At 46.3% G+C, this 57671-nt stretch carries 39 protein-coding genes and 1 pseudogene (1 of these 40 running past the window's edge); 12 read left to right on the plus strand and 28 right to left on the minus strand.

Features of this window, described 5'->3' with window-relative positions; all coding sequences use genetic code 11:
* The first annotated feature begins 678 nt into the window (after window positions 1-678).
* The 6 genes from ACU52_RS04020 to ACU52_RS04045 all read left to right on the plus strand — a co-directional run bounded on the left by ACU52_RS04020 (window position 679) and on the right by ACU52_RS04045 (window position 8128).
* Window positions 679-1995 (plus strand): TolC family protein, encoded by a 1317-nt coding sequence (locus tag ACU52_RS04020; protein WP_082335159.1) that lies wholly within the window; start codon window positions 679-681, stop codon window positions 1993-1995.
* 2 nt (window positions 1996-1997) lie between these two features.
* Window positions 1998-3032 (plus strand): HlyD family secretion protein, encoded by a 1035-nt coding sequence (locus ACU52_RS04025; protein ID WP_053397861.1) that lies wholly within the window; start codon window positions 1998-2000, stop codon window positions 3030-3032.
* A 2-nt stretch (window positions 3033-3034) separates the two neighbouring features.
* The gene (locus ACU52_RS04030) at window positions 3035-4732 is read left to right on the plus strand and encodes an MFS transporter (protein WP_053397862.1); all 1698 of its coding nucleotides are present in this window, start codon (window positions 3035-3037) and stop codon (window positions 4730-4732) included.
* Between the two features lie 244 nt (window positions 4733-4976).
* Window positions 4977-5609, plus strand: a complete 633-nt coding sequence (locus tag ACU52_RS04035) for a type IV toxin-antitoxin system AbiEi family antitoxin domain-containing protein (RefSeq protein WP_053397863.1) — start codon at window positions 4977-4979, stop codon at window positions 5607-5609.
* Window positions 5599-6432: a nucleotidyl transferase AbiEii/AbiGii toxin family protein gene (locus tag ACU52_RS04040; protein WP_053397864.1), complete on the plus strand. Its 834-nt coding sequence runs from the start codon at window positions 5599-5601 to the stop codon at window positions 6430-6432. Before ACU52_RS04035 ends, ACU52_RS04040 begins: the two co-directional genes overlap by 11 nt.
* A 22-nt stretch (window positions 6433-6454) precedes the next feature.
* Window positions 6455-8128, plus strand: a complete 1674-nt coding sequence (locus ACU52_RS04045) for a DUF2130 domain-containing protein (protein WP_082335160.1) — start codon at window positions 6455-6457, stop codon at window positions 8126-8128.
* A gap of 157 nt (window positions 8129-8285) precedes the next feature.
* Here ACU52_RS04045 and ACU52_RS04050 read toward each other — a convergent pair whose 3' ends face one another.
* The 17 genes from ACU52_RS04050 to ACU52_RS04130 all read right to left on the minus strand — a co-directional run bounded on the left by ACU52_RS04050 (window position 8286) and on the right by ACU52_RS04130 (window position 30642).
* Complete coding sequence (locus tag ACU52_RS04050) at window positions 8286-8864, minus strand: NADAR family protein (RefSeq protein ID WP_053397865.1); 579 nt, start codon at window positions 8862-8864, stop codon at window positions 8286-8288.
* 5 nt (window positions 8865-8869) lie between these two features.
* Window positions 8870-9505, minus strand: a complete 636-nt coding sequence (locus ACU52_RS04055; protein ID WP_053397866.1) for a hypothetical protein — start codon at window positions 9503-9505, stop codon at window positions 8870-8872.
* 204 nt (window positions 9506-9709) lie between these two features.
* The gene (locus tag ACU52_RS04060; RefSeq protein ID WP_053397867.1) at window positions 9710-11428 is read right to left on the minus strand and encodes an ATP-binding protein; all 1719 of its coding nucleotides are present in this window, start codon (window positions 11426-11428) and stop codon (window positions 9710-9712) included.
* 142 nt (window positions 11429-11570) lie between these two features.
* On the minus strand, window positions 11571-12263 hold the full coding sequence (locus ACU52_RS04065) for a WG repeat-containing protein (RefSeq protein ID WP_053397868.1): 693 nt from the start codon (window positions 12261-12263) through the stop codon (window positions 11571-11573).
* Between the two features lie 90 nt (window positions 12264-12353).
* Window positions 12354-12815, minus strand: coding sequence for a SprT-like domain-containing protein (locus tag ACU52_RS04070; protein WP_021853801.1), 462 nt, complete (start codon window positions 12813-12815; stop codon window positions 12354-12356).
* Between the two features lie 630 nt (window positions 12816-13445).
* Window positions 13446-15056 carry a DUF1998 domain-containing protein gene (locus ACU52_RS04075; protein WP_053397869.1) on the minus strand — a complete coding sequence of 537 codons (1611 nt, stop codon included), beginning with the start codon at window positions 15054-15056 and terminating at the stop codon, window positions 13446-13448.
* Window positions 15057-15058: 2 nt separating this feature from the next.
* A complete protein-coding gene (locus ACU52_RS04080; RefSeq protein ID WP_053397870.1) occupies window positions 15059-18586 on the minus strand; it encodes a helicase-related protein in 3528 nt (1175 codons plus the stop codon).
* An 11-nt stretch (window positions 18587-18597) separates the two neighbouring features.
* On the minus strand, window positions 18598-20811 hold the full coding sequence (locus ACU52_RS04085) for a hypothetical protein (RefSeq protein ID WP_147630757.1): 2214 nt from the start codon (window positions 20809-20811) through the stop codon (window positions 18598-18600).
* A gap of 47 nt (window positions 20812-20858) precedes the next feature.
* On the minus strand, window positions 20859-22742 hold the full coding sequence (locus tag ACU52_RS04090) for a PhoH family protein (protein WP_053397872.1): 1884 nt from the start codon (window positions 22740-22742) through the stop codon (window positions 20859-20861).
* Between the two features lie 475 nt (window positions 22743-23217).
* Window positions 23218-24456: a DUF418 domain-containing protein gene (locus ACU52_RS04095; RefSeq protein WP_053397873.1), complete on the minus strand. Its 1239-nt coding sequence runs from the start codon at window positions 24454-24456 to the stop codon at window positions 23218-23220.
* 352 nt (window positions 24457-24808) lie between these two features.
* Entirely contained in the window at window positions 24809-25711 is a 903-nt protein-coding gene (locus tag ACU52_RS04100; RefSeq protein ID WP_053397874.1) for an EamA family transporter, read from the minus strand.
* Window positions 25712-25816: 105 nt separating this feature from the next.
* A complete protein-coding gene (locus ACU52_RS04105; protein ID WP_021853796.1) occupies window positions 25817-26662 on the minus strand; it encodes a DUF3737 family protein in 846 nt (281 codons plus the stop codon).
* Window positions 26663-27038: 376 nt separating this feature from the next.
* A complete protein-coding gene (locus ACU52_RS04115; protein ID WP_053397876.1) occupies window positions 27039-27446 on the minus strand; it encodes a (deoxy)nucleoside triphosphate pyrophosphohydrolase in 408 nt (135 codons plus the stop codon).
* A gap of 47 nt (window positions 27447-27493) precedes the next feature.
* Complete coding sequence (locus tag ACU52_RS04120) at window positions 27494-28942, minus strand: MFS transporter (protein ID WP_053397877.1); 1449 nt, start codon at window positions 28940-28942, stop codon at window positions 27494-27496.
* Between the two features lie 237 nt (window positions 28943-29179).
* Entirely contained in the window at window positions 29180-29533 is a 354-nt protein-coding gene (locus tag ACU52_RS04125) for a hypothetical protein (RefSeq protein ID WP_053397878.1), read from the minus strand.
* A gap of 93 nt (window positions 29534-29626) precedes the next feature.
* The gene (locus ACU52_RS14980) at window positions 29627-29773 is read right to left on the minus strand and encodes a hypothetical protein (protein ID WP_156316880.1); all 147 of its coding nucleotides are present in this window, start codon (window positions 29771-29773) and stop codon (window positions 29627-29629) included.
* 65 nt (window positions 29774-29838) lie between these two features.
* Window positions 29839-30642: a CPBP family intramembrane glutamic endopeptidase gene (locus tag ACU52_RS04130; protein ID WP_082335161.1), complete on the minus strand. Its 804-nt coding sequence runs from the start codon at window positions 30640-30642 to the stop codon at window positions 29839-29841.
* Between the two features lie 248 nt (window positions 30643-30890).
* Between ACU52_RS04130 and ACU52_RS04135 the strand changes: the two genes are divergently transcribed.
* From ACU52_RS04135 to ACU52_RS04165, 6 genes and pseudogenes are all read left to right on the plus strand, one after another.
* A complete protein-coding gene (locus ACU52_RS04135; RefSeq protein ID WP_053397880.1) occupies window positions 30891-31244 on the plus strand; it encodes a hypothetical protein in 354 nt (117 codons plus the stop codon).
* Between the two features lie 293 nt (window positions 31245-31537).
* The gene (locus tag ACU52_RS04140) at window positions 31538-33847 is read left to right on the plus strand and encodes a TonB-dependent receptor (RefSeq protein ID WP_053397881.1); all 2310 of its coding nucleotides are present in this window, start codon (window positions 31538-31540) and stop codon (window positions 33845-33847) included.
* 949 nt (window positions 33848-34796) lie between these two features.
* Window positions 34797-35708, plus strand: a complete 912-nt coding sequence (locus tag ACU52_RS04150) for an Abi family protein (RefSeq protein WP_053397883.1) — start codon at window positions 34797-34799, stop codon at window positions 35706-35708.
* A 434-nt stretch (window positions 35709-36142) separates the two neighbouring features.
* Complete coding sequence (locus ACU52_RS04155; protein WP_053397884.1) at window positions 36143-40516, plus strand: two-component regulator propeller domain-containing protein; 4374 nt, start codon at window positions 36143-36145, stop codon at window positions 40514-40516.
* 397 nt (window positions 40517-40913) lie between these two features.
* Window positions 40914-41405: pseudogene (locus ACU52_RS04160) on the plus strand (hypothetical protein); the annotation flags it as partial.
* A 36-nt stretch (window positions 41406-41441) separates the two neighbouring features.
* Window positions 41442-41942, plus strand: coding sequence for a hypothetical protein (locus tag ACU52_RS04165; RefSeq protein ID WP_053397886.1), 501 nt, complete (start codon window positions 41442-41444; stop codon window positions 41940-41942).
* Between the two features lie 109 nt (window positions 41943-42051).
* Here ACU52_RS04165 and ACU52_RS04170 read toward each other — a convergent pair whose 3' ends face one another.
* From ACU52_RS04170 to ACU52_RS04220, 11 genes are all read right to left on the minus strand, one after another.
* Window positions 42052-42912, minus strand: coding sequence for a DNA adenine methylase (locus ACU52_RS04170; protein ID WP_007562461.1), 861 nt, complete (start codon window positions 42910-42912; stop codon window positions 42052-42054).
* A complete protein-coding gene (locus ACU52_RS04175) occupies window positions 42909-43547 on the minus strand; it encodes a thymidylate synthase (RefSeq protein ID WP_007562465.1) in 639 nt (212 codons plus the stop codon). The genes ACU52_RS04170 and ACU52_RS04175 overlap by 4 nt, the downstream gene beginning before the upstream one ends.
* A gap of 66 nt (window positions 43548-43613) precedes the next feature.
* The gene (locus ACU52_RS04180) at window positions 43614-43856 is read right to left on the minus strand and encodes a hypothetical protein (RefSeq protein WP_007562467.1); all 243 of its coding nucleotides are present in this window, start codon (window positions 43854-43856) and stop codon (window positions 43614-43616) included.
* A 185-nt stretch (window positions 43857-44041) separates the two neighbouring features.
* Window positions 44042-44527, minus strand: a complete 486-nt coding sequence (locus ACU52_RS04185) for a DUF4376 domain-containing protein (RefSeq protein WP_007562469.1) — start codon at window positions 44525-44527, stop codon at window positions 44042-44044.
* On the minus strand, window positions 44524-45825 hold the full coding sequence (locus ACU52_RS04190; RefSeq protein ID WP_007562471.1) for a reverse transcriptase domain-containing protein: 1302 nt from the start codon (window positions 45823-45825) through the stop codon (window positions 44524-44526). The genes ACU52_RS04185 and ACU52_RS04190 overlap by 4 nt, the downstream gene beginning before the upstream one ends.
* A gap of 375 nt (window positions 45826-46200) precedes the next feature.
* On the minus strand, window positions 46201-46434 hold the full coding sequence (locus ACU52_RS04195) for a hypothetical protein (protein ID WP_007562474.1): 234 nt from the start codon (window positions 46432-46434) through the stop codon (window positions 46201-46203).
* A gap of 129 nt (window positions 46435-46563) precedes the next feature.
* Window positions 46564-53115, minus strand: coding sequence for a hypothetical protein (locus ACU52_RS04200; RefSeq protein ID WP_053397887.1), 6552 nt, complete (start codon window positions 53113-53115; stop codon window positions 46564-46566).
* Between the two features lie 25 nt (window positions 53116-53140).
* Complete coding sequence (locus ACU52_RS04205; protein ID WP_007562482.1) at window positions 53141-53329, minus strand: hypothetical protein; 189 nt, start codon at window positions 53327-53329, stop codon at window positions 53141-53143.
* Window positions 53330-53331: 2 nt separating this feature from the next.
* Window positions 53332-54051, minus strand: a complete 720-nt coding sequence (locus ACU52_RS04210) for a hypothetical protein (protein WP_053397888.1) — start codon at window positions 54049-54051, stop codon at window positions 53332-53334.
* Window positions 54048-54335: a hypothetical protein gene (locus tag ACU52_RS04215; RefSeq protein WP_005798244.1), complete on the minus strand. Its 288-nt coding sequence runs from the start codon at window positions 54333-54335 to the stop codon at window positions 54048-54050. Before ACU52_RS04215 ends, ACU52_RS04210 begins: the two co-directional genes overlap by 4 nt.
* A 13-nt stretch (window positions 54336-54348) precedes the next feature.
* Window positions 54349-57671 carry the 3' portion of a hypothetical protein gene (locus ACU52_RS04220; protein WP_053397889.1) on the minus strand. 658 nt of this gene lie beyond the right edge of the window, so the window shows 3323 of its 3981 coding nt (coding positions 659-3981); its start codon lies off the right edge, out of view — the gene reads right to left on this strand; it ends in the stop codon at window positions 54349-54351.

A 57671-nucleotide genomic window follows, 5' to 3' on the forward strand; every position in this document is an offset into this window, starting at 1 on the left:
CTATTTTGCGTTATCATGTTGTTTTAAACTCGCTTAGACATTTAGATTTTTAACTTTTAATTTTTAATTTTCGCCAGAACTGTCCGATTACTTCATATTTAAAATTACTTTATAACATTATACCAATTTGGTATTTGGATTTTTAACTTATCATCCTTAACTTAAATAAGCGGTATTTTAAGCGGATCAAGAGATCCTTATATTTAATTCCGGCGGAGCGCAGATCCGCCGGCACATTAGTCTTGTTGATTATTGCCGCAAGCACTACGTTAGCATTTGGATTTTTCACTCTTCACTCTTCGTTCTTCACTTAAATATGCTCCTAGCTCACCTTAGTGAGCGATAACTTCTTTAACTCCCAATTACAATATCCAACAAGGCATTTGGATTCTTCACTCTTCACTCTTCGTTCTTCACTTAGAAAATACTCCTTTAACTCCCAATAACAATATACCCAACAAGACAATTGCAAAAATAATTAACAAATAACAGAATTATTAAGACATTATCATTAACATGGCATTGGGGCTTATGGTAAGATAAATAACACAGAAAGAACATGAAAAATGGACAAAATGAGGCTATTTGTTTCGTATATGACAAATTTAGGGCGGATATAGAATAGTCTTAATCAAAGTTAAATCCGTAATTTTGCACACCAAAAAAGCGACATAAAGTATGAGATTACGGAGATTAGCCGTGTTGTTATTATTTGCCGGCAGCAGTGTTGTGGCGTGCCGGATGTCCGCTCAGAAACCGTTGAGGATGACAATTGACGAATTGTTTAGAAGAGTGGAACAATCGAATGTAGAAGTTAAAGCGGCACAAAAGGACGTGAACATTTCCAGACAACTAGAAAAGAACGCAAGGGCAAAGCGACTGCCCGACATCGGTCTGGAAGCAGGAGTAAACTATCTGGGGGATGCAACAATTCTGGAGCGTGACTTTTCGAACCCTACACGTTCGGCAATGCCCCATCTGGGCAACTTGATTTCTCTTTCGCTCTATCAGCCTCTATACTCCGGAGGTGAGATAACGGCAGGAATACAGAAGACGAGATATCAGACACAGATGGCATCTACCGACCTGAAGATTGTTACGGATAACATTAAAATGGAGGTGCTCGACTGCTATCTCAGTCTTCTGAAAAACCGCAACCTGCTGAGTGTGTACGACGAGAACATCAAGCTGACAAAACAACTGATTGAGGAGATGAAGGTGCGCTCTGAACAGGGGCTGGCACTGGCAAACGACGTTACGCGCTACGAACTGACCCTGTCGAACCTTACTTACGACAGAAGCACCGTGGCCAACGCCGTGGAGCATCTTAACTACAGTCTGCTGGTGTATCTCGGACTTGACGAAGGCACGATGATAGAGCCATGGCTCGGCACGGACGAGATGAACCTGCCCGACCTTGGAGCAAGCCACTGGAGACAGGAGGCCGAGATGTCGCCCAAGCTGAAACGGCTCGACCTGGCCTACTCGCAGGCAAAGACCGAAGAGAAGATTGTGCGCAGCCGCATGATGCCCATGATAGGACTGACGGCAGGCAACAGTCTCGAAGGCCCGATAACCAACTGCACTCCCGTGAAGAACAACAACATTAACACATGGTGGGTGGGCGTGAAGCTGTCGATGAACCTGTCGGCCTTCTACAAAGACAACACCTCGCTCAACGCCGCAAGGATGCAGACGGCAAAGCTGGTGGACAACCGCCAGGCCGAAAAGGAAACGATAGACCGAAAGGTGGACCAGATGTACAAATACTACACCGAGGCATGCCGTCAGGTGGAGACGCAGAAAAAGAACGTGGAACTGGCCAACGAGAACTACAGGATTGTGGAGCAGCGCTATTCGGCCGACCTGTCGCTGCTGACCGACATGCTCGACGCATCGACGTCAAAGCTCGACGCCGAGGTAAGACTGGTTAACGCACGCGTGAATGTGGTGTACTATTATTATCAACTAAAATATATTTCAGGAAACTTTTAAACATGAACCGCAAAACAAGACGAATGATCCAGAACATCGTGGTTCTGGCTGTGCTGGCAATAGGTATATGGTGGATATGTGTACAGTTTATAAAATTCAACGTTTCAACCTTCACTGACAACGCGCAGGTGCGCCGACACATCGTGCCGGTGAACGCACGCGTGCAGGGCTACATCAAGAAGGTGTGCGTTGAGGAATATTCCTTCGTGCATAAAGGCGACACGCTGGTGATACTCGAAGACAGAGAATACAGGCTGAAACTGGCTGAAGCCGAAGCCGAACTGCAAAACGCCGTGTCGGGCAAGACGGTGATGAGCTCGGCGATAAGCACCACGGAAAGCAACATAGGCGTGAACGAGGCGTCGATACTGGGCACAAAGGCCGAACTGGAGAACGCCGAACGCGACCTGCAACGCTACTCGGTGCTGCTGAAAAACAAGGCCGTGACGCAGAAACAGTATGACGACGTGAAGACAAGATATGAAAGTACAAAGGCCGAATATGACATGCTGTGCAGGCAGAAGCGCTCAACGTCGCTGACAAAAAATGAACAGACAAAGAAGCTGGGACAGCAGGACGCAAGCATAAAACTGGCCAAGGCGCGCAAGGACTATGCCGCACTGGACGTGTCGTACACCGTGATAACGGCACCTGTAGACGGATATACATCGAAGATAACGCTGCAGGAGGGACAGCTCGTGCAGCCCGGACAGACGCTGATGTCGGTGGTTGACGAAAACGACGTGTGGGTTGTGGCCAACTATAAGGAGACACAGACGGCAAAGATGAAGCCTGGCGACCGCGTGAGGATAACCGTGGACGCCATACCGGGCATTGAATATGTGGGCGTGATAGAGGCCATATCGAACGCCACGGGGGCACAATACTCCATAGTGCCGCAGGACAACGCCACGGGCAACTTTGTGAAAGTGGAACAGAGACTGCCGGTGAAGATACGCTTCACGAAGGAGAACAGCAAAGAGAACATAAGGCGGCTGCGTGCCGGCCTGAACGTTGAATGTGAAATGATCGACTGATAATGGCCAAGCTATATCATACGACAAACACCGTTATACGCACGCGGCAGCTCCTGATGTATAAAGACTGGGTGCCGCCACGGCTGCGCTTCTGGCTGTATATGGCGTTCGGCTTCCTGTATCAGTATGTGGGAAGCATCAACACGTCGTACTCAAACCAGATTGTAAGCGAGATAGCGCTGCTCAACGAGGACATACAGATGGCAGGCTACTGCACCCTGGGCGGCATAACGGTGTGCTTCCCGGTGATGTACAGGCTGAAATTCTATATGTACACGCGGCAGCTGTTTTTCGTTTCTGCCATCGGAATAATAATATGCAACGCCCTTACCATGTCGGTAACCGAGCCGTGGATGATATGGGGACTGGCCTTCATTGCGGGCTTCTGCAAGATGCTGGGCATGTTTGGCTGCACGAGCGTGTTCCGTCTATGCGTAACGCCGTCGCGCAACTATGCCGTGTTCTTCCCTGTTGTCTACATCATGGTGTGCGGCGGAACATATCTTTCAGGCTTAACGACGGCGTATCTTACATACTACGGCAACTGGCGACTGATGAACCTGTTTGTCATAGCGCTGATGATGATTCATTGCGGCATTGTATATTTCATGATGAAGCCCGACCATCGTCCGGGTCCGTTCCTGTCGCTAAAGGGTGTCGACTTCATAGGTCTGTTCCTCTGGAGCGCGTTCCTGATATCAGGCATGTGGATGTTCACCTACGGCGAGCATTACGACTGGTGGATGAGCAGCACTATATGGCAGGCCACGGGCATAACGCTGGCGTTTTTTATCGCAGCCCTGTGCCGGTCAAAGTTTCACGAAAAGCCGTATCTGCCGCTGTCTATATTCAAGTTCAGGTCAGTGCAGCACCTCATGCTGCTTCTGCTCGGCGTTGGCATTCTTCAGGCTGCGCCCAAGCTGTTGCAGTCGATATATCTGTCATCTGTGCTGAAATACGACTCGCTCAACACGATATCGCTCAACTGGCCCATACTCTACGGCGTGGTGGTAGGCTCGCTGCTGGCCTTTGCCACATTCGTAAAGTGGCACTGGGGATTCAAGAAATACTTTATTGTGGCATTGGTGCTGCTCACCTTTTACGAAGTGTCGATGTATTTTCTCATCGACGGCGACACCAACAGAGAGGCTTTCTTCATCCCGCTGTTTGCCTTTGGCGTGTCTGAGGTGATGATAGGCTCGGCGTCTAACGTATATCTGTCGCAGTCGCTCCCCTTCTCTCACTTCTTCTTCGGCCTCAACTCCATAGGCTACATACGCTGCGGCATAGGAACAGCCTTAGGTTCGGCCACGGTGCAGCGCCTATACAACTGGTCGATATCAAAGAACAGCCTCAACGCGGCCGACAACATGGACGGCACGGTGATGCCGTTCGACCTGCCGTCGTGGAGCGACACGATGGCTGTGATATCCAAGCAGGCCGTGATGATATCCATAAAGGAATGCTACGGCTACATGACGGCCATAGGCATACTGATGATGATGCTCATCATTATTCATCACTACCGCCTGCCCGTAATCCGCCTGCTGCCCCGAATGGCAGCCATACGCCAATGGATGAACACCGAGAAGACTAACGACCCGAAGGGCTCCGTTATTCCGAACAAAGCGGAAGAGGACGACGAGTATGAAGAAGATGACGCTGACTGTCTGGAAGATAAAAAAGAAAAGGAGAACTGAAGGAAGACATACACCCCAAAACTTTACCTTTCGCCAGTTCCTCGGAATGAAGAGCAAACAGAAGGCTAAAACACTAAGACGGCATAAAAGTTGTAAAATTTTGAACAGTTAAGTATGTTTTATATATATTACTGTTCAAAATTTTACTATATTTGCAAAAACAAACAATGTTCTCAATATCCATGCTAATCTAAATAAGCATGGTTACCAGACATCTTGTTTGAGTAAACTTTATCCGTACATCATGAATAATGTTTTAGCAAAACTCGGCAACATACCGGTAACGTCCTCAATAATTGAATCACTATATCCACAATTAAAAGGAGGAAGCCAAAAAATAAGACAACTTGAGAAAAGCGGAGATATTATCCGCCTTAAGAGAGGACTGTACATATGTAATCCTGAGATATCAGACAGGCCTCTGTCTACCGAGCTTATCGCCAATCATCTTTACACCCCGTCATATGTATCTATGTCTTCTGCATTGCGTTACTATGGCCTCATACCTGAAATGGTTTACACTATGCAGTCAATGACGCTAAAACATTCACGTAGCTTTGACACTGCATTTGGACGGTTTGAATATACATACATCCCAAGAAAATCATTTTCAATAGGACTGTCGAGCATTGAAAAGGACGGATATGCGTTCGTGATGGCTACACCGGAAAAAGCACTATGTGACCTGATTGCCAACTCACCAAGCGTAAATCTAAGATCCATAAAAGATGCTGAAACGTATCTTGAAGAAGACATACGCATGGAGATGGACGACTTTTTAATGATGAACGTAAACATCTTTGAAGAATATGCCAAGACTGGCAAAAAGTCGGAATCAATAAGAACCTTAATAAAACTGCTAAACAATGACAAATGACATTTACGACAGTATGCTTTCGGCATACGACCTTTCTACCGAACAGAAGAAACGCAATGCCATATTTGAGGTTAACCAGCAAATAATACTTGCCGGTCTTTATAACGGAGGTTTCTTCAACGTGGCTGCGTTCTATGGCGGTACATGTCTTCGTATTTTCCATGATCTTCAACGCTTTAGCGAAGACATGGACTTCTCTCTTTTGGCACCTGACGACGAATTTGATTTCAAGAAATATTTTCAGCCCATCATCGATGAATTTGCCGTTGTGGGAAGAAACGTGGAAATAAAGAAGAAAGACAAAAAGAGTTTCGGAAAGGTTGAATCGGCATTTCTAAAAGACAACACTGATGTTTACGACATATCTTTCCGTACAGACAAATCGATAAAAATAAAAATTGAGGTTGACACACAGCCACCGCTGAAATTTGAAACTGAGCAAAAGTTGCTGTTGCAGCCACATTCATTTATGACACGCTGCTTTGTTTTGCCCGACCTGTTTGCAGGCAAAATGCATGCACTGGTGTACCGTGCCTGGAAAAATCGAGTAAAGGGACGCGACTGGTATGATTTTGAATGGTATGTACGCCATAATGTACCACTTGACTTCAAGCATCTGGCAGAACGCGTAAAGCAGTTTAATAATGAGGAAATTGACATGGATACATTTATCGCGTTGCTGAAAGAAAAATTATCAACTGCCAATATAAATCAGGTTAAAAATGACGTCCTGCCTTTTGTCAGGAATCCGAAAGAACTGGATATCTGGTCAAATGATTACTTTGTACAACTGGCAGATATGATAAAAATTATAAATGTGTAAGAAATAACAAAAACTCGATGATATGAAAGAAATAAGATGTCCTAAATGTCAGAGCGTGTTTCAGGTAGACGAGGCCGACTATGCTTCTATCGTCAGTCAGGTAAAGAACGCCGAGTTTAACGACGAACTCAACCGCAGACTTGAAGAGGTGAGGAAACAATATGCAGCAGAACTGAAGGCCGACGTGATGAAGTCGGAACAGACGTTCGGACAGCAGCTGTCGGCAAAGGATCTTGAAATAGGAGAAAAGAATACTGAGATAGAACGGCTGAAGGCGCAGATAGACAGCATGGCGCAGGCGAAGGCGCTTGAACTGGCTGAAGAGATGAGTAAGAAGGACCAGGAGATATCGGAACTGAAGGCTAAGATTGAGAGCACGGCACAGGCTAAGGCACTCGAACTGGCTGAAGAGATGAGCAAGAAAGACCAGGAGATATCCGAACTGAAAGCCAAGATTGAGAGCACAGCGCAGGCCAAGGCACTAGAACTGGCCGGAGAGATGAACAAGAAAGACCAGGAGATATCCGAGCTGAAGGCTAAAATTGAGAGCACGGCACAGGCCAAAGCACTCGAACTGGCAGGAGAAATGAACAAAAAGAATCAGGAGATATCCGAGCTGAAGGCCAAGATTGAGAGCATGGTACAGACTAATGCGCTCGAGCTGGCCGGTGAGTTGGCAAAGAAGGACAAGGAGATTTCGAAACTGAAATCCACCATTTCGCAGAGTAAGGATACCTGTCAGATAGCCGTGCTTGAGGAACAACGCAAGGCGCAGGACGCCCTGAAGGAGAAAGAAAACAAGATTGTTGAGCTTACGGGCATGGTGAACCAGCAGAAGAATGAGGCCGCACTGCGTGAGAACAACATAAAGGAAACTTACGAGATACAGCTGAAAAAGAAGCAGGAAGAGGTTGACTACTATAAAGACCTGAAGACAAGGATGTCGACAAAGATGGTCGGCGAGACGCTCGAAATACACTGCAGCACGGAGTTCAACCGCATGCGCCCGCTATTCCCCAACGCCTACTTTGAGAAAGACAACGACGCATCGGGCGGCAGCAAGGGCGACTTCATCTTCCGCGACTATGAAGACGGCTTTGAATATATCTCCATTATGTTCGAGATGAAGAACGAAATGGACCAGACCGCTACAAAGCATAAGAACGAGGACTTCCTTAAGAAACTCGACGACGACCGCAAAGCCAAGAAATGCGAATTTGCCGTACTTGTGTCGCTGCTCGAACCTGAAAGTGAGCTGTACAACACGGGCATCGTTGACATGTCGCACCGCTATCCGAAGATGTACGTCATCCGTCCGCAGTTCTTCATTCCGCTGATAACGCTACTTGTGCAGACGTCAAAGAAGAGCATAGAGTATCAGCGCCAACTGGCCATTGCGCGCAGCCAGTCGGTAGACGTAACCAACTTTGAAAGCCGCCTCAACGACTTCAAGGAGAAGTTTGCCAACAACTACCGCCTTGCGAGCGAGAAGTTCAAGACAGCCATCGACGAGATAGACAAGTCGATAACTCACCTGCAAAAGATAAAAGAGGCCCTTGTAGGCTCCGAGCGCAACCTCCGCCTGGCCAACGACAAGGCAGACGGACTGACGATAAAGAAACTTACATACAACAACCCGACTATGAAAGAGAAATTTAAGGAAGCACGGGCTGTTGAGGAGGATGAGGACGAATAATACTCCTGAGTGACACACATCAGGCAAAAAAACAATAAGCCCCGAAACATCATTATTTACGCACACAAGAATGTAAAACCAATGACGCTTCGGGGCTTATTATTATGTCTAATACAGCCACCTAAAAAGCAGTTTAATATAAAAATATCCACACTATTTATTTCAGCAAATTTACAAAATCCAATGCGTCGTCAGACAAACTATAAGTCAACTTACCGTTGTCCCTTAATTCCATAAGCAGACGTCCCTGAAGATTTGGACCGACATATTTGTCATCTACTAATTTTACGCCCCAAGTATCTGCATACTTTTTACGGAATGTTGTCTGATCCTCAACTATATATCTGTTGTCGGTATCTTTAAGTTTTTCCCTGAAATCTGCATTTTGATCATACTTACATTGAAGACAGAACTTTATTGCGTCAACAATCATCTGTCCCCAATCGCTGCGCCTGTAAGCTCTCTCCCATTTCTTTGCTTTCATCTTCGGATTGCCGGCACCATATATATCCAACAGAACATCCTTATCCTTAAACTTCATCATCTGGAAGAGCTGCTCGGCAGACTTAAACTCAACGCCGTTAACTACTATTGGAGTCCGTCCAAAGTTACTTAATATGCCCCACTCTTCTTTAACTTTATGTATGGTTACACATTGCTCTTTCGGATAATCTTTGATAGAATAATACTGTGGATAGTATTTTTCTATGAATGGCGCTATGCTATAAAAACTCATATCTGCTATACTTCGTTGTTTAATTGAAAAACCGGGACGACAGTGTCTTGTATAAGATGTTTACTTGCATCCAGACAAACCCGGTCAATCCTTATTATCTCTATTTTGTTGACATTAAAAATCGCACGATTTGTACCAAGAGAAGGATTTCGCCACGAATATGGCCACACAATACAGTCGACACCGATTTTGTTATCCAAAAACTCGGCAGCAGCTTTCTCTCCGATAAAGTCATCATTCCCAGTAAGTGTGTTTGCCAGATATTTACGGAATAATTTCCCGTCAGCCTTAACCTTATCAGGAATTTTCTCACCAAGCACATTTTCTGTACGCATAACAATCTTAGCATTAACAGGCTGCTTAAACATTATGTAATTATCATCCGTCAATGAAGGCACTGCCACGGTATAGACAAAGTTTTCACCTTCTGACTGTGCTTTTTGACCTGAATAATGGGCAGCAGAACTATATTTTGAAGTGACATACACACCATAACCGAACTTAATCTTTCCGCTTCCCTCCAAGACATGCTTCAAGTCAAACTCAGTAAAATAGTTATGTGAGCCATGATACATAATATCTGTGTTTTGCATATTATTTGTTCCAGCCAATTTCAATTCATAAATATTAATTAGAAGCAAATATATAAATTTTTCAGGCAATATAAAAACAGTCTATCTGAATGTTGGATATTTTAAATCCCAGAACTTTCATATGTTGTCCTCATGACGCACCACAATACGCCATGAGGAAACAAACAACAATAATAACCGGCAGAAGCAACATATAAATAAAGAACAAAAAACATTGTTGCTTACCAACCGGTTATGACACGAAGCAAAAAGCTAAAATCCTATTCTTACCTTATTTGATTTTCCTATAACCTCGTTTTTACAATATTCCTCAATCTTAGCAAGATTGACATTATCTTCGCCATACAGGATTGAATCGACTACAGCTTTACGCGCCACATTTTCGATCTGACCTCCAGAGAACTGATACTTACCTGCAAGAAACGCAGCAGAACTGTCATCAATAGTTGTCATTATAGTCTGCCATAATTTCTTTCTGGCCTTTTCTGTTGGCTTTGTAAACTCTATTTTATACAAGAAACGTCGTTCAAAAGCCTTGTCGAAATTTTTAACAAGGTTAGTAGTAGCAATGAGTATGCCGTCGAAATTCTCCATTTCCTGAAGTATGATGTTCTGAATAGAATTTTCCATTTTGTCAACAGAGTTTTTTGCATTGTCAATTCGAGAACTGATAATGGCATCTGCTTCGTTGAAGAGCAAAATCGGAATACGCTCAGAACGCTTGCACATCTCTTTGTAATTGTCAAAAACAGCCTTTATGTTTTTTTCACTTTGCCCAACCCACATAGAGCGCATCCGTGAGATATTAATCTGCATAATCTCTCTCCCGGTACATCTGGCTATCTGCTTGACGGCTTCAGTCTTTCCGGTTCCCGGCGCACCATAGAAAAGTATAGAAAATCCTCTGCTCATATTCTTCTCCTCAAGCCTTTGGCGAACAGTATTCAGATTCTTATCACTAAGCAGTCCGCACAGTCTGTCATATTGCTCAGAAACGGTATTATCGAATATCATCTGCTTTTCATTAATCGCGTCAGGCTTCAATATGTCCGTATGTTCGTCATTCACCTCGTCATAACATGCAATCTTTACGTTGTCAAGAAGAATTTTACGTGCCTTGTCGGTAAGCATGAACGTTCCGCGGTCTTTAAAGCCATTGCTCATTGAGAAATCTATCAGTCCAAGCTTCATCAGTTCATGACTTCCATTCTGCAATGCCCTTAACTGACGGGCGCGTACAGACTCCTCGTCAAACAAATAAATAAAATTATCCAGCGCAACATTTTTTATGTTGCTGTTCATAAGACATCTTCCCATCTGTGACAACAAGAGGACAGATTCATCCTCCAAGATTAGCTTACGGAGACCATCGACAAAACATATTTCTTTATTTTCATCATACAACTCGTTTATTTCAACAACAAGTTCTTCCGTGTCAATTTCTTCCATCTTGCGTAAACTGAGCAAATTATATACAAACGAAAACAGTTCATACAAATCAGAAGCCTTACGCGGTTTACATACATACGGCTCATTTGCCACCAAAGCGTCCATCACGCCGTCGTTTATCTTATAACCGTCAAACGGGCCATGTGCGCCGGATTTACGCAAGATACGTTTTTTCTCCAGTTCGTCAATCTCCTTCTGATAGCACAATATCTTCAGATTTTTACATTTAAGTTCACTTGCGATATCGGCAAGAGTTATGCACGGATCATTGCTGAAGTTAATATAAAGAGCCATTAGCACAGTCTGCATACTGTTTAGTTTCTGACGTTCGGCAACATATTGAATATACCTTTGTGCTCTCTTTATTGACGCCGCACTTAACGACTCACCTGCAACAATCTCCAATATTCTTTCAAGACAATTCATCATTGTCATATCTTTCTTTGGTATCGGCTTCAAGCGGGTTGACTTACCCTTGCTCTTTGATGCTAATTCGGTTTCTGAATTGTATGTATGTCTCATTTTCTCAATATTTTTTGTTTGTAAATAGTACCTGTATGTTTTTGCTGAAGAAGACACGAGAACATATCTTGACAAGAAAAGATATGTAGATATAACGCCTTCGCACCGATGTATGCGAAAACGTTATATCTTAATTTAATCTTTATACGGGATCACTCTGAACACCGAGCAATAAGTGTTCGCTGTCTTCTGCATCATCGTAGACATTACCTTCCGTGTCTATATAGAATGTCTTTCCGTCACGGATAAATTTAATCGGCTCATCTATGTCGTCATGCTTTATGTCATCATATTCAGGACTTACATATACATCATTCTCAAAGGCATAAAGTCCTTTCTTATCATCTTTTCTAAACACAGCAAACTGATCTTCAAGTATCTGAATGTCATCATGCTCAACAGGAGCCACAATCTGTCCATTGGAATTTATCAAGCCCCAATAGTCGTCAGCCATTACAATAAAGCAGCCATAATATATCAACGGCGCAATCTCATGATACTCGCATGGAGCAAGCATTTCTCCGGAGCCGTCTGATTTTACCATTCCGAAGTTGCCATGATTAATAACAATATAAGGCATGTTTTTCACGAAATAGCAATATGTGAATGCTATTTTGTCAAACTTAGCCGGAACAAGAATTTCTCCCAATACATTTTTTACTCCTGCCTTACCATCCTCATAGAAGATAACATCTGACCAGTCGAAACCGTTTTTGTATTTTTCTGCTTCAGCCAGTGCTTCGTCTCTCAATTTCTCGTCTGTCAGTTTATCAGCCTTAGCCAGCATGTTGTTATACACGCTCAGAATCTCCGATGTCGCTTTAATATTTTTCATAACTTTTCGTTTTTATAGTTAATAATAATTTATAATCAATTTGTTTATTCTTTGTGTATGCCATTCTGTCATAACCTGATGATTACAACGTCATGCTTTCCGTTTTGAGAATAGTCTGGAAAAGAAAGATTCTTTCTGAATCATTTCCATGTTTGAGGTATCAGTATACTTATCTATATTCAGTCCATAAACAACATTCATGTATTTTGCAATGGTCCTGAATTCCTTACCATGACTCCACGTCGGGTTTACATTATTATAGTATAAGAAATAATGTATCATCTCGTGGGTCATTAGCGTCCGTAGTTGAGCATCTGTATATTTATACCTGTCGCTTATCATGATACAGGCAGATAGAATTACGTCATTATAATAGTCACATGTAAAAGAACCTACAGGATCTTTCTTATGCATAAAATCCAGCTGAGGACACGGCAAAGTTCCACCGAAGAATCTGAAATTACATTCATCATACATGTCATACAGGTCAGGCAATGTCAGCACCTTTGCTGTTGCAGCCTTTGTCTTTGTAGTTTTTTGTCTATGTTTCATTGGCAATGCTTTTTAAGTTAAACATATTTATGTCAAAATAGGGGTGTTTCAAGTTTCAGTTTTTATTGTCGGATCTTTGTTGGCACCATTTTCATCACCAGCAAAAAGTAAGCCAATAGTTTCTCATACTTGATTTTTGTGCTACTACAGACAACGTCCCTTAGAAATTATCTGCTTTTTCATTCTTTAATGCATATCCTGAGGTCAAAATGTCATCTGGTTTCCTATAGCATCCTATCGAAACATTTTCTCGTTTATTTTGTAAATATTGTTCCGACATATCTTGTTCGTTTTGTTTTCATATTGCAAATTATACGGCACTTATTTTTACTATCCAAAATAGGCTTAATAAATTTAACAACATTTTAAGATTTCTCAGCCAAATTAAAATATGTTTACCATTTTCCAACTTATTATATGGAATATCTGTCATATATCATTTTTCTCGTTTTTCATGCAAATAACCGTATATCAACAATAAAATATTTACATCAAATTTATTCTTTAAGCACCAATAAGTGCTTATATATTTTAGTTTATTTTTTAATTCATGGCATGCCATTTTGGCATAACTTATATATAGGACGGCCATAAGCTGAAACACCTATGGCCATCCTCATATAATTTCAATTATAAAACTAGTCCATTAGGACGAGGGTTAAACCATCTCTCAAGAAACAGCCTACGGTTTAATTTTGCATTAAATTTAATACATGCAGTTTCAGGAAGATCCAAGCAAGCAAAACAATGCGCCTCATGCTCAGAACTGCAAATCGGATCGTTAGGACAATAACGTGCCCTCTCTGCCCCACGATTTATCAGGTCTATGATTTTTCCGTTTTGTGTAAGTGATATCAAACCGCCATAACTGCCCTCGCTTCCGGCTATAGTATATATCAAAAAGCCACCTTTAGAATTATCATTGTCTATATATATTTTTTCTTTTAACGATGTCAGTGGATAACCACATTGAAATTCCATTTCTTTCATGACTATATGACAAAAAGTATGTACAAAAGTCTCATAATCATCTGGCAGTATACTATTAAGATCTACTTCAAAAAGTACTCCTTCTCCATAAGATTCTACTGCAGGCATATATGTAGACATAATTGCTGCTTGCGAAGATCCATCGCCGAAAGGACGTTTTGACATAGCCGTTTCGCCTTGACTTTCTGCTTGTAGACCTACATTATACCATTGCCTTGGTTCACCATATTTACCCATACGGGTATATGACAGCAGCACCGAAGTTTCTTTTAGCTTTTCTATAGCACTTATTCGAGAAATAAATGGCATTGTTAGTTCCGGCCTTCTTCTTACAACAAGATCGTCCTTCACAATCATATTTTCTTTAAAATTACCATCATTTGTCAGATACCTAAATTCATGTAAATCTAATTCATCCGTATTTTGGGCATTGATGTTAGCACCAGCCTCCATTGGTATATAGAGAGAACGTACAATTTCAGGGAAATACAAACTTTGACTTCCTCTAACAACCATTTTATAAGCATTATCGTTATTTATTATATAATTTCGTTCAATTTGTGAAAGATATATCCTCCTATGAGTATCTGCATTCTCGATAAATAAGTTTTGAAGTCCGTCTCCATCTCCTCTCCGAGATCTATAGCGCAAATTTCTTGCTGCATTCATGATATTACCAACCTGCCATGCTCCGCCATTAGGATTATTCTCCCATAACCTATCGAAAGGCACATCCTCCATATCGCCAGAAAGAGATGCCATGACAAAACGAATTTGCTGTAAAGGATAACGACTTATTTTAATGGCATTAATTTGTCTACTACAAAAACAACATGCCGGTACATGTCTTCTGAATCTATTATCGTTAGGAAACGTATTATTCCAATGGAATTCCCATTCTAATAACTTATATAGACGTCTGCAATGTGGACAATAATACCATTCAGGAAAATACTTGGATGAAACAGTTGTTCCTACGTTTGCATTAGTAGCAGAATAAACAAAATTGCTTAAATCATTATCTGGTATAGGCACAAGCCTAATAACATTAGGATATCCATGTGCCTGAACATAACTAAGCAAACGGTTGTCCCTTATTTCCATAGGATTTTGGGTGACATTCACAAAACATTTCCATTGATCATATGGTAAAATTATAAGAGAACCATTTGTATTGGTTTCTATTATACTGCCTACACCACCATAAGCAGAAATCAATTTATTTAATTGTATTTGTTCTAACTTTCTCATATTCAATAATTAACTTGTTGTATATTGATAAAAGCATCATTTGCTATATCCCTTAAAGATGTAGCACAATTAGCACCGACAGCAGCATTAGCTATTATATTAGATAAGCTTTGCCTCAATTCATCATCCATATTAAACCTATTATTAAAAATAGCTTGTATCATAGCTTCAGCCAAATTACGTCCTCCCAAGCCTGGTCTATTCAATATATAATTTCTATAAATTATTATCATGTTATTCAAAATATCATGCTTTATAGTTGAATACGTAAGTGGCGTTATGCTGAGCGGCTCAACTGATTTATAATAGGTTGCATGGAAAGACTTATAATTTTCAAAAAGAGAATGTTCACGAATGCGCAGTGGGTTAAGAAGATTTATTACTAGTCCATAAGTATTTCTTGCAACACGGCTTGACGACTGCACATACTCAGAAGTAGAACGAGGCTGACCAACCATCACCATCTGATTCCATCTGGATATGTCAATGCCCACAGATATCATATTGGAAGCAAACACTAAATCATTTCCTGACGCCACATTCAGATGTCCGTTATCATTAACATTCAATCCGACACAAGATTCGGCCTCAGTCAAGAAGCCTTTTATACGGTTCGATTCTATGCGACTGGTAAACTCCAATACCCTTTGGTCAAATCTGTTTTCTAACAAAGACAAAGACTTCGGTATCTGATAAAGATATTTATGAGCTCTGAAATTCTCAAAAACTTCTTGCGAAACACGACTGCGAGAACGGCCGAGGTCCTTAAGACTGTTAAAGTATAATACAGTTGTCCAATAATTATCGAGTAACTGGAGAAGTTCGCCATCTTGATTACAAACATTTATAACATCATCATCATTTGTCCAGTCAAGGCCTCTGTCTTCAATCTCTTTTTTAAAGACCTTAATCCTTGATAAAAGAAGAAAAGCAGTAAGACGTATTTCTGCCATGTTTGAGCTTGAATTTCCTGACGGCATCATTCCTATATGACGACGCGTGGCACCGGGAACAATATGAGAAAAATAATTGTCATTGTAATTTAGTCCCTGAGGAGGGAATACAGCGACTTCGCGATTATACAAATTCGCGATCAAATTATTCGTATTACGAGTAGTTGCTGTAGAAGCAATAATCTTCGGTCTTCTGCCATTTCTTGATATTAACGCTTCAACAACAGATTCAAATAAACCTACAATAGACCCCAAAGCACCTACTAAAAGATGCAACTCATCTTGAATTATCAAATCTGGTGCATCAATTCCGTTATCAGGATTTAGCAGACGTTGTGCATCGGGCCTGTTTAATTGAGCAAATTTATCAACTGTAGCAAACAGCAATGTCGGTTTTAGGTCATAAATATTTTCATCAATATAATATATTGGCAAGTGCTTACGATAAGAGCATCTTTGATTTATACACATCAGTGAGCCATTTCCTTGGCCATAACCATGATTCGAGCCATCAGGCAACACAAGCCTACTACCACACCAGGGACAATAGCTTACAGGGAATGGATTTTCGTCGCGGCGTGTAACAGGTTGAGTAAAAAATCTGCGATATGGATTCCTGTTTAGATCAGCGACATGATTTGGCGTAACACCTGATCCAACATATATACCAATTGAAATTTCTTGAGTACCAAGTCCAAGATTATGATCTTTTTGGCGCAAAAAATCAAGAGCACAAATTAAATATGAAGCTCTTTCAAACTGTTGGGACGTAAGCAAACGTAGAGTATAACGCATAATTACAGACACACCGCTACCCTGTCCACGTCTACGTCTGTGTACTATTGTCAATGCTGTCAGAGCAAGATAAGCCTCGGTTTTACCACCACCAGTAGGAAACCATATCAAATCTACAACATCATTATGATATCTGTCATTTATTTCAAAAGTAGACTTGACATTCATAAGCAAAAAGGCCAACTGGAAAGGACGATACTCCGGCTCAGGCATCTGAGCCGTATATTCTGCATTACGAAAATAATCTAATCTATCATAAATGTCAGGCTCGTTTGCATAGATATCTGCGTCACGGTTTTTTCTGAACAAAGGATGCCTTGCCACAACCATTTGAAGCAACATTGCGGTATTGGCTATCTTAAAACATTGAAGTGCTTCATTATTCTCAGTCAAATAATCAATATTTTTTCCAAGCCTGGTGAGCAACTCTTTCTGTCTACTGAGAATTATTTTTGTAACATCCTGATACTGTTCCTCATTTCTTGCCGCTTCCACTTGAGCCTGCTGCCATGTACTATAACCTTCAACAAAATTTCTCAAGTAATCGATCATCTCATCATCATTCAGATTTGACCATATACTGACATTTCTCAAAGTACAAGCACTTCTTATATTATCGTTATTATATTCAGGTGCTATTTCATTAGAGAATTTTTCAACATCAACAGTAGGAGTAAATGTTGTGAACACTCTCTGACCATCATTATCCCATCCTATAGCACAATTTACGCCTTTACCATAGTTGTGAACATTGCGATAGATAAATTCATTAATATTATTTTCTCTATCATCAATATTTGTTATCGGCTCTACGTACGATTCTATTCTGCCTTCACCATTATGTGGAGTGACAACAATCTCAGGCTGATAAATTAAAGTATTCTGGCTTATAGATTTAACTAAGATCTTAACGAATTTCTTATCTCTGGCAGTAAATGTAGTCCAATACATTCTCATGTTTACGTCCAGATCTTCACTGCCGTTTTCGTTATCAAAATTTAATGTTCCATGATAGTCATGGTGATATCTCTTGTAATGCTCACCCAAAAGAATATTAATCATACTGGCCTCTACAGGATATTCTGTATTTGGTATACGCAATACATTTTGGGGTTCATGATTCTCCATAGCTTCTGACAATGATATAGTTCCATTCTCATCATCAATATTAAAACAATTAATGAATTCTTCAGGAAGGCCCTCCTCATTAAGCTGCTGTTGAAGAGCATTATTATTTCCAATATCTTCAATAGCCTGACGGATGGTTGCGCTAAAATGTCCTGTGCGGACTTTTACTTCCCTGACAGATTCATTCCAGTTCAAATGGCTATAAGTTCCATAACTGATGCTGACATCAACATTATTTGTGTCATTAGATACACAAATAATCAAACCTATATGAGACGACATTGGGTTATTACCCATATCCTGACTATTATTTTCAACGCTACCACCCAACAGTTTGCTCATACGGTCTTCTTGGTCAGTCATATCCACATTATTTGGGATAGCATCCCCATCTGGCTGGTTATCATCATTGACGTCATTATTATTACCCTGTTCATTGTCTTGGTTACCATTCTGACCATTGCCCTGATTACCATTCTGATTTCTGTTGTCAGGCAACAAGACACCTAACGAATAAGCCAAGCGTGGGCTTTCAGGTATAATTTCATTATGAGCATCCGGATCACATACAATTAAATCCTTGGCATAACCCGGACCGAGCATTTTAAGTTTTAATTCCTCTTCGATGAGGTTTCTTGCTTCTTGTTCAGTCATATGCTTGTTCTTTATTTTATGGTTTTTGTATTAAGGAAATTATTTTCAAGTTCATCCATTGTCGAATCTGTTCTATCTAAAAGGTCCTGCATAAAAGAAGGCAAATCTCCATCAGGATTAAGTTTATAATCAAGAAGAGCGCTTTTTAACTTTAATCCAAAATCTATATAATTAACCTGCATAAATTTACGTGCTGCTTTTACATATTTGGCCTCATCTTCAGTAAGCAAACCAGCTCCAATTAATTTGCTCAGAATAATGTTAAGGGGTCTTTTCCTCATAAACATTGATCTTCCTTCAAGATGATTATTCAATACATTTCGTTTAATACCGACCTCCTGACATAATCTAGATATACCGTTTCTGTCTAATTGACTGACAAATGTTTTCAGTCTTTCTTGCCATAAATCAGAATAATATCGTATGTCTCTATCGCCAGGTAAATTACAGTACGCACTAGCCAACTTGTTAAACAAGTCTGACTCTTCTGCGTTCTGAGAATAATACGTAATAGTTAAGCCTGACGGATTCTCAATAGCATTGAACGGCATGCGTCTTAAAGATTCATCAGGTTCATAAACCAATACGTCTCCATATATTATTTCCTTAGTTTTGTCTGTAAATTCAATTCTGTCAACACTATAAACTCGTCTTACAGAATAATTGACTGTTTCATCATTTTCAAAATAATCTTCAATTCTAAACGCAGCATCATCTGCAGTAACATTTTGTTCCTCCGGAATATCTTCGTAATATAGAGGATCTCTGCGAATATTAAATGATGTTCTGTCCATAAGGCGAGTTTCAACCTCACTATAATATAGGGCCTTAACCCTTGCAAAGTTATGAAATCTCATCAATGTTGTTATTGGATTAACATACTGAGGATTATTCGTATGAGGAGGAGCGTCTATCACAATTATATTTCCTTCACCGCCTAAACCTTTAACTTGTCTGTATATGCTGTGATCAAGGTCAACAGCCTTAACTGCGCCTAATTCCGTTGCCTTCGCTAGCTTAGGATTTGAATCACTATTGTAGGTTAAACCACTCGCCCAGTCTTCCAATTCAGAAAAGACATCTTCATTATATATATTATCAAGAATTTTATCAAGGAATTTCGGGAAATATTCTTTAAAATTATTTAATCTAGTCTTCGAAAAATTTATGTCAGCAAGTATTTTTCTTGACATATTATATATGTGCTTTGCATTATCATCCCCAATCTGATCTCTATATTTATCAAGTATATTTTTAAGACTTTTCATAGAGTCAGTCAGCCATGGGAAATCAATGGCTATGAACTCAGGATTAACATATTCAACGTTTCTATTTGCTGCGCAATAATCATGAATATCCTTGAATGTCAAGGTAACGATCTGAGGCTTTCTTTCCAACAAATACATTGTGGGCTGCGACCCGTAAACAATTAATTTTTGTATTGGTCCATAAGGGTGCAGTGCATTTAATAATTGCTGAATACGGCCGAAAGCCTTGTCACCTAAGACAATGGCAATATCTGCAATTCTAGGAATTGTGCTGTTAGCATTTAACATATTCACCATAGGTAAGACATATTCTCCGGCAAACTCATACCCTCCGTAATCAGGGCTACACACAATAAACCCCGTTGAATATCTTGCGTTTTCATTATCATATAAATTTAATATATTTATCTCATTGCTACATGACGTAAAACCATTATTCAACTGTCCGGGAATGTCATTTAACCTGTATATTGCTTTAGCACTTTTTATTACTTCATTTTTTTTCTGTATACTATATCCACATAGCCCCCTCTTTGGCAAAGGCCTCCAAATAAACGTTAACGTAGTTTTATTATTGTTTCTTACCCCGTTCAAATAATAATATGGCTCGCCGTCGTTTTCATCTGGTATAAGTAAGAATTTATCGTTTTCATTATACCATGTACCAGGATATGACAATTCACTCGGGTTAAGTCTGTCTTGCCTAAGTGCCAAACGTAACGCCAACGCAACAATATCACAAGTTTTTCTCCAATATTCATCCTGCCTATCTACATCATTTGTATATTCTTCGGCAGGCATGTTAAAATATAAGACATGTTCCTCTGAATCATTCAAAAAATGTAACACCTCATAACAGATTCTTAAGTACAAAGGTGGATATCCATCTCTTATAATCCGATTATATAACCTATTGCCAAGATAGTTTTTTATGGTTTCTAATGTGACTTCATTCATGATTATTATACTATTTACGTTAATAAAATTAATTTACCAGATTAAGGCTATATCTTACAATCAGTAAAATCCTGATGTTTCAGAGCAGCTCTACGTAGCATTGAAGCAATATCTGAAGAGGTATCTTCCAAAGTGATAACCAAAGTATCTATTGCCCTTGTCAGAGGCATCATTATCCATTGGAAAACTTGTTCCCATTTTAACCTGCTGACATCTCCAATAACATTTTCTTCAACAGACACTTCTTTGTATTTCAATTCCATTATTTCATCAATATTATAACATACAGTAACCCACCCTTCAAGACCTCGGCATGATTCATATTGAAAAATACGGCAACTGTCTATCAGCTCTTTCGGACTGCACGAAGCCAATGCTTTGGTATTTGTCCCGTCTATAAAATTAATTTTACCCGTATTTTTCCATAAATCAGCTTTTATAAAATGATTGTCTTTTACCTGAGCCGGTGAAACAAGAACGAGGATGTCATAATTAGAGCACTCTGCATCCTTACATGTCTGTTCCAACATTGTATGCAAATCTGTTGTATAATGAGGAGCAATGATAACCTTACCGCCTTCAAGACCTTGTGCCGGTTCAAATCCTGCACATGTGTCTGAAATGCCCATTTCTTCTGTCAGACTTTTTAAGAAACTGACAATATTGGCTTTTTGGCGAAGGCCTTGTTTAAGTTTTATATTAGGTACGCCCCATCTTGCAGCTGTATTCCGTCTGATTTTCTGTAAGGCACTTTTTGCAACAATAATACGCTCTTTACCATACACACATTCTAGAAAATCTTTTTCATCGGGAGTACAATCTTGAGCTTCATCCAAGAATATGAAGTCATCAATGTCATCTGCATATTTTGTTCTCAGCGGTTTTTTATTATTTTGTTCATAAAGACAATGTATATATTCAATTATCTTGTTCGATTGATTAGACTTTTTCCATCCCAAATAAGATGCAAGCGAATAAAGATAAGAATGAAGCGTAGATATTGTCAGATTACTCCTTGCATCAGGTGAAGATGGAATAAAGCAGACCAAACGCTGCAAATCCATTGTAAGCGCGTTGTTATATGTCAACAATGCACAGCTATACCCATCAGCCGCACGTTTTAATGCAGTCTGAAGCAACAAGAATGTCTTACCTGTTCCGGCTTTTCCGTCTATACAATTAAAATCATTGTTATTTATTATTGCCTTTGCGTCATTTTCAAGCAAGCCTGAAACAAGATGTTCTGTTTTAACCCTAAGCGTAGCTGGCGCTACAGGGCGTTCCTGAATAAAATCATTTACAAGCAGAGAAAGATCTTCTTTATGTTCTTCTTCTTTCCTTTTCATCAAAGCATCAAGTTTACCATGAAACAGGCTTTGTCCTGATTTTATTATTTGCTTAATAATGTCTCCAAAGCAAAACGAAGAAAGCAGGACAGGATATGTCGTATTCCATTCCTTTGATTCCCAAATATCAAGAGAAACAGATTTTAGCCAAAGAATATTTGATATGAAAATCGAATAGTCATGATGTTTACAGTAATTTAAGATTGTGTATTTCTGATTTCTATTTTGCTCTGAAGCATTTTTACGTTCATTCGTACTTGGATAGTTAACATAAATATTTGTCGAGGTAGCATATACATCATCAACCGTCTGTTCTTTAAGTTCGATTGCCGTACAAAAACTTCTGACATCAATTTCGTTATCATCAATAATCAGATGACAATCATGCAAATCTGCAACTAACAGAATATCTATATCCGAAACTCTTCCAAAAGGAATATTTACTCCTGATAAAATATCTATAGTTCCTTTTGCAGCAGATGGAATTGTTTTACTTATCATCTCGCTCAACAATTTAGCCGCATCAGCTTCACTGCATTTACCACTCAAAGGATAAAGATTTATTTGTAGTTGGTTGTCATTCATAGCTTTTAGTTTTCTTAGAAAGCAAAGTTAATGGTTTTTCTTGAAACTATAAAACGTTTCTTATCTTTTTGTAAAAATTTAGTAAACTATTAGCAGGCTCCGAGCGCTGTGGCGTACTAAATAAATTGTCAATTCTCTCCAATAAAAGAAAGTATGTCAGTACACCGTAATTGACTAAAATTAGTGGTCCGGTAACGAATAAAAACCGGGCCACTTTCGGTTAAAAAGTGGCCCACTTACGATGCGTAAACGATAGGTTAATGATTTAAAAGCTAAACACTGTTATTTGCTTACATATTTGTTTATAAAAACATTTTTTCTGCTTATTTTTTAACCATAAACACATGTTTTCCTTTCAATTTTCAGCACTTAAAATCTGATATGCCAAAGACTGTGCTGACATTATACGCCTAAAGCAGCAAAACAGACATATAACATTTTACATTTTTATCAAAGCTACGACAATCAACCTTCCCTACCCTCTCTGTTTCTGCTTGAACAACTGAAGAGGTTTGCCGTAGTTGAGCATGCGCCATATCCACTCTAGGGGGCCGAACTGGCAGTAATGGAACCACAGACGGCTTAGCAACATCTGAAGGACAAACACGCCGAGGGCTATAATCTCTGTAAACGAAAGGCCCACGCCGGCACCAAGGCCGAAGCCTATGCCGTAGAAAAGGAACATGCCTGCTATAGACTGACAGATGTAATTGGTCAAAGCCATGCGGCCGGTAGCGGCAAGGGCGCGCCATACCGCCGAACGGCTGCTGCGGAGATAAAGCAGGCAGAGGGACGACATATAGGCGAAACCGAGCGGATAGACGCTGACGGCGTAAAGCAATGAGTGGGCAGCGTTGCCAAATGGATGACCGCCAACGGCGCTCCATGCATAGACAACAGACAAAGGAATACCGACACTGAAGCCTATAACCGACACGCGGTGCAGCAAGTGCCTATGGGCTGAAAGGTCGGCATATATCTTCTGACGCCCGATGTAATAGCCTATCAGAAACAGGCCAAGGACCTTAAAATAGCGGTTGCCGTCGACAAACTCCTGCACTCTTACCAACGCTCCCTGAATAAGAAACTGAAACACCTGAGCATAACTGTCAGCATCGCGCAGCCAATAGCCGAAGTTTTCTTCTGTTATGCCGTACTTGCGGCAGTAATGCCATTGAGCCTCAACGGCAGGAGCCGAAAGACTGACGCCGAAGATCTGTGTCAGTGTGTCGACAGCCACGGGCAACACAAGGAAGAAGGCTGCCCACGAAAGCATCTTCCGGTTGCTCACGTTTCTGAACAACGGCAGCACCATGCCCATAAGGGCATAAAGCATAAGTATGTCGCCGCTCCAAATGAACATAAGATGCAGGAATCCTATAGCGAGCAACACGGCCATGCGTCTGTAGAACAGTCTGAAAGCCCCGTTGCCTTTCTGCTCGGCATGACTTATTATTATCGAGAAGCCCATGCCGAAGAGCAGCGAGAACAGGGTGTAAAACTTGCCGCCGATGAACACATACTGCAAGAATCGCACAATCCTGTCTACACCGGCTGAAGGCATTGACGCCGCAACGTCGGCCGGCTGAAACGTATAGAGCGAGAACTCGGGATAATTGGCAAGGCAGATGCCAAGCAAGGCGAAGCCTCTAAGTGCGTCGAGAATGACATAGCGTTCCGACGGCTTTACTGGGGAATAGTTGGTTTTGGACATGGATATTTTTTTTAGGAGTTAAGGAGTTATGAAGTTAAGGAGAAGTTCCTTGAGCATAGCGAAAAAAGACGTATGCCTTGAGGGGTATTGTCATTTGGAGTTAAAGTAGTTAAAGGAGTTATCGCCAACAAGTTGGCTAGGAGTTAAAGCCATATGCTTTGTGGATCCTTATCCAAAAATAGACACAAGACATTTGAATTTTTCACTCTTCACTTTCGTAAGGCGCTGTTTAATTTTACTTTTAATTTTTAACTGCGCTTGCGCTCCCCGCCTGCTCTTCATTTTCACAAGGCAAATCATAATTAGCTAACGCTGAACTTTGTTTCTCCATTCTCAACTCTCAATTCTCAATTTACTTTCTGTTCACCATCATCACGCTTATCAGTATCACGGCAAGACCGGCGAGCTGTATCAGCGTTACGTCCTCATGACCAAGGCCGGCACCGATTACTACAGCAACAACGGGATTGACGTAAGCATGAGTGGCAACTTCGGTGGCAGGACGCACACGAAGCAGCCAGATGTATGCCGTGTATGCCATCATTGAACCGAATACTATAAGATAGGCCAACGAAAGCCATGAAACGGCTGATACTGCAGAGAGCTGCAAACTGCTGAAATCGCCCGACAATCCTGCGCACAAGGCAAACACGACGCCCGCACCGAGCATCTGCCATGCCGACGACGACAGTCCGCCGTCATCATTGCCGCGGATGTGATATTTTGAATACAGCGTACCGCATGCCCACGATATGCATCCACCTATAAGCAGAAGCACGCCATACTCATAATGACTGCCGCCGGGACGCTGCATGTTGAGCTGTTCGAGATAGAGCATGGCCACACCAAGAAAGCCAAGCACGATGCCTGCCACGGTGGAGACACTTCTGAAATTGCGACGCCACTGCGGAATATCGAGCAGCATTATCCACAAAGCCGTAGACGAAGCCATTATTGCGACAAGACTGCTGCTGACATAGCGCTGGGCAAACATGATGACGCCCTGATCGACAAACAAAAGAATGATGCCGCACACGGCCGACTTAAAGATAAGTCCACGGCGCAACAGCCGCTCGCCACGCAACCGGCATACAGCAAGCAAGGCCAGACCTGCCACGGCGAAGCGCACCGTGCCGAGCACGAACGGCGGAAAGTCGTGAAGACAAACCCCGATGAAATAATATGTGGAGCCCCATACAACGTATATGAGGAAATAGGCTGCAGCTACCGCAAGGCTGCCGGGGGGCTGTGGCATAGGCAGTTTGTTTGGTAAATAGTAATAATTGTCAGACCGAAAGCAGCGCGCCAGCCCTTTGGCCGGCACGTTGCCCTATATGCGTCAGCACCATAAGCAATGATGTCAGCCTCTGGTCTTTATCTCGCAGTTGGCTGGTGCCTTGATGTTCTCGTCGATAGTTACCGAACCTATTGAGTCGGCCACAATAACGCCCGATGTCGGATTCTTGATGTTGGTGATGGCTCCGCGTATGTCGGCGTTGAGCGTTGAATACTCGAAGGCCCTGTCGCACTCACTGTCGAACGTGCAGTTTTCCAACACCAGGTCGTGAGCATAGCACAGCGGCTGCTCGCCTGAGATATGACAGTTTACAAGGCGCAGGTTGCGCGAGTGCCATCCAAGATACTCGCCGTTAAGCTCTGAGTCGTAGATAGTAACGTTCTCCACCTCCCAGAAGGCATCCTTCGTGGTTATCTTGGCGTTGTGTATCTCTACGTTCTTTACATACTGGAACACGTATTTACTGTCGCTCTCAAAGCCGTCTATGCGTATGTCGTTGCTGAACATGAAGGGATAAGTGCCGCCGTGCAGCTTCAGGTTCTTCACGTTGATGCGGTTGCAACGCCAGAAAATCTCGTCGGCGTCGTTTATCTCAACGTTCTCAATGTCGATGTCGTTCATCTCGCGGAACATCTTCGGCGCGTCTATCACGGTGTTTTTCATCGTCAGATGGTCTGAATACCACAATGCAGAACGTCCGCCAACGGCAAAATAGCAGTTGTCTATCGTGAATCCGTGGACATGCCAGAACGGATAGTTACCTTCAAAGCGGCAATTGGTGGCCACAATGTTGCTGCATTCCTTTATGGCCGACTCGCCTTCGCGTATGGTTACGTTGTTGATATGCAGGTCGTGCGACGCGAACAACGGGCGTTCGCCGCCAAATTCGGTGTTCTCAATCAGTTTCATAATATGTAATCTTTTTATAATTTATTTTTTCGTTGTCAGTAGAGCTGCGGAGCATTTCTTGCGCATCCGCCTTTAACAGACTATCGTCAGCAACGATATTTCTGTTGTTTTTTCTTTTGCAAAAATACGTATAATCAGATAAAAAAGCTGTATCTAATTTACTGATTAGATGAAACAATTCACAGAAAATATGATTTGCTCAAATTAATTAACCGCCAATATAGGACTTTTCGGCACAAAATGATGACACAGAAACATTGGGCGGAGCGACCTGATTACCCCGAAACAACAGTTTATACTTACACTTGAAAGCAGCAGAATAATAACAAAAAAGGTTGGCATCAACGGCAAAACGGCCGACAGAATCAATGGCTTTTCAGCGCAAATCTGACTCTTCAATACATCTAACCACCGCAAGATCGGCCTCAGCCCAGTCGACTGAGCGCAGCTCTTTAGCGCCGAGCCACACATAGTCTACATGCTCCGAGAGAACGAACCCGTCTGCCAGCGGCTCGCAGAGATATGCATTGAGCGTTATCGAAAAGTCGGGATAATCATGACGGGCAGCCACTATCAGGTTGCCTACAGATATGTCATAATCAAGTTCCTCGGCAATTTCGCGCTTCAAAGCCTCCTGAGGCGTTTCTCCGGGCTCAATCTTTCCGCCCGGAAACTCGTATTTATAGCTTGTATAACTGTATTTTGTGCGGCCCTTTTTCACGCAGAAATATTTTCCGTCCTTGCGTATTACAGCTGCCACCACATTATAATGTTTAGCGTTCATATTCAGCCTTTCTCCTTTTCTTGTTTCTTATATACTGCCGCAAACGGTCATTCGCCCTGCCCTTCTGCCGCTTTGCGTCTCTTTGCCAGTTCGGCCTGCATCTTCTCGTTGAAACGCTTTGTTATGGGATAAAACACTACCGACGCCAAAGCTATGCCGAACACCACTGCCGGCACGATGCTCGACACGAGGCGTATACCCTCAACAGCCCCGCTGCTCTGCATGGCTGTGCCGCCCGACACGTAGCCGAATGCTGACAGCAGTATGCCAGACAAGGCTCCGCCGAAGCCGAGTCCCATCTTCAGTGCAAACATTATGCCCGAGAAGCAGAAGCCTGTTGCGCGCCGGCGGTTGAGATATTCCATATAGTCGGCCACATCTGCCACCATTGCCCACATAAGAGGTATCGTCGGGGCATAGGCCAGACTCTTCAGTACACACAGCAGATAAACAAGCACAACGTCATCGGGCGAAGGCAGATAGAACAGAGCCTGAAACAATACGGTGAGCGACAGGCACACTATATATACGGTCTTCTTGCCCAACTTGCCGGCAAGCCATCCCGAAAGGAACACCACACCTACAAACTGCATTATGGCGTTGAGTATGTTAAACAGCGAGAAACCTGCCGAATAAGCCTCACGCTCCGTATCGGCAAGTCCGAAGTTATGCAAAAACTCATAAAGCGAGCGCTGGTCGAGATAGCTTTGGAAATAGAAGTTCATCGACGAGCCGAACATCGCCAGCGAAGTATATACGGCAAGACACAGCACAAACATTACGCGCCACGACACGTTGCCGAAGGTTTCCTTTACGTCTTCCTTAACGCTTGCCTTCTGTTGCGGCGGCTGGGCTATGCGCTCTCTGGTGGTGAAGAATGTTATGAGCAGACAGATAAAGGCGATGAAGGCAAACAGCAGAATGGTGCGGCTCCATCCACGACTCGCATCCGACCCGCCAAGGCGGTCAATCAGCGGCAGCGTAAAGCCCTGCACGGCAAACTGAGCTATGGTGCTTGCCACAAACCTCACCGTGTTGATGCTTGTGCGCTCCTTTATGTTGGCCGTCATCACTCCGCCGAGCGAGGCGTAAGGCGTGTTGTTGAACGAATACATCATCAGCAGAAGCACATACGACACGGCGGCATAAACGGCCAGCAGCGTCTTGTCCTGTATGTCGGGCCTGTGGAAGGCAAGGATGTAGAACAGGCAGAACGGCAGGGCCGATGCCAGTATCCACGGACGATATTTGCCCCAGCGCGTGCTGGTGCGGTCGGTAAGTATGCCCACTATCGGGTCGACAAATGCACTCACCATAGGCGCCACAAGCAGCACTGAGCCGGCAATGGCTCCGTTGAGTCCGAACACGTCGGTGTAGAACTTCAGCTGATATATCATTATCATCTGAAACACCAGATTGGCAGCCAGGTCGCCCAATGAATAGCCAACCTTCTCGCCGAAAGAAATCTTACCGTTATATGAATTATCTGCTGACATTGTTCTTATCTAGCTTTTCGTTTACATGGCGTATGCCTCTGCCAGGCTCATGCCCATTGCTACGGCTCATAACCATGAGGCCTGCACAACGCCCCTCTCAGGGGCATGTTCTTAGCAGGAACAAAAGTAATAAAAATTCCTGACAGGAATAACAAAACAACGAAATAATGCAATATTAGCTTATATGTAAATCTCCGCTTTACTCAATTATATTAATGCCGACAGCATCCCTAGTGCCTACATATTTATATAGGCCACAGGATTTTGTTTGCGATAAAACAGTTTTCCTACATTCTGGCCTAAATAAGGTGAATCTGTAAGTTCTTCTCCGTCAAATTCCCAACGGCCTTCATACATCTTACAGTCTGTAATATACCAACGCAATGGTTTGTATACACCAATAATCTGTCCGTCACTGACAGCAAGTACATAGTCAGCTTCCTTAATACGCCGACCATTCACACGCCAATATTTTTTTGCACATTCATATATGCTGTCTCTTTCTTTGTTTCGGTAAGTCTTAGTTATATTAAAACAAACTACCCTTTCTTTTATCTTACTGATAAAGTCTTCATTTATAATCTTTTCCATTTCATCTGAATGTTTAATCTTGATTGTCTCCCAATCCGCAAGCTGTCGTTTGCCGTCAGCAATTCAAATTCCGTCCGTATATCTTTATCCTCTTCATTCGTCCATTTTCAGTGCCACGTTCAAAATTCTGTCGTAGCCATTCATATAGTCTGTGGCATAAACGGGAATTGTGATGTCGGGCTTAATGCCTCTTGCGTGATGCTGTTCCCCGTCCATGCAGCGCATTAGCATCCCTGTCATTGAGAAAGGAAACAGGGGATATCAAATAGCCAAACAGAAATATAATGTTTCTGCCCAGAAACTTTTTATGAAATTCTTCTGAATCTATTAATTAAGGCAACCAATATCAGCAGGCAGAATATGGCGATAATGATGAATCTGGTCTGATTCATTATGTCGGCATAGAAACTGCTGCCGGAGCTTATATAATCTATGACGCATGATGCAGAATTGTTTACCAGGTGCATGCCGAAGCACACCATGACGTTGCGAGTTTTATAATAAACCCAGCCTAAAAGTATTCCGCTTATGAACGTGCCGATAATCAGGCTTGGATAGAAATGCAGTATTGAGAACATAAAGGCGGAAATCAGAATACCTATCCACGGATTTGTCTTCCATTGGAGCAGTTTTTTCTCTATACCTCCGCGAAACACTATCTCTTCTGCCAGCGGAGCCAGTATGCTGATGCCTATTATACTTGCAAAAGAGAGCTGTCCGTCAGCTGCAACGGCCTCGCTATAGTCGTTAAGGTTTAGGGCCGAAACAAAAAGGTTGAGCGGCAATATTGAGACCAACATCATCAGCATTGCCATCAGATAGACTGATGCCGGAGAGTTATCTGAGCCATGCTGACCGAAAGACGGCAGCTTCACATATTTTCTCTTTATAAAGAGGGCGGCGATAAACAGATTGCTCAGAATCAGCGTGGCGCTGTCCATACTGCCCAACTGCATGACATCCTCTATCGGCATGTTGTTGTTGAGTACGTAATTCTCAAAAATCCAGCCGGCAACATAAACAATGGCCGGTACAAGTATCAATACGCCAAGAATGTATAACGCGTAATATGTTATGGCGACAAATGGTTTTGGCATTGTTTCCATCATAATTTATAAGTTTTTATAAGTTCTCCATATTTTATTTAAGGCATCGGCCTGAGTATGTTACGATTGTTGCCAGCCGACATCATATCTGCAAATATATAAAATTATTTGTATTGCCGCCCGTTAATCTGAAAAAATATATAGGTCATAGAGAAAAACAATACCTTTTCCGATTCCGACAGCAGATTAATTCTTATTTTTTTGCGTTTATCTTTTAATTTCATAATTTATATGTATCTTTGCCGCCGGATATGACACAACGCTCACGAACGCTGACAAGAGCATGCGCTGCCATGCTGCTTACCGTGTTTATGGCTTATTATGCCATAATCTCGGTGTATGCCCACGTGCATGTGGTCAACGGCGTGATGGTGGTTCACTCACATCCCTTTAAAGACAAGCACAGCCACCCTACGGGGCAGACGCTCGTGCTGCATCACCTCACACATTTTAATTCGCTCGAAGCCGGACCTGCCGCCGAGATTGAGGCGCCCGACGTGAAGCTTATTCACACAAGCTACAGCGAATATGCAGTGGCACACGCCACGCCCGACTACAATTCGGGCATATATCTGCGCGCGCCTCCCGTTTCTTCATTTTCATAAATCATTTTATCCCGAAATCGGCCGTTGGCATTCGGTTGGATTTTTGTTTTGCATTGGGCTGACTGACGTATGACTTTTTGCCGGCATGGTGAGCTATGCCTGCGAAAAAGCAGACGGCATGACGGCAACAAGAAAGCGAAAATACGGCCGGAAGGTTACATCCTACGGCATTAATAACCTCCAAGCGGCCCGATGACCGATCAGGGTTTATCTCAACATTATTATTTATGCTGTGACGACGCAGGCATGCCGTGCCGTCATGGCCGGATATTACGCATTTTTTTAAGAAATAAATGAAGAAACTAATATTACTTTTTCTGGCGGGCCTGCTGTGCCCGCTGGCAGGGATGGCTCATCCCGTTGAACCAAGTACGGTGAAAGAGGGCAACATCATAACAGGACACGTCATTGAGAAAGGAACAGAAGAAAATCTGGCCTACGCCACGGTGCTTATTGTGGAGAACGGCATGGGCACCGTTACGGGCGACGACGGCCACTTCCGCCTGAAGGATGTGCCGGCAGGCAAATACACGCTGAAAGTGCAGCTCATGGGCTATGCTTCGCAGACCAAGACCGTTGTGGTGAGCAACGAATATACCGTTGACCTGCACTTCGTGATGGAGAAAGAGGACATCATGATGGACGAGGTGGTGGTGTCGGCCAACAGAAACGAGACCAACAGAAGGGTGGCTCCGGTGGTGGTGAACGTGATGAACAGCAAGCTGTTCGAGACGGTCAACTCTACCGACCTTGCCAAGTCGCTCAGCTACCAGTCGGGACTGCGCGTGGAGAACAACTGCCAGAACTGCGGTTTTCCGCAGGTCAGAATCAACGGTCTTGAGGGTCCTTACTCGCAGCTGCTCATCAACAGTCGTCCCGTGATGAGTGCGCTGTCGGGCGTGTATGGTCTCGAACAGATACCAGTAAGCATGATTGAGCGCGTAGAGGTGGTGCGCGGCGGAGGCTCGGCGCTGTTTGGCGCCAACGCCGTGGGCGGCACCATCAACATAATAACCAAGGACCCTATAGACAACTCGTTCCAGGTAAACTCTACGATGTCGAACCTCGGCGGCAAGACATGGGAGCAGTATTTCGGCGCAAACGCCTCGCTCGTGTCGAAGGACCGCACCTACGGCGTGGCATTCTATCAGGCTTACAGAAACCGCAACCCTTATGATGCCGACGGCGACGGCTTCTCCGAGCTGGGCAAGCTCAACATGAACACCTTCGGACTGAGAGGATATTACCGCCCCACGCAGTTCAGCCGCCTGAGCATAGAGTATCACACCACCAATGAATTCCGCCGCGGAGGCAACAAGTTTGACCTGCAGCCGCACGAAACCGACATAACCGAGCAGACACGCCACGTGATAAACAGCGGCGGACTGACCTACGACATATTCATGAACGAATACAAGCACAAGCTGTCGCTGTACGGATCGGTGCAGCATACCGACCGCAACAGCTACTATGGCGCGGGCATGGACGCCAACGCATACGGCACTACTGACGACCTTACGGCCGTGGGCGGAGCCATGTACTCGGGCAACTTCGACCGCCTGCTGTTCTCGCCTGCCACGCTGACGGGAGGCTTTGAGTATCAGTTTAACGGACTTCACGACGTGATGACTGGCTACGGCCGCGACCTGAAACAGTATGTGAGGATTGCCGGGGCGTACCTGCAGAACGAATGGAAGATGAGATATCTGACGCTGCTTGCCGGATTCAGGCTCGACAAGCACAACCTCGTGGACAACGTGATATTCAGTCCGCGCGTCAACCTGCTGTGGAAACCTACTGACAGGCTGCAGGGCCGACTGACATGGTCTACCGGATTCAGGGCGCCGCAGGCTTACGACGAAGACCTGCACGTGGCTGCCGTGGGCGGCGAGGCGATGATGATAAAGCTGGCAGACGGACTGAAGCCCGAACGCTCAAACAGCTTCAGCGGCTCGGTTGACTGGGCTTTCAATCTGGGACACTTCAGCTCTAACCTGCTCATAGAGGGCTTCTATACCATGCTCAACGACGTGTTCTATCTCGAAGAGACAGGATTCGACGAGACCACGGGCACCAAAATACAGGAGCGCCGCAACGGCCACGGGGCAAGAGTCTACGGAGCCAACATCGACTATAAGATAGCCCACGGCAAGGAGGCGCAGCTGCAGCTGGGCTTCACCGTACAGCAAAGCCGCTACACCGAGGCGCTGGCATGGAGCAGCGACCCCGACGTGGCGCCAACAAAGCGCATGACGCGCACGCCCGACTGCTACGGCTACTTCACCTTCACGTCGGCTCCGCTCAAGAACTTCGACTTCTCTGTGTCGGGTGTCTACACGGGCAGCATGCTCGTGCCCCACTTCGCGGGATACATAGAGAAAGACAGAATGGAGAAGACGCCCGACTTCATGGACCTGAACCTGAAGCTCAACTACACCTTCGTGCTGAACGACCATCTGAAACTGCAGTTCAACGGCGGCGTTAACAACATATTCAACGCCTTTCAGAAGGACCTTGACAAGGGTGCCGACCGCGACTCAAAATATTTCTATGGCCCCACTCAGCCGCGCACGCTGTTCATAGGCGTCAAGATATTCAACTGACACTAACGGCTGCAATTATCGGCCGCAACCATGCCCTGCCCCGCTACACACTGCATCTGCCGCAACAGCCATGCGGCAATGGTGCATGTGCAGCGGGGCATTTCGTCTGCACAAGCCAGACTGGTGACAACGAAACGGAGCAGAAACGCCAGCTCCACAGAAGAAAAGTCTTTACATTTTTCATGTACAGAGTTTTCTTTAAAATAGAAAACAGACTTATAACGGATGTTAAAGAAACAGACAATCAAGCCTTCGGGATTTAACTTTGATTTACAATTAACGCCGTCTGACACCCCCAGACCAATGGTTTTAATGCCCTTAATCAGGCTTTTTAGAGGCACAAGTCTATGACTTACGAGGCAAAAACCTATTGTTTTTCACCCGTAAGTGGCCGAGTTATATTTTTTAACATTCACGTCCAGGGGTCCCCATCGGCATAAATCACGCTATATCAACTACTTAACAAAATCACGAAATTTCAGCGTTTTTCCGTCCGAAAGCCGTGTCTGCGCTGACGGAGGCCATTCTGAGAGCGTCAAAATCAAAAAGTTTTCTGTCTGCCAAGTTCTCAACAGGCAATAAAATAGAGGCGAGTAAATCCCGCTAAAATTCATCTCGATTTACTGTTTTAAAACTAGATTTAAAAAGTAGATATTTAGGCTTAATTTGTTCTCTTGAGAGGCCGAATTTATTCTAACCATTTCATTTCTAAAACACAAGGGAAAAAGTAATATAAATTGCTGACGCCAATCTAATGTTTTACATAAGTTGTTATAGAATGTCGATTAAGATGGCAGAATATAGAACTGATGTATTATTTATCAAATTATTTATCAGATTTTTTGGGAAAAATTGTGAGAATAAGGAAAATATAGTATTTTTGCATCAACATACTTACCCCGCTTCCCACTAGAACAGCGCGCTCAGGGTAAGTTTTTTTATTAAAGATATGTCGAAGCAAATATATAACCAACCACAGATTTCGGTAAGTGAGCAGATTCAGCTATTAAAATCAGAAGGTCTGTCTTTCAAAGACGAAAAGCGTGCATTTCATTTGTTGCAGAATATCAGTATGTTTAGGATGAAAAGCTATCTCAAACCATTCAGACAGCACGAAAGTCATCAGTTTAAAATCGGCTCTACTTTTGAGGAAGCATACAATATTTACAAGTTCGATTCTGAACTTAGGAAGATGGTTTGCTCGGAACTGGAGAAGATAGAGGTGTCTGTTCGGACGCAGTTGTCATTGATTATGAGTGATGCAGCCGGTATATATTGGTTTGAGGATTCTGCGAATTTCCGTGATGCGAACCGTCATTCTTCTTTACTGAAAAGTTTGGATGAAGAACTTCACCGCAGTGATGATGATGCCATTGTTGCCTTTCAACAGAACTATTCTAACAAATTTCCTCCGAGTTGGATGACCTTTGAAGTCAGCTCCTTTGGTACACTCTCCATGATGTACAGATGGCTCAATGCCGGTCTGTCGAGACGTCAGGTGGCAAAGTTCTACGGTCTGTCAGATACTGTAATGGAATCATGGCTGCACTCCATCGTCTATGTTCGCAATATCTGTGCACATCATAGCCGTTTATGGAATCGCAGACTTAGCATCAATGCCATAGTGCCAAGACGCACCAATCTAACTTTTATTCCAATCCCGAGTGATACCAAGAAAGTATATTACGTGCTTTCAATCATACTGTACTTCTTACAAACAGTAAATCCCAATACTACTTTTCCTGCCCGTTTTAAGGCATTGCTTAATAAATATCCTTCTATTGATGTATCTGCAATGGGCTTTCCAACTAATTGGGAATTAAATTCCTTATGGACTGATATAACAACATGTAGGATATAATAACTCATCAAAAGAGCTTCTGTGAGAAGAAACTCAAAGATTCCCTACGGATACTACGCTGCCTGCGACTGATGCCGAATGCCAACATGCCATGGGCACGACCGCAGCCATAAGCCGGAATGACATGAGGCAGACGGAGCCGTGGGGCCGCTGCAGAACAGGCAAACAGAACCGGCACGACAAGACTGAAAAACAATAGCCACAGAATTTACGCCGCTCACCAATAATCTGACACACAGACATTTTCATCACTTAATTCTTGCACAGATGTTTTTTTGTTATTATCTTTGCAAGACAAGTTTATACGAGCTATATACGGCAGTCTGGCGCCATTGGACACGGATGCCTGCATCACGGCGCCGGCTGACTATCACCTTACATTTTGTTAATCTCTAAACAACTTACAGAATCAAAAAAATTAACACCATATAAAGATGAAATCCCTGTTGCGCCTTATATTGCTGATAACGTTATTACCCGCTGTCGCCGCGGCCCAGCCTGACATGATAGTGGAGCACTACACCAAGGAGAGCGGACTGCCAAGCAACACGGTGTACTGCGCGCAGAAAGACGGCGACGGCTTTGTGTGGTTCGGCACATGGCACGGCCTGTGCTCGTTCGACGGCACTACGTTCACGCCCTTCATAACACGCACCAACCACAGGTCGGACATGCCGCCGCGCAAGGTGCGCAACATCATAGGCGACAAGAACGGATATCTGTGGATACGCAACACGGACAACCATCTGTATATGTTCAACAAGTATGACGAAACCTACCACGACATATACAACGAACTGAAAAAGCAGTCGCGCAACGTGCAGGTGATAAAGATACAGGCCATGGACAACGGCCACATAATGCTGCTGACGCGCAACAAGGACGTGTTTGAGGCATACGTCAACGAGGAGAAGAAGATTGAGGTGAGAAAGATATTCGACTCGCGGCGCCACATCGACCCTGCCACAATGAAACTGAAGACCAACATCCTGGGCGAAAACAGCCGCTATGTCTACTGGATAAGCAGGAGTCTGGTGCTCAACATCGTTACGAAGAAAAACAGCGCCCCGCTGCTGGGCAGGATAAAGGACAGAGACATAACTTGCTTCAAGAAAAAGAAGCAGTATCTGTGCATCGGTACTGCACGCGGCATCCTGTATATCATCAACACCGCCAACGGTCACACCGACCAATATGCCTTCAGGGGGATGCAGTCGGCCGTGTCGAGCATAAACATCATCGACGGCAAGGTGTACTTCACCACGAAAGACGGGCTCTACTCCTTTGCCAGAGGCTCGGCACCGAGGCTCATAACATCGCAGGCATCGGGCATCACGCAGTCGTTCACCGACAAATATAACAAGCTGTGGCTGTGCTCCGGCAGGGGCCTGCTTATATGCCACGACCCCAAGACAGCCACGTCGCAGACGTTCACCATGCCCACAGACAGCCTGTTTGCCGAGATGAAGTTCAGAGACACAGGCGCCAACGGCCTGTTCATACTGATGCGCAACGGCGAGGTGTGGCGCTACAACCATCAGACAAGGATGGTGCAGAACATCAACCGGCAGAAAGACTTCAGCAACTACACGTCGGAGCCTCACTTCTTTGACATCGACATCGACGCAAACGGCATCCTATGGCTGTCGTCCACCAGCAGCGGTGTCTACAAGGTGTGCTTCCCGCGATACAACTTCAGGTTTATGTTCCCGCAGATGCTCATAACCGACAACGACAGCGACAACAACGGCATACGTGCCGTATATCAGGCACGCAACGGCGACCTCTGGATAGGCACGCGCAAGGGCGAGCTGTTCTGCATGGACCTGAAGACCAGGAACATAAAGCGAAAGTTCGGCAGCAACGAGATAGGCCCAGTCTACCACATAATGGAAGACAAGAAGGGCAACTACTGGTTCTCTACAAAGGGCGCCGGACTGATAAAGGCCACGCCCGACGCCATGGCGCCGCAGGGACTGCGCATAACACGGTATACCAACAAGCGGGGCGACCGCAACTCGCTGAGCAGCAACCGCGTGTATTACACCTATCAGGACAGCCGCGGGCGCATATGGGTGTGCACCTTCTACGGCGGACTGAACCTCATAGAGGAACGCGGCGGCAGAATAATATTCAGAAACAAGCGCAACGGATTCAGGCAGTATCCGCGCTACGAGCTATACACAGACGTGCGCTCCATAACAGAAGACCGCAACGGACGCATGTGGGTGGGCACAACAGACGGACTGATGTCGTTCGACGGAAAGTTCAGCAAGCCGTCTGACATAAAGTTTGAGACCTACCGCGAAAGCCACAAGTCGGGAATAACCGACAACGACATCTTCACGATGTATAAAGACCACAAGGGATATATCTGGATGGGCATATTCGGCAGCGGCCTCAACAAGATAGAATATTACGACGAGAAGAACCGCCAGCCCGTGCTGAAGACATACATGATAAACGAGAAGCAGGGCGGCGACGTAATATCGTCTATCGTCGAGGACAAGAGCCACTGCCTGTGGATATGCACCGAGAACGGACTGGCAAGCATGAAGCAGGGCTCGTCTTACCTGAAGAGCTACGACAGGTTTGCGGGCTTCCCCGAGGTGAACATCGAGGACAACACATCGATATGCCTGCACAACGGCACCATTCTGATAGGCAGCCGCCAGGGCCTGCTGTCGTTCGACCCTGAGGCAGTAAGAAACGACAACGACGCCCGATACCCCACCTTCATAACCAACTTCAAGGTGGTTAACCGCGAGCTGTGGGACTTCAACCCGCCGATATTCGAAGGCTCGCTGAAGTATGCTGACAAGATTGTGCTCGACCACGACCAGTCGACATTCACCATTGAGTTCTCGGCACCATACTACGCCGACAACAGCCTTATACCCTACACCTACATACTCGACGGATACGAAGACGAATGGCACAACAGCGGCACCAACCGCATAGCGTCGTATGCCAACGTGCCGCCGGGCCACTATAAGTTCAGGGTTAAGGTCAACGACAACAACTCGCCCGAACGCGTCATCGAGATAATCATCAGTCCGCCGTGGTGGGCCACATGGTGGGCTTACACCATATACACCCTGCTGGCGCTGCTGGCTCTCTACGGTGCGCTGCGCCTCGTGATGTACATGATAAAGATGCGCAACGAGGTGTATATCAACGACCGTCTGGCCGAACTGAAGATACGCTTCTTCACCAACGTCAGCCATGAGCTGCGCACGCCGCTGTCGCTCATAAAGGGGCCGATAGAGGAACTGAAGAACACCGAGAAGCTGAGCCCTACGGGCAAGGAGTATATAAGCCTCATCGACCGCAACGCGCGCAAGATGCTGCAGCTGGTAAACCAGATACTCGACTTCCGCAAGATTCAGAACGGCAAGATGAAGATGCACGTGTCGTATGTCGACCTCAACAGCATGATAGAGCAGCTCATGCAGGAGTTCAGGATGCATGCCGAAGAGCGCGACATAGCCTTCGTGTTCGACAAGGCTGAAGAACACGTTACGGCATGGTGCGACGCCGAAAAGATAGCCATAGTGCTCAACAACCTGCTGAGCAACGCCTTCAAGTACACCGGCGAGGGAGGCAAGATATGCATAGCGCTCGAACACGACTACGACAGGCACATGTGCACGATAAGGGTTGAAGACGACGGAGTGGGCATACCAAAGTCGCAGCTCGAGGTGATATTCGAGCGCTTCTCGCAGGCAAGCAACAAGACGTCTGACGACAACGCCTACGCCGGCACGGGCATCGGCCTTTCGCTGTCGAGAGAGTATGTCAACATGCACCACGGACGCATATGGGCCGAAAACATCGACGGAGGCAAGGGTGTGGTGTTCTCTGTAGAACTGCCTACAGGCCGCGAACACTTCGACGAGAAAGACATCGAGGTCTACTTCGACGACAACACTGCTGGCAGCAAGACAGCTGACGAGGCCGAAGCAGAACAGGACACGCAGGAGCAGAAAGCGGAAGAGCCGCAGGACGACCTGCCTACGATAATGCTCATAGAGGACAACATCGACATGTGCCGCATGCTGCAGCTGCAGCTGCGAAGCAACAAATACAACGTGTTTACGGCGCACGACGGCGAGGAAGGACTGAAGAAGATTTATCAGCACCACCCCGACATAATAATAACCGACCTCATGATGCCGGGCATGGACGGCATGGAGCTGCTGCGCAACGTAAGACAAGACTTCAACATCAGTCACATACCCGTCATCGTGCTCACGGCAAAGAACACCGAGGAAGACAAGCTGACATCCATAAAGAGCGGAGCCAACGCCTTTATAACAAAGCCCTTCAGCAGCAGTCACCTCATGGCCAGAATAAACCAGCTGCTCGAGGAGCAGCGCATCTTCCAGCGCAAGATGGTGGTGCAGACCACCGTGGAGAGCACGGCCGAGGCAGCCAACGACTCTTACGAACAGCACCTCGTGAAGAAGGACATCGAGTTTGTACACAAGATTCATGAGATTATTGAGGAGAACCTCAACTCTAACGACTTCAACATCGACACCATAGCCGGCACGATAGGTCTTAGCCGCTCTGCCTTCTTCAAGAAGCTGAAGAGCCTGACGGGCTTTGCCCCGGTAGACCTTGTAAAGGAGATAAGGCTGACCAAGGCTGCACGCCTCATAGAGACAACCGACGACAGCATAACAGAGATAGCCTACTCTGTGGGCTTCCGCGACGCCGGCTACTTCGGCAAGTGCTTCCGCAAGAAATATGACATGACGCCAAAGGAATACAGAGCCGAAAAGCGTCAGGCGCAGCAGCAATAGCATAGCCGGAACTACGGCACGAAATAAAGCTATGGCACGAAATAAGACTTAAAAGCAAGCTAAGGAATTGCACTAAACAGCACTCTGCATCAGCCTGCCTTCCGTCCCATTCGTTTGTATCAACCGGAATGGACGGAAGGCACGTTGATTATATATAAACAGACAGCACGACAAAACTAGCTTTCTTTCCAATATTGCAATAACATCGCTACGACAGCAAATCCTCTATGATAAAAGTACATTTTTTTGCTTTAAAAGAATAAAATTACAGTTTTTTTTCATATATTTGGAGTGCCGTACAACGGAACGGACAACGATGACGATGTGGACGGCGAAGTGTTCATTGAAGAGCGGAATAACATCTGGAATACGACTTACCTCTTCAACGCGAAGGAGAAACCTCGTTTACGTCAACACCGGACACACAAAGAAAGACGGAACAACAGACGAGAAAGCCCATGAGCGCAAGCTGAAATGGGACGAGGAGAACCATCTGCTGGCCTCTGACGACGACGGATTCGTGACCAACTACTGGTATGACGCTGACGGCGAGCGCACAGTGAAGACCAGCGGAGAGAGCGAACAGGTATATGTGAACTCAGAGTTTGCCGGCGGACGCACCAACACGGCCAGGTTCTCACTCTACGTGAGTCCTTATCTCGTGGCCAACCAGGGCGGACGCTACACTAAGCACATCTATATAGGCTCACAGCGCATCGTATCAAAACTCGGTGATTTCGCATCCTACGGCGCAGATCCGAGGCGCATAGAGTACGCCGGCAGCGAGGCTGACGCGGTAAATGTGGACTATGATGTTAAATATAGTCAACAACTGCAGGCAATCAAAGAAAATTATGCTACATTTGGGGTGCCGTACAACGGAATGGAATTAGGATCCAAACTTTAACCACTTAGATAATTATATATGAAAATAAATATTATACTAATAATGTTTCTTTCCATTTTTTTTGATGCTTGTAGTCAAAACGTCAATATAAAAAGTGAAAAAAGAAACAAATTTGATGCTTGTAGCCAAAACGTCAATATAAAAAGTGAAAAAAGAAACAAAAATTCTTTTACAAATAATCTTGATAAAAAATATTTTGAATTAAGTTCTTTTGAAAAGTATCAAACATTCAATGAATTAAAGATGGAAGGAATGGGAAAAGTTGCATTAAATCCGTTTGTGTATGTACGCAAAAAAAATGACACAATATATGTTATTGCATCTAATGACACAACAACTATAAAAAAATATTTTTTATGTAATCACAAATGGTGCAGTTATGAAGAATATATAATCCGCAAATCCAAATTTCCGCAGAATCCGAAACGAAGCGTTCGATTTTCAGGGAAAAGGACAAAACGAAGCGTTCAAAAAAGGAAAGCGCGCAACACTCAAAAAGCCGAAACAAAAGTTTTGTAATGACCTCTGTTTCGGCTTTATAATTTCATAAAAAATGGCTTTATAACGGCATTAAAATAAGGCTCAAAAGTTTGGCCTTCTACTTGAAAAATTGTATCTTTGTTCAGTGCTAAGCAGCTGTTTTATGAACTAATTTTTCCTGTTTCTTATACAGCATCATGTCTGTATATTCGGCAGAATAATTCATGTGGGCATTGAATTCCTTTTTTGTACAACCCTCAAAAGGATTGCCAATGGTTTTGTTTGCTCCAATCCATTCACACAGTTCAAGTATGGAGGATTTATTGGATGTGAAATAAACGAAGGAATGCTTTTCGAGTATCTTTAAAACATCCAAATAATCAGACAAGCGCCAATACATATTGTACGTACCAACATCAGTGGAAAGATAAGGCGGATCAATTAAAAAGACGACTCCGGGAACATCCTTATATTGGTTGAATACTGCTTTGTAGTCGCATGATACAATTTCAAGCCCTTTTAAGTAGTCAGAAGACTCCGGATAACCGGTCTTGCGAATGTTGTTATAAAGGACTTCCTTGCGCATTTCGGCTACAGACAATTTATACTTCATGGAGAACATAAGTGAGGATGATAAGGTTATAAAATCCACGTACCCAACATTTAGTTCTTCTTCCTCGATACGTTTAAAAATGCGTTCTCTAAGTTCCCCTTTAATTGGTTTATGTTTGGGTATCGAATTACCCACCAGCTCCCTAATATCGGCAAGCAGTTTATTTGTCTGTGGGATATTTTTCAGTCTGAACCGGTAGTTGTCGAAGTCATTGTAGACAACAGTAGCATCGGGCTTGCTTCTTTTGGCTATATGCGAAAGAAGTCCGGAACCGCCAAACAAGTCCACAAACACGGTATCTTCAGGGAACTGTTCCAAAACTTTAATAAACTCTTTAGCAAACATTCTTTTTTGGCCTACAAATGGCAGTGGTGCAGATAAATTCATATTCTTCATACGTTCAAGTCAAATTTAATGTTTTCAACTCCGGATAACAGTTCCAGAGTCCGGTCAATGTTATTTTCATATATATGCACATTTCCAAGGTCAAGGGTTATGGACTTCAGGGGAAGCTCCACCTGCCTTGCCATCAGATAAAGATGATAAATATCAGCCGGAAGCCCAAGGTTCGCATCAGAACTACGCTGATATGCAGATAGCACCAATTCTCCCTCATCAATTTGGAACTGCACAAGACTCAGGCAGGGTGCCTGGTTGCTTTCCACCCCGGTTTCTCCAAGAAACAGGACATAATTCTTGCTGTTGCGCTTTTCCCGGTTAATCCTGGTTATGAGGGGTGGAAGCTTTTCAAAGTAAGTTGGATAGCTGTTTACAAGGGTATGGCCGCAATAATCCCACCAGGTAATCCCTGCCTCTTTGTATTTTTCCACATCCCGGACTCCTTGCATAAACAGTTTCAATTCCTCTTTCAGCTTTTTCCTGGCTATCCCGTGGCTTTCAAATATGTCAAGTAAATCAGCGGGGGTTAGCATGAGCCTTTCGTTTAATAGATACTTGATACGCCCTTTCCTATTGGTCTGGATTTTGCCCGTTTGGAGTATCTTGTCTAATGTCTGGTAATACTTATTCATGAGCTTTATTTTTGGTTGTACAAAGGTAGCTCTACCGGACAACACAAGGCATCCCCGGCACATCAATCACACTGCACCGAGCGTGCAGTGCTTTCCAAACCGTTTGATAACATCATACACCTTACGTTCGCTTACCGAATATTTATTTGCCAAAAACGCCACTGCATAAGTGGTCTTTTCACCTTGTTTTTTCATGACCTCATACTCCGTATATAAGTCTATGAATCGAAGGTCATCCTGCTTGCCGCCCAAACTTATAAGCATTTCAAGCGGTTCTCTGTTAAATTTAAGTGCTTCAAACAATGTCATATCCAATCATTTTTGTACTTTTGCAATGCCAATCATTTATTTAATGCGTAAAAACGCCACGAGAGTGCGGCAGAGGGCATTGCCCCCGGTCGCGCACTCTCGTGGCGTTTTGTGTTAATAAATGATTGGCGTCTATATTAACAGGCCGGGGGCTTTTTTTATCCCTCCCCCGAAGGGATTGTCAATCACTCAATCCGATATAATTCCAAATTGAACTTGTCCTTTTTTTCCCAGCCTTCAGCCAGAACTGTCTGAATGAATCCTACTGCTTTTGTATAGAAATCTTTCAGTTCTTCTAACTGAGTAAAAGTATGGTATTCCGGTTGTTCATCCGAACCAAACTTAAACGTCACTGGCAGGGTTTCTCCGCCCGTCTGAACGGCCAAATCGTATGCTGCCTTATAGTTGTACTGGTTCTCCACAGAAAGCCATACATGGGCACCATTATAGGCGAATCCGGATAGGATAGCCGCATCAGTCTGGCTGTTATACCAGGACATAACCAATGTGTGGATTTCCTCATCAGTAGGCTTATGCCCGAACTCCTCTTCCATGTAGGAGGCAGAGCCGTTCTCTTTTTCCTGCACATCCCATCGGATGCGCCATTTGTCTTTAACCGGGTTCGTGCATTCCATCAGCGAAACCCCGGAACTTCCTTCAACTCTTCTCATGTAAACACGTATTTGGTTCTACCTTTGCCGAATGTCTCTGTCTTGATGGTCGTTTCAAACGGGAAACCATCCGGCATTTCCTTTACTTGTGCGAGAATATTCTTCATTTCCTCGCTGTTGGTGAAGAACTTCTTTGCCTCGCCGTTCACTTCGATGGCCACAATACAGCGGTCTTCTCCCTGCTCGGTTTTGATACCGGTCTCAAAGTCCTTCACTACAATGGGTAAGTTTACCAGTTCCCGGATGCTTACCACCACTCCGGGGAATCGCTTTTTACCGTCTTCCGGCTTGTAAGCGACATTCAAGTCTTTAAAACTTCTCATTTCTTTGCCTGTTAATTTTTTAAACAACTTATTACAGTCGGCGTGCTTCGTCATGCCGTAGAAACTGGCAATCAGTTCCCGCCGTCTTTTTCTCGATTTTACCTCGTGCATTTTCCGGGCAAACTTCTGTTTGATGCGTTTCCGCAATCTTACATAGTCGGGACGGATAACATAGCCAAGGAAATCAATGCCTTCTTCCACAGGGAACACCCGTTCATTCGGCTTTATTTCCAAGTCTATTTTTCCCATTTGCCCGTGAACAGCATCACGAATCTTCCACAATTCCGCTTTCGTTTTACCGAGTACCAGTCCGTCATCGCAATAGCGATAGTAATAACGAACCCCGTACTTATCCTTCAGATAGTGGTCTAAAAATACAGACAGAAGCAGATTTCCTGCCCCTTGTGAACTGCGCAGTCCGAAACTGATACCTTCCGGCAGCAGCTTAACAAACCGCTCCAACAAGACCAACAGCCTTTTGTCCTTGAACACCCTCCGGAAGCACCACATAACAAAGTCCTGCCGCGCATTGTCATAAAACCTCCGGATGTCAAATTTGTATGCGTAAAGCGTGCCTTCCGGATTTTTTTGCAAATCGGTACGTATGCAGTTCATCAGGTCATGAGTACCGCGCCTTTTGATGCTTGCACCGGTTGTCCGGATATAACGTTTTTGCAGGTGGCGGTCCACCACATTCATGATGGCAAACACAGCGATGCGGTCTTTCATGGACAGGATCTGCAAAATACGTTTTTTACCGTATTCTTCAATTTCCCTCTCATGGTAGCCGCCCAGCCGGAATGAGCCGTCCGCAATGGAAGCCGTCAGTTCGGTGATAATCTTCTCCCTATGGGCAAGCAGGAATCGTCCCTGCCTTGACCTCTTACGATCGGTTCCGCGAAGTACCGAATCGAATGCCTCCGACATATTGGAGTATTCGATGATTTCCTCGATAATATATCCTTCCCTGCGCATAAGCTATTGGTTAATAAACATGGAAGATGAGGGCCTTCCTTTCCCCGGGTCTGACTTCTTCGAACTGATAACAGCCTACCAAACTCCACCCGACGCGTGATTTTTCAGCTTTCCACCTTTTCTGGTGCTGTTGCTGTGGCTTGCTCCCCTCGGCACCGCTTCGGGGACACGTCCCCGCTGCTGTACGCCGATTTGTTAGATTTCCAGACGCGAGCCGACATTCGCATTCGTATTCGAAGCATCGTTATTCGCATTCGCATTCGACACACCGCCATTCGCATTCGCATTGTTGTACCCGCGATAGACCACACGGACTATTGGGGAACTCTACCGCTTGCAAAGTTACTGATTTAACAGGCAAAACAGATAAACGAATTACACTATCATCCAAAATAAAACGGATATACTGCCACCCGCGACGGTGAGCCCCCAATCAATCCAGTCCCAAGGACTTCCCCGAAGAGTATCTTTCAGTTCCAGACAGGAAGCTGCAATGGCCGCAGCATAAAAGGCCGTCCAAGGAGTAAATCCCAATAGACCTACCATCAAACCACCGATAAGATGCTTGTAACGGTTACTCATTTTTAAAAATGCGATAATCTTTTTCATATACCTCAAAATTCTATTTTTTCGACCGGCTTCGCCGGTATTTGAATACCTTTTAAATGGAATTCGGAAACCATCCGAATCCCGTTCTTTCGTTTTAGTCGCTTCGCTCCACGCTTTGGCGCTTTGCGCTTACGCCACCTCGCGTATCGCCTTGTACGCTGCCACGCTTTGCGCCCGGACGATTTTGCCGCGGAAGGCCAGACGCGAGCCGACATACGCATCCGTATTCGAAGCATCGTTATTCGCATTCGCATGCGACACACCGCCACTCGCATTCGCATAGTTGTACCCGCGATAGACCACACGGACTGTAGCGGTGCTTATCCAGTACATGTCGGTATAGTAGGTGGAAGATGATCCGTTCAAATTACCTACCGGAACCATGTCCATATACTTGCCGTGCGCCACGCCTGTAATCCACTGACCGCTGTCCTTCTTGCCCTGTACCATACGGATACTGCCGTCAGGCATCCAGATGCGCCATTTGCCCTGGTTGCCGCTGTCATTCGGCAGATCCACGCCGTCCATCATGTCATACTTGTTGCCGTAGATGTCCTCGTAGCCCAGGCAGCAGATATTGTTCACCTGCACCACGGTCGCCTGTCCGTATTCGTCCCGGCTCTTATACCAGGCATACTGATGCACCAAGCCGTCAATCAGCGAATTCGTGATTTTGTTGTTGATGACATACGCTTCGTCATAGCCGATGGTGTCTGTCATTCCATGGTCGGCCGTTCCACCCGTTGTCCGGTTATTGTTATGCTGACCGGCACCGCATTGTTCCTGTATGTCCCTACGCCCGTACTTTGCATAGCTCAGGTTCGCGATGCGGCTGTGCATCAGGGCATCTATCTGCTGCATGCCACGCTGCTGGCTGTAATAGTGGAAGTCCGTCCATGTCATGCTTGCCGTGGTCGAAGCTCCGGTTATGCAGGCACGCAACTTGCTGCCCACTACAGAACTGCCCACAACGGCACACAGATGTTCCTCATTGGCCACCCAATCCGGTTCCATGTCCTCTATCTTGTCGCTGTTGCTCAGCACCACGCAGTCAAACTCTGCCGTGTTCAGAATGGAGAAATGCAGGGCTGTAGCACGTTCCGGAACGTCTGCTATCAGATACATGCCGGCTTCAAATTTCAAGCCGATGGTCGGCACCACAATACTCTTCAGGATGTTTCCCTCCGCATCAGCAAACACACTGCCGATAAGCCCTGTTCCTGGAACGCTCGGGAAGCGGACACGTCTGTAACCCGACACGTCCACTTTGCACACGGAATAAGCCTTGTCCGTCGTATAGGATTCCATCAGCGTGGGCTTGCCGCTCATGATCTTGCGTTCACCCAGCCAGCCGCCCTGTGTCTCCTTGATGGCATCCAGTGTCAGTACCGTCGCGTCCGGAATCGGGGGCATTTCGTCCTCCGGATAACTGCTGTAGCAGGCGTACTTCTTGTTGTTCAAATAATCGTTGATGCCTTTGCTCCAGTAAAACGGCTCATACATCATCCAGTCTCCCTCGCTGCCGTCCAGCTTCGCCACCGTGCAATCGTTCATATCCTCCGCATCGGCATAGAAGTTCGAGCTTTCGTCATGCAGGGGGAAATAGGTCATCTCCCCGTCCGGGTTGTTCACTTCCACCTGCTGCCCGGCTATCTCCACCTTCCGGCTCGTGGGCATCCTGGTCACCTTGGCCAATACGCGGTGGCGCTTGGACAGGATGGCATTCACATGCCCGCTCATTTTGTACGTATTGCCGAATTTGTACCCCGTCTTGTTGTCCAGGTTCGAAACATTGGCATCGTCGGCCACACTGTCGTCAAACTCAATCATCGTATAGGGCGGCTGCTTGATGGTCAGTTCCGGATAACGGGCGGCATACTTCTCCAGTTCCTCATCAGCCAGATACTTCGTCAGGGTCAGCTTGCCCCTCAGTCCCGAATGCCGGTCATCCACGGCACCCGTCTGCGTATACGTTCCGTAGTCGTAATACTTCTTCAGCAGGGTTCCGTCGTCTTCCCGGTCTATCTCCAGCACGAAGCGTTCCAGCTTGCCGCTGCCGTTCAGTCTGGCCTGGTGAAGGCGTTCCAGCATAGCGAACCCGTCGATGCCGGGGCAGTTGGTGTAGCGGTAGCCCCGCACATTATTGATGCCTTCCAGTATCAGGCCACTGTCGGACAGCTTGGTCAGATATTCCAGGAACAGTTCCTCAATCGTGTCCGGCAGGCATAACTGCACAACGGGCGCACCGGTGGCCAGTTTCACACGGGTCAGCCCCGTACCCCTCACGTCCAGTTTCTTCAGGCGGCCCTGCCAGCTCAAGTCCAAAGTGGCCACATTGCCGTTGTCCCCGTTCCGGGCCAGCCGGTTGTTCCGCATGTTCACTTCTTCCAGAAGCAGCATGCCGTTCGTCGAAGCCATGAACGAGCCATTCCGGTAACCGCTGGCTTTCTCCACGCTCATGTCGAGTTTTACCAGTGAGGTCAGCAGACCGAAGTTGAAGCCGATTGCGAACGCATCCTCATGCCAAACCAGTTCCTTGACTTTCGCCGCACCGATGATCTTCAACGGGTCATTTTCACCGAAGGCACGGGTCAGCTGCAACGAGTGGAGCACGTCCGCATCCACCACGCCGCTGTCGGCCTGCACGCCGTTGCTGGTGGAAAGCTGCACACGGTACGGAATGGTCAGACGGTACTGCATCGGTTTCAGCGTGTAGGCCTTGTCCAGCGATGCCGTACTCTGGTAGAACTGGGCACCCAGCGTGGATACATAGCCGTACTCCACCTGCTTCAGGTCATACCGGCGTTGGATGAAGTAGTTTCGGTGTGCTTTCAACGAACCCTTCAGACCGTAGATTTGCGGATAGGTCTGTTTGGCTCCGTCCGCACCCACCGGCATTTCGTTCAGGAACGGATAGATGTATTTGAAGATGCCGGACTTGTTATAGAGGCGCGAGCACCACTTCTTCATCTGTTCGGTATCGAAATGGTCAATGGCTTTCTGGATACTGAAAGCACTCATGAAGCTTGCGCCCCCGTTCCATCCGCTCACCATAATCTCCACAATCATGTCCCAGCAATTGGCCACGATGAGGTTCCACAGCCACGAGTTATGACCCTGCATCACATAAGCCCCGTCGCGCTTCGTCTGGCGGTTGTCGTCATACTTCCCGGTCAGGAACGACTTGTTGTCAGAACCGAGCTGGCAGTCGCCGTCATAATAGTCAATCAACCATTTCACACCGTCCCATGTGCGGATAAGCATGTTCTTCGCAAGCTGGTCCACGCCGAGGTTGAACTGCACGTACAGATAGTAGGCAATCAGGTGGGGAAGGTCGAAATACTTCGATGCCTCTTTCCTGAACGTATCGCTCTGCCACTTGGCGGTAGGGAACTTGTCGCCGTCGTCCTCATAGTCCACCCCCTCGAACGAATGGGATTCCGTGCTGTAAACCATGTTCCTGCCCGCAGGCGTTTCCTTTACGCACCGGTAGACGAAACTCATCATGCGGTCGGTGGCCTTGTACATCTTGTCGTACTTGTCACCGGTACCGAGGTGGTCTTTCAGGTTCGGTTCTTCCTCCGCGTCACCGCCTCCGTCCGACCAGAAGGTATCTTTCGGATGATTAAATTCCAGTCCTCCGTCAAAGTTGTAGTCCATGAAATCCTTATGCTCCGGTTCGGTACTCGGCAACCAGTGGAACAGGCACAGCGGATTGGAGTTGTTCAGCGTCTCGAAGCAGACGGGCAGGTACTGCTTGTGTCCTTCCTCGTCGGCTTCCAGGTAGTTCAGCGTGTCGCCCTCGCCCCATTTCTCGCCGCCGATGGTCTCATCCTGCCCGAAGATGGGGTAGCTGTCGCTCTTCTCGTTGTTCATGTTGTACTGGCCGTAATAGGTCAGGTCTTCGTCGGCACTCTTCGCTACGAACAGGTCGCACGGCAGGCCGTCGATGGCCGAACGGTAATCGTCCTTCAGCCCATGGTCTTTGGCGTAACGCTGGGCAGGCGTAAGCAGCCCCATCTCTTTCAGTCCGTCATTGATAAGCTTCGCACCTCCGGTATTGGTGGTCATGGACGAGTCCGAGAAGTCGCATTTGGAACATGCCAGCTTCGCGCCTACCGAGTTCCTGCGTAACTTGAAGAGATTTTTTTTGCCGGTAGTTACCACCGGATTCTTCTGCCTGCCGTTTCCGTCAATCTCCCCGTAGCTCAATGTAACCGTCCAGCCGCTTGCCGTCTTCTGGAAGTAGAAACGGAAGTTCTTTCTGGCATAGTTCACGGAAGAAGTACCCTGAATACGGACATATACGTTGGTAAGGATAAAGTCAAGCGTCCTGTCCTCTCCGTTATAGAAACGGACCTCCCTTACCAGTTTGTTGGCCTTCTTGTCGTTCAGCTGGGCCAGTGCATCCACCACGTTCAGCGTGTCGCTGTCGCTCGGAACCTCACTGCCCACGCTGCCCGTGCCTATCAGTACCAGGATCGAGTTCCGGCGCTTCTTCATCAGCCCCATCAGCTTCTCCATGCTCACCGTATCTCCTTCATTCAGCACGCGGTTGTCCTCATCCAGTGAGCGCACGCCCGGTTCCCCGTCGGCATCCTCCAGGTGGTTGCGGTCCACGATGTAGTTGTTCAGCACCTCGTCCGAGGTCAGCGCCTTGTTATAGATACGCACGCTCTTCACGTTCAGGTCGGCACCCGCCGACTTAAATTCCAACTGGCTCTGAATGTCAAAATTCACCTTGTCGAGCCACTTGGAAGCAGCCGACTCTTCACCGTTCACATAGAAACCGATCAGCGTGCGCTGTTCGTTGGTCTGCACGTTCGGATAGAACACGTAGGTAATGCGGATATTCGTACCCGGCTGGAACTTGGTACCCACCGAGTCTTCATAGCGCAGCATCTGTCCGGCATCCATCGCCTCGGTCACCACACCGGTCAGGAACTTGGCCTCTTCCGGAGTCACAATCAGCCCGTACCGGTTGCCGTTGTCCAGCTGCCCCAGGCAGGTGATCAGCTCGGCATCCGTATCCGTCACGTTGGCCGTGCTGTATTCTATCTCCAGCGTCATGCCCACGTCACGGATGGCAAATCCCTCGGGCTTGTCCGCCTCGTTGAAGGGGCGGTAACCGCCGTCAGCGGTCAGGGTCATACCTGCACCACCGGCCAGCAGCAGGCGGTCCTTGTGCCAGCCGCTACCGGCACCATATTCGTTCACGCTCCACAGCACGTCCCGGAACTCCATACGCTTGTCACCGCTCACCCAGCTTGCCGGGTTGTTTTCCGTGTTGCTTCGCCCGAAGGCGTCAAACGTACACACGGCATCCGGTGCCAGCGTGGCTTCAATGTCCGGGTGCGATGTGGTGTTCACCTGCACCTCAAGCACGGCATCGCCGCATGACACACGGTAGTCCAACGGTTCCACGTTCACGTTCGTCCGTCCGTAGCTGCCGGTCTCACCGCGTTGCAGCAGGTCTTCCTTCACCACGCTGCCCCGGTCGGTCACTTTCACACGGGCCGTGTACGCATCGCGGTCATAGCCGGCATACGTGAAGTTCCATGCCGTGAACTGCTCTGCCTCCAGCACCGGGTGTTTCCAGTCACGCTGGAACCCCGCTGCCCGGTGGCTGAACATCAGGCCGGCATACGCTGTCACACCTCCGCCTGCCTTCAGCAGCGTAATGTAATGCACCCGGCTCACCACACCGGAGTTCTCATGCTGCGCGTAGGCTTCCACCACGTTCGTACCCTCCTGCATCTGTGTCAGGGGGATGGTCACGTTCTTCTGCTGCACACCGCTGCCGGCCGAAAGACCGAGGGTAAAGGCCTGTCCGCCGTTCACGCGGTAGTAGATGTTCTTCTCACCGCTCGTGCCCTTGGCAGTAAAGGGGATGTTCACGTCATTTTTATATCCCCCGTCGGCCAGCCCGTTGCCCGCCGAGTAGGTGGTCTCCAGCTCCATGGCCACCATGGTCACCTTGGCCGTGGCCGTCTTCATCAGCGTGCCGTCCTGGTAAGTTGCCTGCGCTTCCACCTGTACGGTATAGGCAGTGGCATCCTTCAGATAGGGCGAAGCGTCAAAGGTATAGCTCTGTCCGGCTGTAACGCCCACAAACTCCGCATCCCGGAACTCACTGATGACGGTCGAACCGCGTTTCACGATTACACGGGCTTTCAGGTCGCTGTAGCCGTCCACCGTACCGCCACCGGCAGTGCCCACACCTACGGAGTATTTCACCACAAAGCCGCTGCCCAGTGCCAGATACTGCGAGGCGGGAAGTCCCGCACCGCCGCTGTCCGTCAGGTCGATGTTCACCACCACCTTGTCATCGTCCGTGTACTTGGAAAAGCGCACTTCCTTCGAGCTCTCGCCGCCCTGGTTGTCCTTCTGCTTGACGGTCATCACGTACTGGGTGCCGTCCTCGCTGTCCTGCACATCCACGTCCGTCACCGTACCCACCATCGCATCGAACACCGTTCCGGATGTAGGAGGTTTCGTCTCGCCGCTCACCAGTTCCTCGGTAGGGGTACGGTTTGACAGTTCCTTCTTCAGGAACGCTTCGATGTCATCGCCTGCATAGGCATGATAGGTGCCGTCCGGCTGTTTCTGATTCCATGGTGTTTCAAGATTCATCGGATGCTCGGTCGCGTTGATGATTCCGCTTATTTTCCTTTTTGCCATAATACTGTCCTTTTATAATAATCATTCATTTATCAGTTTTACTGCTACCGTTCCATGCGTCCGATCCGTTCCACGGCTCGTCGCCTTTCCAGTATCCAAGTCCGAAACAGCTGCTTATCGCAGACCACACCAGTCTTGCCCCGGCATAGACTGCCGACAGGGCACGTTTCCCCACATACGCAGCCGTTATTTCCTTACCGCCTATGGTTATCATCGTCAATCCTCCTCATAAATCAGATACAGCGTATTCGCATCCTTGTCCTGCAGCGCCTCGTAAGCTTCCCCGCTCATCACCTCATGCCGGTAGGCCAGCAGTCTCAGGCTGCCGCCTGTTCCGGTATATACGGCATCACCCAGCAGGTAGAGCTTGTCCGGCAGGATGGCTGTCCGGTCCGCATTCATGAATATGCCGGCAGGAGGCACACCCGCCACATCCCAGTCCCCGTACAGGGTGGAGTCCATGTGGTAGGCGAACTTCCCGGCATCCGCTACATACACTACGCTGCCGCCCGGTTTGGTACTCTTGTCAGGTAAAACGTTGCCTGTTTCCATCCATGAGGAAAAGCGTGCGGTAGCCCCGCCGATGGCTGCTGCCGTAGTCTGTTCCACCTTGGCAGCGGCGTTTTCTGCCTTGGCTGCCGCTTCGTTGGCCTTGGTGGCCGCTTCCGTGGCGGCCTGGGTCTTTTCCTCCAGTCCGGCTACGGCTCCTTCCGCTTTCTTGGCGGCAGCCAAGGCACGGGCGGCGGCATCGCTCGCAGGCTTCCCTATCAGTTCCAGGGGGACGTTCACCATCTTGCCGTCCTTCTCCCCGGGCAGTGATTTCACACCGCTCAGCGAGGTGACGGTCTCCAAGTCCTCCACGCCGGTAGAACTCTGGAGTACACGGTCCAGCACTTCCTGAACCAGTTCTTCTTGTGTCATTTCTGCCATACTCATTCGTTTTTATCGGTTTCTGACCCGCCCAGGATTTCGTTCAGGGCATCTATCACATTGGGAAGACAATAGCGTTCCACCGCCATGTGTATCATCCCGGTTTCCTCATCGCTGAACTCGGTCTCGCCGGTACTCTCGAAAATCTTGAACGCAAGCCGATGGGCCTTGATGCCACTGACACGCGTATACAGCAAATCGGCTATCTGCTCACGTGCATCGAAAACCTCCCTCGTCTGACGGGTTATTCCGGTGGGAACGCTGAAATTCCTGAAATCTAACTTTTTCATATATATCTGTTTTTTAGGATGAATGATTCAATATCTGGTAACGGAATCCGTCCGCTTTTGTAATAAGTACCGTTACGGAGTCCCCGGATGCCATCTCGTAGTTTTGCAAATCTTCATTGTGGTTATAGATACCTTTTAGTATGATATTCTTTGAACCGGGTCTGACCCTGAACGTGACAATGGCTGCAAAATCGGTAGGCAAGTAACTCATGCCGAACTTGTATGCCACAGAACTTTCCGACGGCAGCGTAACCTCTACCTTACTGTAGTTGGGTTCATTGTAATACATCAAAATGATATTGTGTTGTGAGAAATCCACCGTGTAGTTTCCACTTCCGAAGGTAAGCAGCTTGGCTTTCGTATTGATAAACGCCGGGGCAAGTAATGCCGCATTGCTGCTGATACCGTAGTTCTTCGTACCGCCGGTAACATCTATAAACAATCCATAGTTCGCTTGGTCGAAGCCGTAATTCCCGTATATATTGGGGGCTGAGTTCACGATACGACCGACAGCGGTAAAAGCTCCTCCTGCAGAAGACGGTATCACATCATCACCGAACATCACATATCCTTTGCTGCCGCCGACACGGAAAAAATCATCATAAATGGCAAGACCGCCACCGCTCCCGTGAGAGTCGGCCACAGAACCGATACGGCCGTTCCCTATCTCAAAGCCGCCGATTTTCCCTTTGCTGCTGTCTATCTCTCCGGTAAACTTACCGTTGGTCGTTTCAATGCTGCCGTCTTCCAGTATCTTGAAGTTGCCGTTGGCCGTTACCAGTCCCTCCAGCTGTATATGGTCGGCTGTCAGCTTGATTTTGCTCACGGTATTTCCGTACTCGTCCTCTTCCTCCACGCTCACCCCGATAAGGGCAATCTTTCCTGTATTGTCCTGCGCATACAGACCGGAACCTTCAGGCTTTATGACAAGCCCGGTCTCTTTCAGCGCATTACCGTCCTTGTCGAAGACCGCCGCTGAAATCTTTACCAGCCGGTCGCTCTGTTCGAACAGTGTACGGTACTTATAGGCCAGTGCGTCCGCCTTGTTGGTGCTGAACACCAGCAGCGAAATGTAAATCACGCCCGTAAACGACAGCTTGAAGTCGCCAGTGCCGTTCCAAAGTCCGTCCAACGTGAACATCTTCTCACCGCCAACGGGCAGGTCCTCTTCATGGCCGAACATGTTGAAGTTCTCAAACCCGGTCTTATCAGCGTTCACAAATTCTATTTTCAACCTTCCGGCCTTGATAACCCGGTAGCTGAACGACAGATACACCACGCCGGGCACCCGTTCGCCCTGGCTGTTCGTCTGCCGGTACTCCGGTACCAGCCGGAAGTCCTCCAGTTTCTGCATGATATAGCTGTTCCGGATATAGGCATAAGGCACCTTGCCTTCGGTCCGTATCTCGGCATGGCCGTCCGGCTTCGTACCGTAAGGACCGCCGTTCGCCCAGATCCAGCGTCCGCCCAGGGTGAACAGCGTAGCCTTGCTGCCCGTCTTCCATTTGTCCATGCCGTCGGCAAAACTGCTGTTGTCCAGATAACTCTGTTCTTCGCGTATTTCCTTGCGCAAGCTTTCCACGGCTGAATGGATTTTCCCCTCGGTTATCTCAAACCGCGTCAGGATGTCCTCGCCCGTCATCAACACGAACGTACCCTTCAGCCACACGTTGTCGGCATACAGGCCGTTTCCTTTCGGCTGTTTGTCTGCCGGGAAAGCGCTGCTCCTGATGCCGTCCAGCTTACCCAGCCGGCAACGAAGGCAGCCGTTGAAGTTCTTGGCCTTCACACCGTCCAGAATGTCGATACGGGGCTGCCCGTCCTCCGTGGCCGCAATGGATATAAGGTTCTGCCGGAGCGGGTTTTCGGTGTTGCCCATCAGCACGCACTCATCGCCTGCCTCCGGCTTCACCCCGCCAAACTCGCTTACCGGGACCAGCACACCGCCGGCTATCACCGAAGCCACCTCCACCCAGTATGCTTTTAGTTTCTTACCACCCGTAACCGCACAGCGCATCAGGTCATGGGCCACAAAGCCCGATTCCTGCTCAAACACGATGCGGTAGTTGTCGCCCTGCTTCACCACGTCCTTGATCTTGCCGTTGGCAGCGGACACCACCAGCTGGCCGCACACGCTGCGCACCTTCTCGATCAGCAGTTCCAGCGCCACCAGGCTTTGCCGGGCAGTCACTTTGTCCACCGTCAGGTTTGTCAGTCCGGTCAGCTGGTCAATCCACAGCTGCCAGCCCTCACCGGTCAGCCCGTCCACAAACTCCGTGCTGCGCAGCAGTTCGCGGATCACGGCAGTCAAGTATTCGGCATTGCCCTCACCATCCACGATGCCGCAGGGCTTGCCGCCAGCAGCCTCGCCAAAGCTCACACCCTTCAGGAAGCGGATGGACTCTTTGGCTGTGTCCGGCTGGTTCTTGCTCAGGAACTCTTTCTGGCTGCACCGGGCGGAAAACAGGTTGTTGTCCGTGGGCAGCGTCTTGTCCCAGCTTCGTATGATGTCCGGAAGGGCAGCGCCTTCCGTCTTTGATTTCGTATAGCTTTTCAGCGCACCGATGCTGTCCGTCACCTTGTCGAACTTGCCCACCTGCAGCGCATCGCTTATCTCGATGTCCATCTGCCCGGGTTCGTTCACCTTGCGGCTGATCTTGGTGATACGGCTCTGACGGTAGCCTTTTTCCGGGAAATACTTCCGGCTCTCCAGCTTCACCCGTCTGCCCACAAACAGGTCTATGCCGTGCTCCTCGATGTATACCGGGTCTGTCGGGGCTTTGTAGGCGGCAATGTCCAGCCAGTGGTCCCGGTTGTACTCGTCCACCGCAACCGCAAACTCCTCTTCGGCCAGCCGGTAATACTCATCCGGCATCCGGATATTCCACAGGATATAGGTGTCGCCTGCTCGGGGCACCAGCTTGCCGCCCGGCAGCTGGGTGTCGTCATCGTAGGGCCAGATGGTGATCAGTTCGAATTCACGTGCCGCGCTGTCGTAGTTCACCTCAAAATAGTGGTCGTCACTCTCCCCGAGTCCGGCCAGGTCGCCTGTCTGGAACGACACACGTTTTGTCTCACCCGCCAGCTCGTACAGGTTGGGGTCAAAGTCCAGTTCCCCGTCCCGGAAATAATAGACGGTGAATTTGTTTCCTTCATCGTCTGCCACCTCCTCGCTGCGAACCGAGCTCACCGTACCGACCCGACGGGGGAAGATGCCGCTGAAAGCATCCTGCTCGTAATGGTCATAGATGCCATATTCCTCCACGCCCTGCTCGATGTACTTCCTGCCGCCGGGAAGCATCAGACGCGGGCTGCCGTATTTCTCCGCATCGATGT

Origin of the sequence: Xylanibacter rarus (assembly GCF_001275135.1) — a bacterium.
Taxonomy (GTDB): Bacteria; Bacteroidota; Bacteroidia; order Bacteroidales; family Bacteroidaceae; genus Prevotella; species Prevotella rara.

What these genes read in the sequence shown, in the direction of transcription:
- ACU52_RS04135 (WP_053397880.1), top strand. Translation starts at nt 30,891, where the DNA reads ATGACACAACGCTCACGAACGCTGACAAGAGCATGCGCTGCCATGCTG.
- ACU52_RS04095 (WP_053397873.1), bottom strand. Translation starts at nt 24,456, where the DNA reads ATGTCCAAAACCAACTATTCCCCAGTAAAGCCGTCGGAACGCTATGTC.
- ACU52_RS04065 (WP_053397868.1), bottom strand. Translation starts at nt 12,263, where the DNA reads ATGAAAAATATTAAAGCGACATCGGAGATTCTGAGCGTGTATAACAAC.
- ACU52_RS04140 (WP_053397881.1), top strand. Translation starts at nt 31,538, where the DNA reads ATGAAGAAACTAATATTACTTTTTCTGGCGGGCCTGCTGTGCCCGCTG.
- ACU52_RS04025 (WP_053397861.1), top strand. Translation starts at nt 1,998, where the DNA reads ATGAACCGCAAAACAAGACGAATGATCCAGAACATCGTGGTTCTGGCT.
- ACU52_RS04090 (WP_053397872.1), bottom strand. Translation starts at nt 22,742, where the DNA reads ATGAATGACAACCAACTACAAATAAATCTTTATCCTTTGAGTGGTAAA.
- ACU52_RS04175 (WP_007562465.1), bottom strand. Translation starts at nt 43,547, where the DNA reads ATGAATAAGTATTACCAGACATTAGACAAGATACTCCAAACGGGCAAA.
- ACU52_RS04190 (WP_007562471.1), bottom strand. Translation starts at nt 45,825, where the DNA reads ATGCGCAGGGAAGGATATATTATCGAGGAAATCATCGAATACTCCAAT.
- ACU52_RS04210 (WP_053397888.1), bottom strand. Translation starts at nt 54,051, where the DNA reads ATGAGTATGGCAGAAATGACACAAGAAGAACTGGTTCAGGAAGTGCTG.
- ACU52_RS04035 (WP_053397863.1), top strand. Translation starts at nt 4,977, where the DNA reads ATGAATAATGTTTTAGCAAAACTCGGCAACATACCGGTAACGTCCTCA.
- ACU52_RS04195 (WP_007562474.1), bottom strand. Translation starts at nt 46,434, where the DNA reads ATGAAAAAGATTATCGCATTTTTAAAAATGAGTAACCGTTACAAGCAT.
- ACU52_RS04170 (WP_007562461.1), bottom strand. Translation starts at nt 42,912, where the DNA reads ATGAAGAATATGAATTTATCTGCACCACTGCCATTTGTAGGCCAAAAA.
- ACU52_RS04040 (WP_053397864.1), top strand. Translation starts at nt 5,599, where the DNA reads ATGACAAATGACATTTACGACAGTATGCTTTCGGCATACGACCTTTCT.
- ACU52_RS04150 (WP_053397883.1), top strand. Translation starts at nt 34,797, where the DNA reads ATGTCGAAGCAAATATATAACCAACCACAGATTTCGGTAAGTGAGCAG.
- ACU52_RS04180 (WP_007562467.1), bottom strand. Translation starts at nt 43,856, where the DNA reads ATGACATTGTTTGAAGCACTTAAATTTAACAGAGAACCGCTTGAAATG.
- ACU52_RS04125 (WP_053397878.1), bottom strand. Translation starts at nt 29,533, where the DNA reads ATGGAAAAGATTATAAATGAAGACTTTATCAGTAAGATAAAAGAAAGG.
- ACU52_RS04100 (WP_053397874.1), bottom strand. Translation starts at nt 25,711, where the DNA reads ATGCCACAGCCCCCCGGCAGCCTTGCGGTAGCTGCAGCCTATTTCCTC.
- ACU52_RS04120 (WP_053397877.1), bottom strand. Translation starts at nt 28,942, where the DNA reads ATGTCAGCAGATAATTCATATAACGGTAAGATTTCTTTCGGCGAGAAG.
- ACU52_RS04045 (WP_082335160.1), top strand. Translation starts at nt 6,455, where the DNA reads ATGAAAGAAATAAGATGTCCTAAATGTCAGAGCGTGTTTCAGGTAGAC.
- ACU52_RS04050 (WP_053397865.1), bottom strand. Translation starts at nt 8,864, where the DNA reads ATGAGTTTTTATAGCATAGCGCCATTCATAGAAAAATACTATCCACAG.
- ACU52_RS04105 (WP_021853796.1), bottom strand. Translation starts at nt 26,662, where the DNA reads ATGAAACTGATTGAGAACACCGAATTTGGCGGCGAACGCCCGTTGTTC.
- ACU52_RS04200 (WP_053397887.1), bottom strand. Translation starts at nt 53,115, where the DNA reads ATGGCAAAAAGGAAAATAAGCGGAATCATCAACGCGACCGAGCATCCG.
- ACU52_RS04075 (WP_053397869.1), bottom strand. Translation starts at nt 15,056, where the DNA reads ATGAGAAAGTTAGAACAAATACAATTAAATAAATTGATTTCTGCTTAT.
- ACU52_RS04185 (WP_007562469.1), bottom strand. Translation starts at nt 44,527, where the DNA reads ATGAGAAGAGTTGAAGGAAGTTCCGGGGTTTCGCTGATGGAATGCACG.
- ACU52_RS04060 (WP_053397867.1), bottom strand. Translation starts at nt 11,428, where the DNA reads ATGAGACATACATACAATTCAGAAACCGAATTAGCATCAAAGAGCAAG.
- ACU52_RS04205 (WP_007562482.1), bottom strand. Translation starts at nt 53,329, where the DNA reads ATGATAACCATAGGCGGTAAGGAAATAACGGCTGCGTATGTGGGGAAA.
- ACU52_RS04130 (WP_082335161.1), bottom strand. Translation starts at nt 30,642, where the DNA reads ATGATGGAAACAATGCCAAAACCATTTGTCGCCATAACATATTACGCG.
- ACU52_RS04085 (WP_147630757.1), bottom strand. Translation starts at nt 20,811, where the DNA reads ATGAATGAAGTCACATTAGAAACCATAAAAAACTATCTTGGCAATAGG.
- ACU52_RS04115 (WP_053397876.1), bottom strand. Translation starts at nt 27,446, where the DNA reads ATGAACGCTAAACATTATAATGTGGTGGCAGCTGTAATACGCAAGGAC.
- ACU52_RS04165 (WP_053397886.1), top strand. Translation starts at nt 41,442, where the DNA reads ATGAAAATAAATATTATACTAATAATGTTTCTTTCCATTTTTTTTGAT.
- ACU52_RS04020 (WP_082335159.1), top strand. Translation starts at nt 679, where the DNA reads ATGAGATTACGGAGATTAGCCGTGTTGTTATTATTTGCCGGCAGCAGT.
- ACU52_RS04080 (WP_053397870.1), bottom strand. Translation starts at nt 18,586, where the DNA reads ATGACTGAACAAGAAGCAAGAAACCTCATCGAAGAGGAATTAAAACTT.
- ACU52_RS14980 (WP_156316880.1), bottom strand. Translation starts at nt 29,773, where the DNA reads ATGACAGGGATGCTAATGCGCTGCATGGACGGGGAACAGCATCACGCA.
- ACU52_RS04070 (WP_021853801.1), bottom strand. Translation starts at nt 12,815, where the DNA reads ATGAAACATAGACAAAAAACTACAAAGACAAAGGCTGCAACAGCAAAG.
- ACU52_RS04030 (WP_053397862.1), top strand. Translation starts at nt 3,035, where the DNA reads ATGGCCAAGCTATATCATACGACAAACACCGTTATACGCACGCGGCAG.
- ACU52_RS04155 (WP_053397884.1), top strand. Translation starts at nt 36,143, where the DNA reads ATGAAATCCCTGTTGCGCCTTATATTGCTGATAACGTTATTACCCGCT.
- ACU52_RS04215 (WP_005798244.1), bottom strand. Translation starts at nt 54,335, where the DNA reads ATGAAAAAGTTAGATTTCAGGAATTTCAGCGTTCCCACCGGAATAACC.